This is a genomic window from Paenibacillus sp. FJAT-27812, assembly GCF_001273905.1.
Lineage (GTDB): Bacteria > Bacillota > Bacilli > Paenibacillales > Paenibacillaceae > Pristimantibacillus.
The window spans coordinates 4926525-4984195 of sequence record NZ_LIGH01000001.1 but is presented as its reverse complement, the minus strand read 5'-3'; the positions used below and the strand labels follow the sequence as shown (position 1 = coordinate 4984195).

The following is a 57671-nucleotide window of genomic DNA, read 5'->3' as shown; positions in this document are numbered from 1 at the left end:
ATTCCGATTTAAATCTTGCAGCTGCAGAAACTGCGAATTAGGCAAGGAAACGTTTACATAAATTTCGGTAAGCTGATCGATGACAAGCTCTCCCGGCGCGGGCTGTATATTCGATTTCCCGTCCGGCTTTCCGACGCTTGTCGGATTTGCATCACGCGAGAATGGGATAAGCAATAGTGCTGCTAACAGTAACGCACCGATAATAAACGGCACATATTTTCTGGGAGTCACAGCGTTCTTCCTTTCATCCTTGAATCTACTAAAAATAGGATAACAATAATTTCAAGGTTTGTCCAAATGAACCTGTTATAGGCTGCTGGTAATTAGCGGAAATATACAAAAGCAACAGCGAATGAGCCGTTTGAACCAAGCGGACGGGAAAATATCGATGTCATTTACTATAGTAACAGCAAATGGACCTTTATACAGGAAATTTTCACGCTAAAAGGAGCACTTATGTCCTATATGGCTTAAAACGACAAAACGAGCCTTAGAATCGCTTCTAAGACTCGTTCTTTGCTTTTTGCTTTGAGCTAGTTACAGTAAATCAGCGGCTAGCTGTGCAAGCTTAGAGCGCTCGCCCTTCTCAAGTGTCATATGGCCGCTTGTTCCCTCGTTTTTGAACCGTTCCACAATATGCGTAAGTCCATTGCTGATGGAATCTAAATACGGATGGTCAATTTGCTCCGGGTCGCCCATGAGGACGATTTTACTGCCCTCGCCTACCCGTGATACGATCGTTTTTACTTCATGCTTCGTTAAGTTTTGCGCCTCGTCGATAATGATGAATTGTCCAGGAATGGACCTTCCTCTAATATAGGTAAGCGCCTCGACCTGAATGCTTCCCATTCCCATCAAAATTTTATCGATGTCGCCTGCTTTTTTCGTATCGAATAAATATTCCAAATTATCATAAATCGGCTGCATCCAAGGACGCAGCTTCTCTTCCTTCTCACCTGGCAAATAGCCGATATCCTTGCCCATTGGCACTACCGGTCTTGCGATAAGCAGCTTCTTGTACTTATGCTCATCCTCCGTCTTCAGAAGGCCCGCCGCAAGCGCCAGCAGCGTCTTTCCGGTGCCAGCCTTGCCTGTGAGGGTTACAAGCGGGATATCGTCATTTAGGAGCAGCTCAAGCGCCATGCGCTGCTGAGCATTGCGGGCCGTAATGCCCCAAATCGGATCATTGCTTAAAAATAACGGCTCAAGCCTCGCTCCATCTTGGCTTACCTTAAGCAGCGCTGATTTTGAAGTACCCATTTCATCGCGTAAAATAACAAATTCATTCGGATTTAACCGGATGTTCAAATGCAGGTTGTTCACCGTCAAGAAGCGGTAGGTGTAAAATTCATCAATGACTGCCGGATGTACGTAAAGGGTCATATACCCCGTATAGAAGTCGGATGAGACGACGACTCGATCCGATAAATAATCCTGTGCCTGCAATCCAAGCACATCGGCCTTAATGCGAACGAGCACATCCTTGCTTACGAGGACAATGCTTTGCTTTTCCGGCTCATTCTCTTGCTCTATATGGTAATTCAGCGCGACCGCCAAAATCCGATTATCGTTTGACATTTCTCCAAACATTTCCTGCACGCGCATAAAGCTGCGGTGATTCAATTCCACCTTGAGTATGCCGCCGCTCGGAAGCTCGATGCCTTCATGCAGATGGCCTTTTTCACGCATCTTATCGAGCAGACGGGAGATTGAACGGGCATTACGCCCTAATTCATCTGCTAACCTCTTCTTGGAATCAATTTCCTCCAACACGACCGCGGGAATTATGACTTCATTATCGTCGAAAGCAAAAATCGCTTGCGGATCATGAAGCAGCACATTTGTATCGAGCACGAATATTTTTTTCATGAGAACCCTCCCGGCGTTGGATATTCATTAGAGGCCATACATAGCAATTCGCTGCTGCGGGTAGACTATGATTGACAGGTGACTTTTAGATTTTTCAACGATAAAAAAGAGGTGGCAAACATGTTCAAATGGCTAACTTCAGCGATCATTGTTGCGATTGTAGCGACAGGGTGCAGCACCGTCGCACGTAATGAGACATCACCCTCTCCACGAAATAATGGCAAAGTCCATGTACAACAAACTGCGCCGAGGAAAAAGGAAATAAAAGACTCGAAGCAGGTTGCGGCACATCTGGAGCAGTTGGCCAAAGGAGTTCACGGTGTAACGAACGCACATTGCGTCGTGTTCGGCAATACTGCAATCGTTGGCATCGATGTGGATAGCAAGCTGGATCGATCAAGAGTAGGTACGATTAAATACTCCGTCGCCGAAGCCTTCCACAAAGATCCATACGGCATTGACGCTCTCGTTACTGCGGATATGGATCTCTCTCAGAGAATCAATGAAATTGGCGCTGACATCAAGCGCGGCAAACCAATCACCGGCTTTGCAGAAGAAATGGCCGATATCATAGGAAGACTCATTCCGCAGATACCGCGTGACGTTAAGCCGATTGGGCCAGAATCGCAGCAAGCTCCTGCGTTGAATAAGAAATTGTAAAGACCCCCTTGAAGACACAAAAAGCCTAGTGAGCGATCACTAGGCTTTCTTCATGGCTGCGAAAACTTGTACATCCAAGCTGTTCGCAGCAACGTTCTTATTTGGTTTGATACACACAAGGGCAGTGGACAAGCACGCGTCATGGTCCATCGCGTCCCCGCTCCCAATAATGCTCGAGGTCACACTGTCAGATACCGCATTTAGCTCATGCAGTAGAACGATTGGCTGCTTCAGCAATTGATCGATCGGTTGCTCGGATCTTATGGATTCGGCATTGGTCATTCGCATGACCTCCTTCTGAACAGTTTTATAAACTGGCCTCTGTAGCTTTATTATAGCTATAATATTAGTTGCAGTCTACGGTTATTCAGCCAATTTTGCTTGCAGTGCAGCCCGGGCTTCGTTAAGCTTCGTCTCATCTAAATATACATAAGGACTTTTCCATGTTCCTTCAAGCGGAATGATTGTAATATCATCGCGGCCCATACCCACATATTTAGCCATCATGTTTTTAATTTCTTTCGAAGGCATATCCATCGTTAAGTTATTGCCAACTGCCTCAATAACAGAACCAAGCTTCGTTACGCCGTCAAACGATTTCAATTTGTCTGTTAGAGCGCCAATGACTTGGCTCTGTCTTGCATTTCGTTCAAAGTCGCTTGACATATTTTTGCCGTTGTTCGATTTGCGGTAGCGGACAAAATCAAGCGCCTTCTCTCCGCTCAGCTCTTGAAAGCCTTCCTTCAGGTCAATATTCGTGCCGTCAGCGGAATCCTTATACTTCATTCGCATATCTACATTTACATCCACGCCGCCCAGCGCATCCACGACGTCTGCGAACCCCTGGAAATTAATAACGGCAGAATATTTAATGTCGATGTTGAACAGCTTGCCCATTACGGTGCGAACCTCTTGTTTGGCATCTGCATAAGCCGCTTCTTTGCTCATATCCTTCTTAAGTGCGCTCATATAAAAATCAGCATAAAAGCTATTGGCTTTACGCGCTCTGTAGCCATCCACATCAATGTTTGAATCCCGTGGAATCGTAACGAGCGTGGCGGACTTTGTCTTTGGATTAAAGACGGCAACCATCATTACGTCCGTATTCAAGCCGCCGCCATGGGAACGCGAGTCAATCCCCATTAACAGCATAGCTACTGCTTTTTCCTTAACAGACTCTCCGGCAGGTATGACTACCTCATTATCATTTGGGGCAGCAATTTGATCAACGGCATTATCAGCTTTAAACACCAAATAAGCTAAGCCTGCCGCAACGAGCAGAAGTACAGCAAATAACAATATAAAAAATGTTTTCCATATCGAGCGTTTCTTACGCGGCTTTTGCTTTTTTGTTTTGACTGGTTGACGAGAGCCCGCTCTTGGAGGTAATTCTGTTGAACCCTTGCTCATATGTGCCACCTTCAAGTTCAGTTGTATTTTGGATTTGATTCAATGTCCGTCAAAAGCTGTTCGCCAAGCTCCCGAGGATATAGCTGCAGCTTAGAACGGCCATCCTTCTCATATTTCAGATGAATCATCGTATCGTCTATCTTCGTTACGGCAAAGCTCGACAAGCCATGATCCTCTGTCAATATTTGCTCAAAAAAAACCAGCGTGTCGAGGGCTGCCTGATCATCCTGCCTAGCATCCGCAACCAGCTTAATTTGCAGCCAGTTAAAAAGAGCGTCCTCTAGCTTCATTTGCCTGATTCCGCATTCTGAGGAGCATTTTCGCCGGCTTTGTTGCCTTTCCATTTGTCATATAGTTGACGCCCCCGAAGCATGAGCATCATTAAAACCGCTACTCCCATACATTGAATGATAGGCAGCTTATCCACCTGCAAGATCATCAATACGAAAGATCCGAACGCTATCAATGCATAGACCATTATTTCTTTCAACAACGGCAGCTTCTGCTGAGCACGAAACACTTTATTGAATATGTATATCGTAAAGCCCAGAATGATCAAATAAGAAATCAGCTTATGATCGCTTAGCCAAGCCTGCATGCAGCAATCCTCCTTCTCCATTGTAAACGGCCTGCGCCGCTTTTTAGTTGCACAGCAATCGTTTCACTGTGAAATATAAGTGGGATTATAAGTTTTAACTTATAATCCCACTTATATTTTAAAGAAAACGTAAGGCTTTGCGCGAGCAAAACCTTACGTTTGTTAAATGATCGGCTCTTAAACGCTAGCTTGTGCGTTTTTGCGGTTTTTGTCCGCGCGTTCGCGCTCGCTTTTGTTCAAAATTTTCTTACGCAGACGAATCGTCTTCGGCGTAATTTCGCAATACTCGTCATCGTTCAAGTACTCGAGCGCTTGCTCAAGCGAGAATAGACGAGGGCTTTTCAATGTAACGGTATCGTCTTTACCAGCGGAACGAATGTTGTTCAGTTGTTTTACTTTACAGATGTTGACGATGATATCATTCTCACGAGTATGCTCGCCAACGATCATGCCTTCATAAATTTCAGTGCCCGGCTCAAGGAACTGAATACCGCGATCCTCTACGCCCATCATGCCGTAGAATGTCGATGTACCGTTCTCGCTTGCAACAAGAACGCCTTGGTGACGGCCGCCTACGCCGGAACCGGCAAGTGGACCGTAGCTGTCAAAAGCATTGTTCATGATGCCGTAGCCGCGAGTCAATGTCAAGAACTGTGTACGGTATCCAATCAGGCCGCGTGCAGGAATTCTGAATTCCAAACGAACTTGGCCGTTGCCGTGGTTGATCATGTTAAGCATTTCTGCTTTGCGCGTTCCAAGGCTCTCCATAACAGCGCCCATGCTTTCTTCAGGCGTGTCAATTAATAGACGCTCGTAAGGCTCTTTCTTCGAACCATCAATTTCCTTGATGATAACTTCCGGCTTGGATACTTGAAGCTCAAAGCCTTCACGACGCATGTTCTCGATCAGAATGCCTAGGTGAAGCTCACCGCGGCCAGATACGACGAATGCATCCGGGCTGTCTGTTTCGTCTACGCGAAGCGCAACGTCAGTCTCAAGCTCTTTGTATAGACGCTCGCGAAGCTTGCGGGATGTAACCCATTTGCCTTCACGTCCTGCAAAAGGACTGTTGTTAACGAGGAACGTCATTTGAAGCGTAGGCTCGTCGATTTTGAGAACAGGCAAAGCTTCCGGCTTCTGTGGATCAGCAATCGTTTCACCGATGTTGATTTCACGGATACCTGCAATCGCGATGATATCACCAGCGCCTGCTTCTTCGATTTCAACGCGCTTCAAACCAACGAAACCAAATAGTTTCTCGATTCTTGCTTGTTTATTGCCGCCTTCGCGTGTCATAACCGCAACGGTTTGACCTTGCTTAATGATACCGCGGTTAACGCGTCCAACAGCAATACGGCCAAGGTATTCATTGTAATCAAGCAAAGTAACAAGGAATTGCAATGGTTGTTCCGTATCTTCAGTTGGCGAAGGAATGTTGCTAACGATGGTTTCATATAGTGCTTCCATGTTCTCATCTTGTTTCTCAGGATCAAGACTGGAAGTACCCATAAGCGCAGATGCATAAACAACCGGGAACTCAAGCTGCTCATCGTTCGCGCCTAGCTCGATAAATAGATCCAGAACCTCATCAACAACCTCTTGAGGTCTAGCGTTCGGACGGTCAATCTTGTTCACGACAACGATTGGCGTTTGGTTCGATTCAAGCGCTTTGCGCAAAACGAACTTCGTTTGCGGCATGCAGCCTTCAAACGCATCAACGACCAACAGTACGCCGTCAACCATTTTCATAATACGCTCAACCTCGCCGCCGAAGTCAGCATGTCCAGGCGTATCTACGATGTTGATCAAATAATCCTTGTAGTTAATTGCTGTGTTTTTTGCCAAAATCGTAATACCGCGTTCACGCTCAAGATCATTTGAATCCATTGCGCGTTCCTGTACTGCTTCATGATCGCGAAACGTGCCTGATTGTTGAAGCAGCTTGTCAACCAATGTCGTTTTACCGTGGTCAACGTGGGCAATAATTGCGATATTCCGTAAATTCTCTCTTGCTTGCATAACTTGTAATCCACTCCATTTGTTTTTTATTTAAAGCCTGTTTATACCCTTACCAACGTCTGCGCTTGCCTAGCATCATCCAAACACCTGCTGCAATTAGTGCAACAGCAATCGCATAAATCCCCCAGCTCCACAAAAGTACTAAAATAACGAACACGGCCGATGCGGCAGCTAGCGCAATCGATGCCGTGAGCACAACACGCGGTCTGGATGAACCGAACAAATAATATTCGTAAAGGCCTGCTGCTACGCCAAAAATAAACAGCGGCCACAAATATTTCAAGCTATCCCATCCAAAAAGGTTGCATACGACAAACAGCAGGGCATATACGACGAGCATTCCGCCTGGTACAAGCACGACCGCAGGAACTAGTCGCCCGAAGTAAAGAACATGCAACAGCACTCCGGGAATCAAGACGAGCAGCGGCCAGAAGATTGCGCCCAAAAAGCTGAATACACCTAACTTGCCCAACAAAATAACGACCCCGGCTAACAGCAAAATAATTCCAGCGGAATATTTGTTATTAGGCATTTGCGCTTCCGCTCCTTACAACGCCAATCGCATATCTTGACGAAAGACGACAGTTTTTATCTATATTAGTTTAATGGAACTGAGGCAAAAATACCAGTACGTAGCGAGGCTATCCGCAAAAAAAAAACCGTTCCTCAATATTTTGAGTAAACGGGGCAGGCTATAAACATTATAATATAGGCTTTTTTTTGACAACTGCCAGTGCAATGACAAGCGGTACGCAGAGCAGCGGAATCGCTTCTGCAAGCGTTTTGGAGCCATGAAACAGCCATTTATCGAGGCCGGGATCATGCATGAGCATGCCTCCGGCGGCATAAGCAAGCAAGGCAGCTCCTATATAAGAGAGAGCAGGAAATTTTTGCAAAAGCTTGCCGAGCATCTGGCTTCCCCAAATGATCATAGGTATGCTGAGCGCGATTCCGAGCAAAATAAGAACAGGGTCGCCATCGGCGACAGCAGCGATCGCCAGCACGTTATCCAGGCTCATAACGAAATCAGCCACGACGATTGTCCAGATCGCTTGACCGATCGTTTTCGCTTTTTTTACCGTATGCGAATCCTGTTGTCCTCCAGCCTCCGCAAGCAGCTTAACGGCGATATAAAACAATAAAACGGCTCCGATCGCTTGCAAAAAAGGCACCTGCAGCAGCTTGATGGCTACCAAGGTTAATATGCACCTGAGTCCTACGGCAGCTAATGCCCCCCACCATACGGCGCGCTTGCGCTGCTCAGGCGGGAGCTGGCCGCTTGCCATGGCAATGACAATGGCATTATCTCCGCTAAGCAATACATTAATTAAGACGATTTCGATAAATATAATGACGCTGTCCAAGCTGCATCCCCCCTCTTATCAGCTGTATGAACAAGCTGTCGGGAATATGTCCGAAATAAAAAAGAAAAAAATGAATCCATCTTTATCAGCATTCGTATTGAGTGTTGACTTGAAGCTTGCTTGTATTTGGAAGGAGGGAGATTACTTATGGAACTATTTTCAGTCGAGTTTTTCTCCGCCCTGCTGACCATCGTTTTCATCGACCTTATTTTGGCCGGAGACAACGCCATCGTTATAGGGCTAGCAGCACGAAACCTGCCGAAGGAACAGCAAAAGAAAGCCGTTATTTGGGGAACTGCAGGTGCAGTCGGCATTCGGATCATCGCCACCCTGCTCGTCGTTCAGCTCCTGAACGTTCCTTGGTTAAATCTTGTAGGAGGCCTCCTGTTAGTATGGATCGCTTACAAGCTTCTCGTGCAGGAAGATGCTCATGATGGCATCAAATCAGGCAACACGCTTTGGCAATCGATACGGACAATCATTATTGCCGACGCAGCAATGGGAATCGATAACGTCATCGCGGTTGCGGGCGCAGCACATGGCGATACGCTGCTCGTCGTTCTAGGACTAATAATTAGCGTACCCGTCGTTGTATGGGGAAGCACGATCTTCATCAAGCTGATCAATCGGTTTGAATGGATCGTATATCTCGGTTCCGCGGTACTCGCTTATACGGCTGCCAAGATGATAACGCATGAAAAAGCGTTCAAAGCATTTTTCGAAAACCAGCTAATCTTCTGGGCATTCGTAATCCTTGTCATTATCATTACGATTGTCGCTGGTTTATTAACCAATAAGAGCAAGAAAAAACAAGCTCAACAAAAAAGCAGCGAATCCCATTAACGGGATTCCTGCTTTTTTTTCGTTGTATAACGCTAAAACCAACTATCCTCGCCCGCCGTTTGCACCGTCGTTTGTAATTCAGGCGATAGGAGCAGCTGCTCGGTGCCTTCTACTGCATCCTTAAGCAATTGCGAATAATTCGGAATTAATGCCTCGAGCTTCTCAACAATTCTAAGGTTTGGATTCGTGCTTGGCGATTTTGGCAAAAATAACGTACAGCAATCCTCATAGGGCAAAATCGACGTCCCGTACGTACCGATTCTCTCCGCGAGCCGAATGATCTCATGCTTGTCCATCATAATTAACGGTTTGAGCTGCGGCAGTTCTGTTGCCCGGCCGATCGCGTTCATGCTTGGGAGCGTTTGGCTCGCCACCTGTCCTAAGCTTTCTCCCGTAACGATGCCGTTTGCCCCATTGCGCTCCGCTAGCTGCTCCGTAATGCGCAGCATCGCCCTTCGCATTAACGTAATGATCAGGTTATCGCTTTTTGCTTGCACCAAAGTCGTTTGAATCTCAGTAAAGGGAACCAGATGAAGCTTGATCGGCTCCCCGCTAAAATACGACAAACGTTTTGCGAGCTCGATCACCTTATCCTTTGCCTGCTCGCTTGTGAACGGGTAGCTGTGGAAATGGACGGCTTCCACCTCAAGCCCTTTGCGCAGCGCCAGCCAGCCTGCTACGGGGCTGTCTATGCCGCCTGAGAGCAGCAGCATCGCTTTGCCGTTCGATGCAAACGGAAATCCGCCTGCGCCCGGTATAACATCGTAGAATACGTAAACCGCTTCCTCTTGGATATCCACCCGCAGTTCAACCTCGGGCTTGCTTACATTTACTTTAAGACCCGGCATCGCTTGCAGCACGTAGCCCCCAACCAAATGATTCATTTCCTGCGAGTTATGCGGGAATGGCTTCCAAGCTCGCTTGGCGCTTACTTTAAACGTAGCCGGCTGCTCCGGCAATGACTGCATAAGGGCAAGCGCCGCTGCTCTTATTTTCTCAAGGTCAAGCTCCGTGCTCATGACCGGACTTAATGAAACGATGCCAAACAAATCCTTCAAGCGATCCGCAACAGGCCCATAGGGATGTCCGTTCAATTTGACAAACAGCCGTCCAAAAGATTTGAAATAAGTAATATGCTCATAAGGGAGCAAAGCTTGCTTCACTTGATCAAGCATTCGCTTCTCGAATTTATTGCGGTTTCTTCCCTTTACCATTAAATCTCCGTAACGGAGCACAATTTGATCATAAAGCAAGTTTAAGTCAATCTCCTCTCAAGCGGCTTCAATTGCAAGACAACGGCGCGCAGCGCCTTGCCTAAGGCATCGATATCCCGCTCCTCATGTTCATCCCCAAAGCTGATCCGCACTCCTCCGGTTGCCTGCTCGCGGCTTGCTCCTATTGCCAGCAGCACGCGGCTAGGCTTGTCGTCCTTAGAGGAGCAAGCAGATTTGGTTGAAGCCATTATATCATGCTGCTCCAGCATATGAATGATAACCTCGGGCTTCATGCCGGGATAAGAAAAATGGACGATATGCGAAGCGGACGGCTCTCCGCCATTAAGCTTAAGCTCCGGCAGTTCGCCTATAAGCCGAATGAGCTTTTGCTTAAGCAGCTTCATTCGCTTCTCCCGCTGCTCCATCGATTCAAGCGACATGCGCAGCGCCTTAGGGGATGCAACGATGCCTGGCACATTTTGCGTGCCGGGGCGGCTGCCATACTCCTGCGAGCCTCCCGAAAGCATCGGTTGCAGCGTTAAGCCGTCGCGGACATAAAGAAAACCTACCCCTTTTGGTCCCCTAAGCTTATGAGCTGATCCGCTGAGCAGATCGATTCCCCAATCCTCGATATGAATCGGCTGCTTCCCGATGCTTTGCACCGCGTCGACGTGGAACAAGGTTTTCGGATAGCGCTTAAGCATACGTCCGATGGCTTCTATTGGCTGCATCGATCCGATTTCATTGTTGATGTGCATGACGCTGACCAGGATGGTCTCCTCCGTAAGAGCCTCTTCTACTTGCTCCAATCGTACATGGCCTGACTCGCTTACAGGCAAATAAGTGACGCGAAAGCCCTCTTGCTCTAGCTGGGCGAACGATTCGTACACGGAAGCATGCTCAATCTGGGTCGTAATAAGATGTTTGCCACGGCCCGCATACAGGCGAGCGGCGCCCTTTATCGCTAAATTGTTGGATTCGGTCCCGCCTGATGTAAATATCCATTTGCCTCTTTTCGTTTGCAGACGCTCCGCAAGGAGCGCCCTTGAGCGTTCGATTAATTTATCAGCATCGGTGCCGGCACGGTGAAGGGATGAAGGATTCGCATATTGCGACTTCATAACCTCCATCATCGTCTGCACGACATCATCATAAGGCGGCGTTGAAGCACAGTGATCAAAATATAACATCGCGGAATGATCTCCTTTCCAAAAAAGAAAAAGATCATCGATTGCTTCCGCCTGCGTGGCAGAAAACAAAATCGTGATCTTAATACTGCCGTTTTACTTGGCTTGAATCACTTTTGCAACATATCGCTGCGTCTCTTCCGGCAGCGCTTCAAGATTTTGTATGAGCTGCTCATTCGTTCGAATGCCTGTCCGGTCCACACGTCCAGGACCGGCGTTATAAGCTGCCAGGGCAACCTGCTCGTTCCCGTTATATTTTTTTAAGAGCATCGATAAATATTTAGTCCCGCCCTCAATGTTCTGCGCGGGATCAAATGAATTTGTGACGCCAAGCCCTCTTGCGGTACCGTCCATTAGCTGCATAAGGCCCTTTGCGCCTGCACCGGACTCTGCATCCGGACGAAAGCCGGACTCGGTCTGGATGACCGCTTGGATCAAGGCAGCATCTACGCCATACTTGGCGGAGGCTAGCTGGATCAGCTCGTCATATTCGCTTGGCGTGCGGTTAGTATCCCCAGAACCGATGTAAGAAACGTTCGGCAGGCCGTTCAGCGAAGAAAGCTGTGCAAGCGCATCTGCCGGAAGAATCGGAGCTGACGCGCCATTTTCAGATGAGATGTCTGACATATATTGATTTAATAACGTATCAAATAAGGAACCAGAGCCGTCGCCGGTCGTTGCTTGCAAGGGGTTTGATGCGGCTTGCAAATCCAGGCTCGGAGAAAGCTGAAGCTGCAGTAACGTTTTTATAATCCGAGGGTCAATACTCATGATTTCCTCCTAGCTGTACGATTTCAAGTATGTAGTCGTATTTACTCTAAGTATATCGGTTTTTATTGTACATGTTTTTAGAGCAAACAGCCAGTATCCCTATTATTTAACGCCATGACCAGCGGCATGACTTCGTTTAGGGCACGACATTCCATATATTTCACGTTGCTGTCCGCCGCATTTGGATGCTGCCTTCTTGGATTCAGCCATATAGGAAACCAACCCGCTTGCGAGGAAGGCGCAATATCGTTATGCCATGCATCTCCGACATACACCATTTGCTCTGGCAGAAAGGCTGCGCGCTGCTGAACATGATGAAAGACGTCGGGGTCAGGCTTCGCCATGCCGATTCCATCCGAAATATAGACAGCCTTCTCGTCTACCCAGTTTAAAAGCTCCAGCGCTTTTATTTTGTTCATTTGATGCTTGGTGGGACCGTTCGTAATTAAGCCGATATCCATGCCGCCATCTCTCAATTGCTCAAACAAAGCAGCAGCGCCGTCTCTGAGCGTTAGGCGCGTTTGCTCCAGCTCGTAATTCCGCTGCAGCTGCAAAGCAGTTTCATCCTTTACTTTTATGCTGAGCTCATTAAACGCCGCAACCGTCCGCTCTATCCGGAGCTGCTCCAGCGTCATTTACCCGCTTATATGTTTTTCCCACAGAAGATCGCTATGTCGCCTTATGCGCCTATATAGATCTTCTATAGGCAATTGTTCGTTGATATGGTGGATCAAATCCGTGCTTTGCACCGCCAGCTGAAACGGTTGGAGCTGGTCGTACAAGGTGTCGTCCAAGTCAAAATATACTGCTTTTATCAATTGCTCTCCCCTATCTCCACTCGCCATAGTTTCGTATGTAAATTATAATTCCAGCGCCAGCATTTAACCACCTCATATAAAAAAATGGCGACCCATAGGATCGCCATCTGTCATTCAAGCTTATTTAAATACTTTTACGCGCTCGTCGATCGGTTGGAAAGCTTTCTCGCCAGGTGCTGCCGTTGGTTTGCCGAAAGGCATTTGAGCAACAAGCTGCCATGAATCAGGCAAAGACCAAGTTGTCTTCACTTCTGTATCAATTAGTGGATTGTAGTGCTGCAGCGAAGCTCCAAAGCCTTCTTTCTCAAGCGCAGTCCACACAACCAGCTGATGCATACCCGAGGATTGCTGCGACCAGATCGGGAAGTTTTGCGCGTAAGAAGGGAAGCTTGCCATTAGGCCGTCAACCACGTTTTTATCTTCAAAAAATAAAACCGTGCCGTATCCGCTTTTGAAAGAACCCATTTTTTGCTCAGTCGCCTCGAATTGATCTGCCGGAACGATAGCGCGAAGCGTGTTCGTTGCAATATCCCAAAGCTTATCATGATTGTCGCCGAGCAATACAACTACTCGCGCGCTTTGTGAATTGAAGGAGGATGGCGTATGCTTAACCGCCTCTTGCACGATTTCTACAATTTTGTCGTCAGAGATAACTGCCTCTTTGCTAATACCGTAAAAAGTGCGTCTTGATTTGACTGCGTCCAAAAATGCTTCTGATGTCATTGTTTCTCCTGCCTCTCAAATGTCATGTGTCATAAAAATTAGCTGCACGAATCGAAAGCTATAATTAATTACTTAACTTTAGTAACTTTATTATATATCGTACAGGTTGTCAAGCCAGACCCGTTCATTATCCCCATCGCGGAAAGTAATTATGACCGGGCTGTCTGTCCCTCTCTTTTCAACCAACGGTCCAGAAGCCATATGACCGCATATAACAGCATGCATAAGGCAAAAACAATGGCCTCCAGCTGCAGCAAATACCATGGCCATGGCGCCAGCAAATCAAGCAAAGATGCGGTACCTGGCTTTTGCGCCAAAAACATAAAGTTAGTAGTGCCTGAGATCGTATTCGTAATGGCCGCAGGTATGGCAAGCACATGCAGCCAAATGATTGCACGCATTACGGATCGAAAAGTCGGCCGGTATCGCTCCACAGCAAGTATAAACAATGCAGCGCCAACGATTGCAATATGCGCGATAAAAAAATGAAAATAACGGAAGTGAGGAAAGGCTTCATCTAAGTTTGGGGTTAACAGTGCCTGAAGCGCGCCCATGCTCCCTAGAAAAAAAACGATGTCATTCAGCTTTTTTCTATTCGTCAACAGCAACACCGCGCTGACCAAAACCATTAGGCTGCATAGCTGAAAGGGCAAAGAGCCTACATCCCATTGATGCTCAAGCAAGTAGGATAGCTGTAGGGAAGCTTCGCAGACGATCAACAAGCTCGCCAGCCCATAACGCACGGTTCGATTCACGCCCGGATCCCTCATCTGTTTGCGAAAAACGATAATGCCTGCAAATAGGATCACAGCTGCGGCCAAACCGGCAAAGTGGGCAATCGAAAACATTTCAAACGCCATCCTTAACCCCTCCCTTCCCCTTCATTTTGAAAAAAATGACATAAAAAAAATAGTACCAACTTTATATGGTACTATCCTCGTCATTTTTCTTATGAAATAAGCCCATTTCTTTCGCTTTATTAGCCGCCTCTCGCGAACCGGTTAAATTCAGCTTTTTTAAAATATGATTAACGTGGTTTTTGACTGTGCGGATCGAAACGACAAGCTTGTCGGCAATCTGCGGCTGCGTATAGCCTTGATCGATCAAATCAAGCAATTGTAGCTCCGACGGCGTGATGAGATCGCCCAGCTTCTTAACCTCGAACTCGCGCTCGAGCAGCTTTAGCCTGCGAAATTCCTCACGCATCCGCTCCGCCACAGCAGCGTTGATCGGCGACTGGCTCCGGAAAGCCGACCTTACGGCTTCAGGCAAATTTTCAAAATCGGACTTGATTTGATAATCGATTGCTCCTGCCTGAAACGAACGGAAGATGAGCTCCTTCTCTTCCATAGAGGTAAGCATAATGACACGCGAGCCTGTGGCTGCGGCAGCCTCCTCGGCGAGCAGAACGCCTTCCGGACGGCCATCCAGCATAATGTCCATTAGCACAACGTCCGCTGGCGTCGGCTGCTGCTTGCCGGCAAGCAGCGCCTGCCTTACGTCTTCTGCTTTGCTCGACGTCCAGACTACTTCGATATCAGGCTCCTTGTTCAAATAGGCCACGAGGCCGCGAAGCCAGTCGGGATCATCCTCAACGATCCAAACCCGAATATTATCCATGGGCTTCACTCCTTTCCGCTTCCATTACTACTGTCTTTGCCGCTTGAACGCTTCGTTTAGGAAACGTCATATAGATGGATGTGCCTACACCTGGTTTACTTCGCATATCAAGCATTCCCTTATGCTTGCGCATCACATGATAGGCATAGGGAAGGCCAAGGCCAAAATTGGTGTCGCTTCCGCTTTTTGTCGTATAGAACGGTTCGAGCACCTTAGCCATTTCGCTTTTGACCATGCCGGGACCGGTATCACGCACTTCAATAACGAGCTCTCGCTTCGTCTCGCTGAGCTGGATATACAGCTCTCCCTTGTTCTTCATTGCCTCTAAAGCATTTGAAACGACATTGCCAAGCGCCTCGCCTACCTGAGCCGGATCGACGCGGCAGCTCCAGCCCTCGCTTAGCGAAGTATGCAGCTTAATATTGCCTAGGGCAGGCTCATACCCCTTTATCGTTTGCTCGACTAACACTGCCAAATCCGTTGTCTCGACGCGCAGCACTAAATCCTCCGTCCGACGATGAACGCGCTGCAGCATCTCCTGCATATGGCGGGAGGCATGAAGCACCGTTTCAATATCGGCAAGCAGCTCCTGCTGATTTGTTTCTAAGGCGTACGCTTTCATCTTCTCCGAGAACAGCCGCATTTTGCCGGCATCATTCTTAATCGCATGATTGAGAATGGCCGTTCCCGACGTGACCGCTCGAAGCGTAGAGTCATATCTCCTCCGGTCGATATTAACCCGCACACCCATAAAGCCGTATGTGAACAGCCCAATGACGAATACCGTTACCCCTAAACCAACAATCCACGTATTATAAACCCACATGCGCAGCATCCCGAAGCTTGGCAGCACGTAATTCATAACCATACAGAACATAACCGGAGGCAGAACCGCCGAGCAAATGATCCAATGCGTGCGCGAGAAGGACGCGTGCAGCTGCCGCTTGAGAAGTATTTGCACCGCGCCATAGAGAATATAGGGCACCGCCCACCAGACTACTATTTTGAAGGAGATCGGGTACAATTCTGTATAGAAAGGCGTGAACACTATACATAATAGGATCGGTATGAGCAGCAACAATGGCAACAGCTGCTGCAGCCGCTTCGTCATTCGAACCGGACGGTAAGCAACAGCAAACAGCGCGAAGGAATAAGGCAAACCGTAATAGGAAGCTAATGAAGAGACCGCTTGCAAACGGTAGAGGAGTTGCTGCGCTACCTCATTCATTCCCGCGTCCGCTGCAGCAGGAAGCCATTGCAGATCAAGGACAGCAGCAAGCGCCCCCGCCCCTCCGCTAAATGCTACGGCGCCTAACCAATGATTAATGGATGCTTGCCGATCTGACAGCCAAATAATGGCCGCAATAGCCCACAACGCAACAAGAACGAATAACATATCGCAGCTCCTTCACAACAGCTTACTCTTTTATTTCGATCGTAATGGGAGACCACTCGGCAATGACCGTCTGGCCGTGCACCGACACGCTGCCCTCCGGCGACAAATCCTTCTCCGTCATAATGCCGAGCGCAACCGTAAATTGATTGAATTTAACCGGCACATTATGCTCTCTGCGCACCTCGCGGCCATTCACATAAAAAACAACTTCGTCCCCAGCGCGATTATACGTAATCTTATACGTATTAAATTCTCTCGCCTCAAAATCCGTATCTTCCTTAAACACGCAAAAATAACGGGTTTTGTCCGTCTCCGGCACCTTCACCCCTGGAAAAGGCAGCACGGCATATACGCTTGCGTATTTGTCATTCCCTGCGAAGAAATCCAAAGCTCCGCCTGTAGAGAAATCAAGAAGGTTTAATGATACAAAGCCGTCATACAAATCGTTTGGCGCCGTATTTTGGGAACGTGCGCGGATTTGCAGCTCGAAGCTGATTTCGCCTGCCTCTGGAACGGCAACGGGCTCGGCTGAATAATACATATGTTTGGCATTATCGAGAATTTGAATTTGATCGTTCGAGCGGCTGAGCGGAGCGCGAACATACAGCATTCCGTTGCGGACGATAACGACTGCATTCGGCTCGCGGTATTGCCAGAAGGAGCCGTCTTGCAGCGGGAAACCGCCGATTTTCCATACTTCCCCTTCATTTAATATCGTATGAAAATCACCTAATATCACTTGCTTGTCCATCGTCATGACCTCTCTCTTGGTTGTTAATGTTATATGAGACCTTGGATTATTAAAGAAGCGATTAAAATAGCGCCGCAGCGAACGGTTGCTTGCAAGGAAGCTCCCATCAGCGGCAAGTAGGCAGGTGATTCGTTAGTGGAAGAGAGCCTTCCGTAAACGAGATAGAGCGGGATCGCCGTAGGCAGAGCAAGAAGGGCATAGATAGGAAGAGCATCCGCCATTACGCTCACCACAAGCGAGAAATAGGCAAGCGCAAGCAGTACCCTTGAAAATAACAGTGCACGCCGCTCGCCCCATACGACGACTAAAGTCCGCTTGCCGGCCTGCCTGTCAGCCTGCCAGTGCAAGAAATGATGATTGAACAAAATGAGCGTCGTAAGAAGCCCAATCGGAAGCGACAAGAGCAAGGCCCTGTAATCAAGATGCGACGTTTGCACAAAATAGGCGCCAACCACTGGCAGCACGCCAAAGGAAAGGAGGATAGCCACCTCGCTGTACCCCTTGCCGCGATAGCCGAACTGGATCGGAGGCGCTACGTAGAAATAAGCGATCAACGCCCCAAGTACGCCAAATACGAGCACGGGCCATCCGCTTAGCAAGCTGAGAATAACGCCACAGATCGCCGCAATGCCGAACAACCCCCATGTAACGGCGGCAAAGGTACGAATGCTCCAAGTCCCTTTGGTCAAATAACCGGAGTTTGTCGCAATCGCCCCTTTTGTCGATTGAGCGGCTGTATCCGTACCATTGTAATAATCCCACAGATCATTAATCATATTGGAGAACAAATGGGCCGTTCCCGCGCCAATTAGCGTAATGACAAATAATAATGGATTGAAAATGCCATCCCAAACATAAGCCCCAAGAGCGCCAAGCGCCACCGGAATAAGCATGACCGGAATGACCCTTACCCTTGCGGCTTTCATAAATTGCTTGAACATAAATGTGCCACTGCCTCTCTGATGACTTAAAATCGTTAGTTCAATTGAACCACTTCCATTTGCTTTCCGTCAACCGATGGGTTAACCGTTGCTCAACTTTTGGACTTGCTTCATTCTCTGTTTTAGCAGCTCCGTGCAATAATTATTTTCGTTTCTCCTATCAAAAGCATGCGCTAATGACTTAGCATCTTGCTCGATCATTTCATAAGTAATCTTGCTGCCCACGTTCAGCTTTCTGCGACGTTTTTGTCCATGCCATTTCATTAGAAAAGCTTGCGCCGAGCTCATATATAAGAAACGATCCCATCCTACTTTAGTTTCCACGGCATAAGCGAATGTTTGCTCGAACCACTTTGCCGCTTTATGGATGTCCGTAGCCGCATAGTAAGCGAGAAAGTTGCCGTATTCTTCTAAATAGCCTGGTCCCTTCAGCAATCGCGCACCTTTTTTCGCTATCTTCATCGCCTCTTCAGCTTGCCCGGTCTCAAGCAATGGGAGCAGAAGATGGCTGTACGTATTTTGCGGAATTGATTTGCAAGTCATTCGGCCATCCATTATGGGTCTCATCGCTTGCAACCCGCGTCGATATCTGCCAGCAGTGAAGTGATAATAACCAAAGCCGTTCTGTTCACAAGCGCTGCAATCTGACATGCCATCCCTTGCCGTTTTACGCCATAGGTCATAATTCAGTTGGGCAGCTTCCATATCGCCACGGGATAACGCATATCGATGAAGGGTTTGATAATAGGGACGCAAGCTGTGACCGTATTGTAGGCATTTTTCCTTGAAATCATCAATAACGGCTTGGATTTGGGCTGCGCCAAATTGCGGAAAACGCCATATCTGATTAACAAACCATTTATAATGCCAAATGATTGAGAAGCTGTAATACGTGGACGGCTCCTTCTCAAATTGCGTCAGGCACCATGCAAACGACACGAGAAATCTTTCTTGAAACCCGGAATCAAGCGCAGACGATGAATAGGACATGCGGGCATGGTAGGCATCCTCTGTGGACATATACAGATCAGCAATTCGAATGGCTTCCTCCAGCACCGCAAGCTTCTGCTTCCCTTCAGGCAAACTCCAAGCATCGCTTCGCAATTGATCAAATCGCTGCTTCATGACTTGCTCTCACCTGCCTGACTAAGTCCGATCTCAAGCACTTGCAGGAACGACTGGTTCATAAGCTTCAGCTCCTCCGGACCTAGTGGATAATTGCCAAGGAGCAAGGCTTGCGTGTACACGGTCTCAATGCATAACTTCTGCATGTCTTCATTTTGACTTATCATCGCCTTATAAATAAGCGGGTTGTTGAAGTTATAACAAAGTCTTGCCATTGGAAGCTCATGCATTTCATGAATGACGACATCAACAATGTCTGCAAATAAATCATTCGCCGCTTCCCTCGTCTGCTCAGCCATGCGCAAAAAATTCACTTCATCATTCGTGTTGTACAGCGCCGCTAAGTCAGCAGGCTGAAAGCGTTTTACTACGCTTCTGCATTGATACGGGGCCAGCAGTCGGTCCGACAGCTCCAAAAAAGAGCGAACGACTTCCAGCTCTCCAGCAGAAACATCTTGAAAATAATTAGAGAAATTGATCGGGTCGAGCACGGCTGCCTCGATGTTCTCATCAAGCTCGGAAAGCTTGCGCACCAGTTCAAAATCATGCACATAGCCGCCATTAATAACCATCACCTCTTGCGCTTTAGCTACCCTCGCGACTTGCCTGAACTCATCAAGTGTAGAGGAGACGATGATCTGTCGGGTTTGCGCTAAAATGTCTCTCATCTTCATCATGCCAAACGACGTCTCGAAGGATAAGGAACCAATAAACAGTCGGTAAAGCTCTTCGTCCTCGGCCGCCATCGCTTTAAGTGAGTTATAGTGGATTCGGACCATTTTTTCGAACACGTCCGAATTAGTCTCAGATAGCTCGATCAAATACCGCTTAATGCATTCGCCCAGCTCATCCTTTACCGTATAAAATAGCTCATTTTCCATAAAAGCTTCACGGGACGCCGTTGGCCTTAGCCCATTGGTATTGATGATGCAGGTAACAAAAAAAGCCCAATCCGGCAGCAAACTATTGATTTGGTCCGAGAGCAGCATTCGCTTCGCATAAACTTTATTCTTCTTCTCCGCTTGCAGGCTAACGGCATAAGGCAGAATATAGGCAACGCCCTCAAGCTCGCCAATGACCGATTTTAACGGGATAGCGTCCACAAAGTTCTGATTCATTTCATACTCGCCAAATTCAAGCGCTTCTTGTTTATTCATCAACCAAGGAGGGGTATCTTTATTAATCGTTATGTTGGCGTCCTGCTCGGATAATTCTATCGGAACAGGCAGAAACTCACCGTAATGTGTCATCAGCTCCGATAATCGATCCCATTCGTAGTAATCCTCATAACCTTCCTTACTCGTTAAAAACACAGTCGTTCCGATCGGCGCATCCTTCTCAAGCTTGCGAATGGAGTAGGTTCCGTCTGGCCGCCCTCTCCACTCCAGAGTATCCCCTTCAAGCGCAGAGCGGGTAATGACAACAATCTCTCCGCTGACAACGAAGCAGGAAAGCAATCCTACGCCAAACTGTCCGATGTAATCATCCGCTGCATCCAGCTCCTCACGCTTCGAGGTGCTTCCGATTTGGGCTAAAAAACGATGGATTTCCGATTCAGTTAAGCCAATTCCATTATCATGAACCGCAATCGTGCGTGAAGCATACAGCTCTATCGTAACGCGGGCGTCAAATCGATGGCCAAGCCGATTGCGCGCCGTTATGGCGTCAACGCCATTTTGCAGCAATTCCCTTACGAATACGCCGGGATTCGAATATAAATGTTTGGAAAGAAGTTCGATCATGCCTTGTAAATTAACTTGAAAATTCAAATTGCTCATCGTATCCCCCATAGAGGTTCTATTTTATTTGTTTAATTCCACCATTCAATTCGGCATTTCACTAGGTTATCCCTCTTTTACGTCACAAATTGGTGATTTATCCAAGAGCTTGAAATGACATAAAAAAACCGCCCAGCACAAGGCTGAACGGTCAAATGGAACAATAAATCCTTAATTATACTGTAAATACAGATGCTTTTTCTTTCAAATCCTGAGAAGAATGAGTCAGCTTCTCAGCAAGCGTGCGCAATTCATCGGAAATGTCATTTTGCTTAACGGAGAGCTCGCTCATATGCTCCATTTTCCCATTTACGTCCGAGGATGTAGTCAGCAGCTTATCAACCGCCGTTACAATGTGAGTGATGCCGGCCGTAATCTCGTTGATCGCAGTCGAGATTTCGCTCATTTGATCCGACAGCACGCTGCTCTGGGACTCCAGCGTTTGGAATGTGCCGCTCGCCGTTTCAGACGCTTGGCGCGTCGAATGGATGACATTAGAGAAGCTGCCGATCGTTTTGCTGCTGAGCGCCACATCGCTTTGGATGAGCGTTAATTCCTTCGTAATTTGTTTGGAGATAGAATCCGTCTGGCTGGACAGCTTCCGAATCTCCTCCGCGACAACTGCAAAACCTCTTCCGTGCTCGCCCGCTCTTGCGGATTCGATGGAGGCATTAAGTGAAAGCAGGTTAGTTTGCGTGTTCAGGTCCTGAATGCCATTCAAAAACTTAGATACATTGTTATAGCGGTCATTCATCGTCTCAAAAGCTTCCGTCAGCTTCGAGAATTGATCAACCGTCTCATTCACCATGACGACAACTCCCGCCATTTGCTTCGAACCGTCCTGAGAGGATATTTTCATTTGGCGCATATCGTTATTTATGTACTCGCTTGATGCCGCAATTTGCTGGGAGCTTGCCGAGATTTCCTCTGTTACAGCCGAAATAGAGGATGCGTCATCATATTGCGATAGCAATACTTCTCTGCCGAGATCGACTTGGCCCTTCACATCTTCAGATGCCTGACGGTTGCTTCCGATCATCGTATCCATATTGCGCGATACAAGAAGGACAGATTCACTCACCTGCAGCGTCGCTTTAATCGTTTCGCGCAGATTGTCGCCCATTTCGGCCAGAGCCTCATCGATTTGTCCGAATTCATCCGTCCGCACCAGCTTTTCATGACTCGTAAAATCATTGCTTGCATAGGCGCGAATGCGTCTCGTAATGCCAAGCAGTCCCGTTTTGATCGATTGCGTAACGCCGAAGATCATAATCGCGGGAAGCACTGCAAGCAAAATAACGTTGACCAGCACGATTATGTTTGCGCTTGATACGTCGCTATTTAAGTTGTTTTGGGTCGTTCCGGTATCGGCCGTCAGCCTCTCATTCATGATGTCGTTGGAGAAGCTTAAGATTACCGTATAGACGCTAATCAAGCTGCCGATCCGAAGCGATCTCTCTTCCGCAGACAGTCCGGAAACATCGGTATTCGTTTTCATCAAGTTGTCATACGCAAGGCGAATGACGCCGACTTGATTGGCATATTTCGCGCCGTTATCCGTTTTTGGCGGGTATTTTTTATCCATTTCGATAAGCTGTTTCTCTAAATCATCAATTTTCGGAGGCAACGATTGCAGATCCTTCATTATAGCCTCCAAATCGCTGTCGCCGTTTTCAATGACATCGACCAAAAGCAGCATCCCGTTCAGCAATTTGTTCGAAATGTTTTGATAATTGCGCTCCACCTTTGACAATTGCTCCGCATCCTTAACAGAGCTGCCAACTGAAAGATTTTGCACATAAATGAAAATGCCTGATCCTAAATTAAAAACGGTAATGATTGCGGAAATGATCAACAGCCTGCTTGTGATCTTTTTTGTGTTCAACCTCTTTGTTAATTTCCCGGCTCTCTCCAGCCATTTCTTGAAAATCATTTGTTTCTCTCTCCTCTGTTTTCTGAAAAAAACAAAAAAAAGCTATCCAGCCCCAGGAGGCGGACAGCTTTAATAGCTATTATCCTTCCGGCGGTCTGGCAGCCTTAGTGATAGCACCTTAGGCCCATAACTTTGCGTCCTTGCCTTTCGACAAGTTTGCCTTTTTCAGTTTATCTGTTGTTGTTATACCTATAACATAACAATTATAGGACATTATAGTGAACGTGTATATCCCTTTTGAACTAATTTATTCCGGATTTAGAAATAAAGTCGCATTGCAATATCGCCTTGACAGGGAATGAAAATAGGACGTTTGTATCGAAATGACTGCGACAAGCAATATATTCCGCACAGCTTCGCGCTGCTTCTCCGTTAAATTAGGCAATCTGCTTGCAAATTGGTTCGCCGATGAACGAATAACATGCTCGGTCAATGAATCCTGATGGGGATGTTCCTTCAAGTGGCCGGAAATATCAAGCAGCTGATCGTTGTTCGCGTCCAATTCCTCAAACATACTCGTATAGGATGCATATAATTCAATAGGTCCAACTAAGTCATCCTTTTGATCCTCAGGCTTCTTAAATACGATCTCAAACAGCTTGCGTATCGATTCAAAATCAAGATTTGACTTTAAATCATCAATAATAAACAATAACGCTGCTTGGTTTAGAGAATATTTTTTGCCCGCCTTCGGGCAGTCGAAATAAGGTTTGAAATCTCGCTTTACCCAGTTTTGCATGGAGGTAATCGACAGATTCGAATATTCGATCAGCTGGCCGAGAGCAGCAATTTCATGCAGCGAAAAGCCTTTGAGCTCATTGCCTTTAATTAGCTTCTCAATAATCGGCGGCAGCAGCGTGGATAGAAATGCGGGCAGCCCCGTTCCCTTTTCCAAATCATATTGATGCGTCTTCGTCCATGCGGCCTGCAGCACTTGCAGCGGCTTCAGATTATACTTTCCATCTAAAGCAAGCAGCAAGCAAGCCATCTCTTTTCGAGTAAGCGTAAAGGACTCCATATCGCTTCCTCCTCGCGCTTTCGTCATACATTTTGAATTTCAAGTTCATATGAACTCATCATATGCCGGAGAATGACACTTGTAAAGGCTCGAAAATCAATGAGAATAAGCTTTTCCATCTCGTAAAATCGCTCTAGAAGCGCATATAAGGCTGTTACCGTTGCAAATGGCGTTTGTCATAACCTGTAATCATTCGTTATAGTAGATCATAAGAATAACAAAAATATAAATATAAAAGGGTAGTGAGAAACGAAAATGGGTATAGGATTCAATTTATTCATGATTGCTCTTCTTATTTTATTAACTGCTTTTTTCGTCGCAACGGAGTTCGCCATCATTAGACTTCGCTCCAGTCGGATCGATCAGTTAGTGCTTGAGGGCCGGAAGAACGCGCTTGCCGTTCAACGGGTTACGAGTAATCTGGATGCCTACTTGTCAGCCTGCCAATTAGGTATTACTATCACAGCGCTCGGGCTTGGCTGGCTGGGAGAACCAACAGTTGAAAAAATGCTTTTACCCTTGTTTGAACGTTTTGCCTTAAATGATGACATCAGTCATATTCTATCCTTTTTAATCGCATTTCTTTCGGTAACATTCCTGCACGTCGTAGTCGGCGAGCTCGCTCCAAAAACATGGGCGATCCAAAAAGCGGAGTTCATTAGCTTTTTAACCGCAAAACCGATTATTTTGTTCCACAAGATCTTATATCCTTTCATTTGGCTGCTTAACGGCTCGGCTAACGGACTGGTTCGCTTGTTCGGCTTGAAGCCTGCCACGGAGCATGAAGAAGCGCATTCGGAAGAAGAAATTCAAATCATTCTTAATGAGAGCTACCAAAGCGGAAAGATTAACAATACAGAATACGGATATGTGAGCCGCATCTTTGCTTTTGACGAGCTGCTGGCTAAAGAAATTATGGTGCCGCGCACCGATATGATCTGCCTGTACACAAACAAATCGTTAGCTGATAACATGGAAATTATTCGCAAGGAACAATATACGCGTTTCCCGGTCGCTCTTGAGAGCAAAGATAACATCGTCGGCATGATCAATACGAAGCAGCTTTTCCTTGAATATGAAACAGACCGTGACCTGGATTTTAAGAGGCTCGTTCATCCGGTGCTTAGCGTCTCTGAGGTTACCCCGGTTAAAATGTTATTGAAACGGATGCAGTTGGAACGCGTTCATATCGCCATTCTCGTTGATGAATACGGCGGTACATCCGGTCTCATTACGATCGAAGATATTTTGGAAGAGATCGTTGGCGAAATTCGAGATGAATTCGATGCCGACGAGCGCAAGGAAATCGAACAGCTTGCAGACAACTGCTACCTGCTTGACGGTAAAGTATCGCTTAGCGAGTTGAGTGACTTAACCGGCATGAACTTCGAGGAAGAGGATGTCGATACGGTAGGCGGCTGGCTTTACAGCCAAGTAGCTGATCCGAAGCCGGGCAAGGAGCATTTTTTCGAAAATTATAAATTCATTATTCGTGAAACGAGCAAAAACCGGATTCGCAAGGTCGAAATGCTTATTCATCAAAACGAAGAGGCAGTCGAAGGCGAAACCGCTTAACCTAACAATCAACAAAAGAAGCAGCCCTTGCTACGCGCAAGGGCTGCTTTTTTATAATGATTTATGTACGTAAAAGGTTATAGCCATCCTTGCCGATTATTTGGTCCTAAGCAAGCTGAAAATATGGATCATCCTCTCTCGCATCCATTCATCCGCCTTAGCAATCGCTTCTTCAACGGTGCATGGGCCCGGAACAAGCGAGAAACACGCACGCAAGCCAAGCTTTGTTGTATAGGCCGCATCCGCTTCAATAGAACCGCATACCGCAATAACAGGGATATTCCGCAAGGCTGCTGCCTCACATACGGCCTCTATCGCTTTGCCGGACCCGGTCTGCCCGTCTAATCGGCCTTCGCCCGAAATTATCCAATCGGCATCACGTATTTGCTTATCAAAGGCGATGCTGTCCATCACTAAGCGAGCGCCTGCTTGCATAGAAGCATCAAAAAAAGCTAACAAGGCGGCTCCTGTTCCGCCTGCTGCGCCGCTGCCAGGTAAGCTTGCCACTATAGCTCCCGTCTGCTTGTGAATGATATCCGCGTAATGTACCAATGCTTGATCTAAATCTTTTACGACCTCGGGGCTAGCGCCTTTCTGCGGACCGTAAACAGCGGATGCGCCATTTTCACCGCATAAGGGGTTGCGTACATCGCTTGCTATAATAAACCTGCTCTCTTTTATGCCGCTATCCAAATCGGAATCATCCATGACCGCGAGCTTTGATAAGTGGATACCGCCTTGCTGCAGCTCATTCCCTTCCGCGTCGCTCAATCTCATCCCAAGCGCTTGCAGCATGCCGGCGCCGCCGTCATTGGTCGCACTGCCGCCTAAGCAAACGATAAACTGTCGATAGCCTGACAGCAGGGCATGCCGGATCAGCTCGCCAGTACCGTATGTCGATGTTATTCGCGGATCTCTCTCTTCACGCTGCAGCAAGGCAAGCCCCGACGCTTCCGCGATCTCGATCACTGCCGTATGCCCATCCCCCGTTATGCCATATCTGGCTTGAATGGTGCGGCCTAGCGGATCATGAACAGGCACGGTTACAAAGCTGCCTCCAGTAGCCTGAACGATAATTTCCATCGTGCCTTCGCCGCCATCAGCCATTGGAAGCTTAATGATTTCAGCGTCCGGAAATGCATGGCGGATGCCTTCTTCTATCGAAGCTGCGATTTGAACGGCGCTTCTGGAACCTTTGAAGGAATCGGGAGCAACGATAATTTTCATCTTAATCATCCTTATCAAAAAAAGTTTTAAAAAAACACTTGCAATCAGTACAAGTTATATGCAATAATACATCTTGTGTTTAACGAATACGACGTGCCGTTGTAGCTCAACTGGTAGAGCAACTGACTTGTAATCAGTAGGTTGGGGGTTCAAGTCCTCTCGACGGCACCATCTTTTTTTAGCGGGACGTAGCTCAGCTTGGTAGAGCACCTGGTTTGGGACCAGGGGGTCGCATGTTCAAATCGTGTCGTCCCGACCATCAAGCACACTCATATCGAAACGTTATACATAGAATAAAGAAGCTTGAGCAATCAAGCTTCTTTTTTTGTATTTTGCTGCTTTTTATATTTGATTGCCTTCGTGAAGCAGCAGCACGATATCGTCAAAACCATTTTCTAACGCATAATCCTCAGCCGTATAACCTGACTCATCATACTTCATCGGATTTGCCCCGGCCTTTAGCAATAGCTTTGCAGCTTCCAAGTCACCGCTTGATGCTGCTGTCATAAGTGGCGTCCACCCTGTGCTATCCTGCAAATCAGGAAAAGCCCCCTCTTCAAGCAACAGCGCAACCATTTCTAAACTGCCATTATACAAGGCAACCGTAAGCGCCGTTTCTTCATAGCTCGATTCTACCAAATTCAGATCAGCGCCCGCGTTTATTAATGCTTCACCGATCTCCGTTTCATTAAGCTGGGCGGCCCACATTAGCGCTGTCCAGCCCTCTTCGTCTGTTGTATCTGGATCGATTCCAGCAGCCAGCAACGCTTGAACTCGCTTCAGATCCGAATCTGCGGCTGCCCCAAGCAGTTCCTCAGCCGAAGGCGTCTCCCCAATTGTACTCGTAAAAAAGGTGTCAATCGATTTGGAGAAAGTAATCCCGATTGTAACGGCCCCCGCCACAACCAGCACAGCGATTAGAGCGATGAGTCCGCCAAAGCGCGAAGACCTAAAAACAATATCGCTTGAGAAGCCAGCATGCTGCTGGATGGCATGTATTCGTTTTGGCAACGGCGGATGAGTCGAAAGCTTCTCGGAAAGCCACACAAAAAAACCTTTTTCATAACTGCTCTGCTGTAAATATTCCTCGCGGTCGACTCTCTTGTAAAGGGTTTTGCCAATGGCCATAATCGTCAACCCATTCATGGCGGCCTCTGCATCATCGGTATAATAAGCCGCCATTCGGTCGCAAGTATATTCGCAAGCCCGGGAATAGGCTTCACCTATAAACGGAAACCATAATGCGGGAATGATGAGCAGTTGCTTCGTTAAATGATTGCGTTTGATATGCGCCAGCTCATGCGAAATGACAAATGCCAGCTCCTTTTCCCCGCCCGTTTGAAGAATTTCGAATAGATCTGAATACAGGACGACCATATTCCTTCCGAAGAAACGCGAGGCGAAGGCATTTAGTACGCCGCTTGATTCCATTACATAAATGTCAGGAACGGTAGCAAACCCCATCTTTATACATTGCTCTTGCGTAATTTCGAATACCTCCGGAAATTGCCGCGGCGTAATCCGCACACCATTCGTGCGAATGGTTGCGAGCATAATCGCCTGTGCGAAAAGCGGGAGCACGATCAGAATAGGAATAACAAAAATAAAAATGATCGATAGAAACAATGCTAAATAAACGACGATACTAAAAATAAGCGCATAAACATAATAGCGGTTCTCTTTCTTATGTATTAACTGCTGAGCCTGATCATAGGGATTCAATCGGTTGCACTCCTTTTTAATAAAAAGATCAACCACATTATACACGATTTCCCAGATTTAATGAATCATTTTGATTATTCATACAAAAAGACTCCTCTGCCTGATTGCCAAGGAGCCTATTGTATCGTTTATGTTAGGCATTCGTTCGTTCATCAGCGGATACTATGTATCTGATTCATCCCATTTTTTGGAATAAGCCTTTTTTGTGATCCATAACGTCAGCCAAGTGAGCAACACGACGATAATGCCCGCAAAAATCCAAACGCCAGCAGGAACTCCCATCTATATGTACCCCCCTTTCGTTTTCTTCCATTCCTTTATATCATAGTTCCGCTTTATTTTCATGTTAACCATGAACAAATTAGCGAATTTTCTATCTTCCGTTAGTTGTCTCCAGTAAAGCTGGCCATAACAGAAAGAGACAGCTCGCGCGAAGCTGTCTCTTCCTTTTACATGATAAAAAGCCGATTAACCTTTAATATGAACGATGATGTCGATCGGGTACCGTCCTGCATTGCGTCCATATAGCGCCAATCCGCCCTGCTCTGCTGCCAGTTGAAGCTTAAAGCTGCGGCTGGCGTTCAGCTTTGCAGTTACCGTGCTTGGCAAAATAACGTTGCACAGGTAGCCATAGGAGCCTGCTTCCTCCAGCTTGTTCGCTGCAGCTTGATAATGCCAGGACAGCACGCCGCGGCTGTCAGCCGGATTATCCGTGAGAAGAATCGACTCGATTAGCTCGCCGTCGATAAGTACGTCAAGCTTGGATTCATGCCGCTGCGTATCTGTCATGTAGTAAGTGTTCATATTGTACTCAGGGTCAGCCAGCGCGCCGTGCATGAAGGATATGTCCAGCTTTTGCAGTACGCTCTCCCCGAGATTGCGTTTCAGCAGACGCTTCGAGCTTGCTTCGAAAAACAGCTCGATATCGTAGATAACCGGTTGCTCGGATACGGACGGAAGCTGAACATCATAAGTAAAGTAGCCCGACTCTCCGCCATTTGCCTTCTGCTCCCCTAGCGCATTCCAGCTGTATGGCCACTCACTCTCTGAGAAGCTCGCTACCGGAACGCTAACGATTTTGCCATCGACATCATAATGCCCATTCGTTTTGCTGCTGCGAACATCAAAGGTTATAAAGTTTCGAGTAATCGTTGCGCCCTCCGGTGCAATGAGACGAACCGCAAGTACGGCAACCGCATCCTGTTTAGGCATTTGCGAGTATAAAGAGGCAAGCGGGCTAACGCCGTAGCCATTCCATTCGATGGCTTCGCTGCCCGAATCCAAAACGACTCGGATGCCTAGATTATCGTACCAAAGCTCCCATTCCAGCTGAAGCGACTGGCCATGATAACGATCCGCAAAGCTCGAACGGAGCAGTTCTATGTTCACAAAGGATCCTGCATCCAACGTCTGGCAAGGCGGAGCATCAATGACAATAAAGTCTGGCGAATGCAAATCGGCCACGCTCATGCCGGGCACAAACCATTCGTAACCAAAATGCTTATCCGTTCCGTCCAAACGGTAATAGCCGTTAAATTCATTGATAACGTCGCGGAATTCGGTAAATACGAAGCCGCACATTTTATCATGGCGACGGAATTCGTTCATCATATAGCGGTAATGCCATGCTAGATCACTGTCGCCTGCGCCGCCTTCGATTCCCCACACGTTGCCGCACTCGCTGTTCATTAGCGGCGCATCGCTTTGCGTGTTGCCGCCAATGTAGTTAAAGGTAGAGCCAGCGTACGTTTTCTCCACCACGTCGGTAACATGGCTGCGAAGCTCGTTATAACCATTGATATAAAAATGCCAAGTATTAATATCCGACTCTACATGATCGTAGTTGCATGGCGAGTTATCTTCCACAATGCGGGTCGGATCAGCCTGCTTAGCCCAGCGGTACATGCTTCGTACCCATTCCTGCGTTTGCGTCAAATAATTATTCGGCTGGGTAGTGTCTGTCGTAAGCGAAGCCGCCTCGCTCTCCGTCTTCAAGCCCCATGTCTCATTAAACATCACCCAAGAGAATATGGATGGATGATTATAATCGCGATCAATGATTTCACGCGCTTCGCTCTCGTAAGAGCTTCTTGCCTTCTCATCCGGATCTCCCCAGAAGCACGGCATATCTTCCATGACAAGGATGCCTAGCTTATCTGCCCAATACAGCTTGCGCGGCTCCTCAGGCTTAATATGGATGCGGACAAAGTTTAAGCCCAGCCGTTTCATGAGATAAATTTCATCCTGCATCTCTTGGTCAGTCGGATAAGTAAAATAACCCGTTGGATGGAATGATTGATCCAGTGTACCATTTAGGTAAATGGGTTTGCCGTTTAACGTGATCCACCGATAGCTGCGATCGCCTACAATCGCGGTTCCGATCTCGCGCACGCCGAAGTAAGTGCGGATGGCATCCGTCTGTCCGTCGCTAGTCAAGCTGACCTCCCCTTCATATAAATAAGGAGATTCGGGACTCCACAGCTTAGGGTCAGAAATAACGAAAGCGGTGTTGACCGTATTGCTGCCTTCCACCAGCTCCGCCTCGATTTGATGAGTCACAGCGCCTTCCGCAAATGAGAACGATAGCTGCGCTGCTCCGGAACTATGGGCAATGACGGTTGTGCTCGCTTCAACGGTTCCGTCTAATTTCGAATGAAACTTCGTTTCGCGAACATAGCTTTGAGGACGTGCCTCCAGCCATACCGGCTGCCATATTCCGCGAATTTCGCCATAGCCTTGCTTCCCGCGCGCTTGATAATTATGGTCAAAATCTTCGACTCGAACCGCGACCGAGTTGCTTGCCTCCAATGACCAAACCTCTGTTACGTCAAATTCAAAGCTGCCATAACCGCCTTCATGCGAACCGATCGAAATCCCGTTCACCCAAACGTCAGACTTATAATCGACAGCGCCAAAACGAAGAAATACTCTAGCGTTTGCTGTAGCCGGTGCCCATTCGATCTCCTTGTGATACCAGGCAATCCCTTTATCGTTGCTTCCGATACCTGATAGTGGGCTTGACCACGAGAACGGCACCGTTATTTCGGAGTGCAAGGACTGCCCCTTCGACTTTTGCCAATCCGCTTGTAGTCCCTTATTCTCATGATCAAACGAAAAGGACCAAGTTCCGTTCAAATTCAACCAATCAGCACGCTGCCAATCGGGACGTGGATATTCAGAACGGGGGATGCTGACCTGCTTATCGTTTACCGTATTTAAAGCCATTGTTATCACGCAGCCTCTCTTCATGTTATTTAATCATTTTGTTTTCTTTAAATTAACACAAAAGTTAATCATAAATCATAAAAACAATCATTTCGTAACAAGAATACGCCTTCATTAACTTATTTGTCAACAAATACTTTGAAAACCCCTTCAAATCAGCTCATTTCATAACTTTAAGGTTAATCACAAAGCCTCATTCATTCAATAAGCTTCAATTCCACTAAAAGAAAAAAAGAGCCCGCCTTAGCGAAGCTCTTTCTTAATCAAACACTGCCTCATCCATTCTTAAAAGCATGATATCCGTTATCCCAGCCCATTCGCTCCATTAATGAATCAATCTGAGCGGCATGATGGCGCCCATGCCAAGCGTATATTTGCGTTGCGGCAGCTAAATTCATTTTGCCATGCGTTGGACTTACAAAATTGCGCTGGAATTGATCAGGCGTAAGTTGCCGGAGCAAAATGACAAATCGCTGGTGAAGCGAATCGATCAGTATTAATGACGTGTCGATTGGCGTTTCATGATAGTCGTTTAGCTCAGCCCATAGTTTTTCGTTGTAGGTACCTGCGAGCGGAGCCTCTTCTGTTAAAGCTCTTTTAAAACGAATAAAAGCATTCATATCGTTATCAACCAGATGATGGACGACCTGCTTCACATTCCAGCCGCCAGGCCGATAGGGAGTTAGCAATTGCTCTTCATTTAGATTTTGCACCGTCAATCGAAGCCTTGCGGGAAAGCGGGCAATCTCCTGAATCCAGCTTCTGCGCTGCTCTTCGGTTGCATGCTCCTCCCGAATAAATTTGCCTATCGGATAAGACCACAGCTCCATACTTTCTCCTCCTAATTTTTACTAAATTATAATGATTTACTTATTGCCTGTATACCTGAAAGATCCGCCTTCTCCGCCCCAACTTTTGATTGCAAGCTGGTTCTTGTATAATGATCCATTATAAATGGACGTTCTAAGGAGCTGTATCATGCCCAACCGAAAATGGAATATTGGAATCGCTGTCCTATTTGTTATTTTCTCCTGCATACTTATAAGCTTTTTGTTCTCGACGCTGCGAATTCGCGAGCTGCTGCAGCCGATACTCGCAAACGAAGCCAGCAAGAAAGCCCCCTACCATGTTGTTCTCATTTCGCAAGAGCTCGATAATCCTTATTGGCGTTCGATTGAACAAGGCGCAACGGAAGCTGCTTCTAAATACGAGATGCAGCTTGAATATACGGGACCGGTTCGCATAAATCCGAATGAGCAAATCAAGCTGCTGGAGAAAGCCATCGCGGCCAAAGCCGATGCGTTGCTCGTTCAGGGGATAAACGATCCGCAATTCGTGGACCTGATCAATCAAGCGGTAAGCCGGCATATTCCAGTCATTACGATAGATACGGATGAGCCGAGCAGCCGAAGGCTTTCTTATGTAGGAACAAACAACTTGGCTGCCGGTAAAATAATGGGCGGTCTCGTTGCCGATGCCGCTGCGCAAAAAGGACAGGTTGCCGTTCTCATCGGAAACGAGCAAGCGCCTAATCAGCAGCTGCGGCTGGAAGGCCTTCGCTCGGTAATCGCTAAGTTCCCTGAACTGACGCTGGTTGAGGTTCGTTCATCGAATATTTCTCGTCTTCAGGCTGCCGGTGAAGCCGAGGAGCTGCTGCATAAATACCCACAGCTCGATTATATGGTTGGACTTAGCGCCTTGGATGGCATCGGCATAGCCGAGGCTGCTGATCGAACGAAGGATAGCGGCTTGCAAATCTTTGCGTTTGACGCCTTGGAGGAGACGCTTGCGCGTATCCGCAGCGGGGAGATCAAAGCTACCATCGTCCAGCAGCCTTATAACATGGGTTATGATGCTATTTCGCTGCTGAATGATTTCCTGCATGGCGCGGAGCTTCCCGAGCAGCATTTTACGAAGATGACTGTCCAGCGCAGCCAAACCTTAAATCCTGCAACGGGAGAAACAAGCCGATGACCATTCGTACGAAGCTGCTTGTTTTTATCCCGTTGCTCGTATTGCTCGTCAATCTGATCACCTTCTTTTTGTTCCAAAGTGGAAAAATGGTTCAACAAGGCTATAATCAAATGATGGATCGCCTCCTCTTGTACAACCAGTCCGCACAGACTGCCGAGAACAGCTTAGGAGCGCTTCACAGCTATTTGCTAAATCCAACCGATACTAATCATAAGCTCTATACGCAAAATCGAAATCATTTAATGGAGCTTCGCGCCCAGCTGCCCGCTCAGCAAGCAACCTCCGCCCGCTCGTCTGCCATAACAAGCTATACGCATTTGCTCGATACGTTTTTAGAGCAGCAGCAAGCCGCCTTCGCGGCAGTATCAGCCGAAAGCTCAATGGCGTCATTAGCCCAATACGAAAAAGCAGAGAAAACGGTAAGCTTCATTCGAGAGGACGGGCAGCAGCTGGTCGATATGGAATTAATCATCTATCAACCGATCTACGGGAAAATTCAGACCGAAAACAAACGTATGTATCTGCTCGGTGCAGCCGTATTCATCACTAACACGATGCTGAGCATTTTACTTGCCATATGGATTTCGCGCAGCATCACCGCTCCTGTCAGCAGGCTTGTGTCGCGCGCGAAGCAAATTTCAAAGGGTCAACTACAGCAAAGTACCCGTCCGGGGCAACAGCACCCCAATGACGAGCTTGGCCTGCTCACCGGCGCATTCGAGCAAATGTCGAGTGACCTGCTCATATTGATCGAGAAGGATAAAGAAAGTCTAGAGAAGGACCGACTTGTCAAGGAATTGGAGCTGCAGGCGCTGCAAAGCCAAATCAACCCGCATTTCCTGTTCAATACGCTGAACGTGCTGTCCAAGCTGGCGCTTCTCGAAGGAGCCGAGAAAACGAGCGATCTAATCGTCTCCATGTCTAATTTGCTCAGATACAATTTACGCAATCTGGATCAGCCGGTCACGCTGCGCGATGAGGTTGCCCATGTGAAGGAGTACTTCATCCTGCAGCAGGCTCGCTTTCGCGATCGCATCCAGCTGGTGATGGATATCGATCCATCTGCGCTGCAGCAGCCTATTCCCGCGCTAACGCTCCAGCCCATCGTTGAAAATGCTTTTTTGCACGGCATCGAGCACATGGAGAGCGGCGCTGGCATTCGGCTTGAAATCGCACGGCGACCGGACGGCGTGCACATTTCCGTAGCAGATAATGGAAGCGGGATGACCGAGGAAGTTCGCCAATCCTTGATGCGCCTCGAATCTGACGCAAGCAGCAAACAATCTACGGGACTCGGTACCAAAAATGTGTTTAAAAGGCTGCAATTGTTTTATGGCGCAAACGAGCTGATCGAAATAGAAAGCAAGCTTGGCCAAGGAACCAAGGTTACGATTCGAATTCCGAAGGAAAAGGAGGTTGAACCCATTCATGTACAGACTATTGATCGCGGATGATGAGGCGCTTGAGCGCGAAGGCTTGGAGTGGATCATCGAAAGGATGCTGCCGAACACCTTTCAGATCATTCATGCCGAGAACGGGCGTATCGCGATAGAGCGGGCTGAGGAGCATCGTCCGCATATCGTTTTGATGGATATCAATATGCCAGGCATTCAAGGGCTTGAAGCGATACGCGAAATAAAAAACAAATTGCCGGAGACCCAGTTCGTCATGGTGACGGCTTATGATTATTTTGCTTATGCCAAAGAGGCGCTAACGTTAGGCGTTAAGGAGTATCTAATCAAACCTGCGAATCGCGAGCAGGTCGTTCAAACCCTTAATCGGCTCTTAGAAGATCTCGCGCAGGAAAAAAAGAAACGTTCGGAAGAACTGGAGCTCAGGCAAAGGCTGTCTCAATTGCTGCCCTTGGCAGAAAACGAGCTGGCGATGATGTTTATGCTCGATCATATTACTTACACCGATATTGAGCAATTGTCTGAATGGCTTAATTTTTCTCTTGGGCAAGGCTGTGCGATTGTCATCGCCTTTCCCGAACGCTACAAAACAGATCCCAAGCATAAAATTTACGACACGATTAGAGGATTTGCCAAATCCAATGCGGCGACCAGCATCGTAAGCTCGTTGATCGACCGCCATATGGCGATTTTCATAAACAAGCCCGCTGCGCTGACAGAAGCCGAATGGAAGGAGACGACCACCGCGTTCGGGGAAGCTTTATGCGCGGCAGCCGCCCGGCAGCTGGAGGTTGATATATTAATCGGAATTGGACAAACGCGCTCTGGCGCGGAAGGACTGCGTAAATCTTATTTTGAAGCGGTGTTTGCCTCCAATTATTTTGAACAATGCGGCAGCGTCTGCCACTTCGACGAATTAAAGCAAGGAACAGGCAACTCCGCATCCGCTCAAATGAGCCTTCCGGCGAGCGCTGAAGCGATCCCGGACGCTTACGTCCTCTCCGCCATGCAGCGTATTCGCGAGCAGCGCGAGCAGCAGACCCTAACGGTTCTAGACCGAGCGCAAACGTATATTCAAAGCCGATTTTCAGAAGACCTCTCGCTAGAAGAAGTCGCGGATTTCGTACATCTTAATCCCCACTATTTCAGCAAAATTTTTAAGCAGCAAGTTGGCACCACATTTATCGACTATGTCACTGCGCTGCGAATTGACAAAGCGAAAGCGTTAATGGGTTCAGGCGAGCTGAGCCTAAAGGAGGTTTGCTTTGAGGTCGGCTACAATGATCCCAATTATTTCAGCCGCGTCTTCAAAAAAGTGACCGGCGTCACCCCTTCCGACTACCGCAGCCAAACCAAATAAATGGATCTAACAGCGTCCATGTCGCATCGACATGGACTTTTTTGTGTTCGGCAGGCCAATAAAATGCTAGTTTCCCAAAATGGCGCCACCGTACATCCATAGCCCAAAATTAATGCGTGTACAACACTGATTAGTGAAGGAGTTTACCCGCGGAGACACGCATTTTGCGTGATATAATGAAATTCGTTTTGAATGCAGGATGGGTTTGACAGAGAGGAGAAAAAGAAATTGGGAACGGCGATAATTAACAAAAAAGAACAAGTGAGCATGAAGTTCGTAACCCTTGTTTCTATCGTATCCGCGCTTGGCGGATTATTATTTGGCTTCGATACCGCAGTAGTATCGGGTGCCGTTGGATTTATGGAGGATCGGTTCGACTTATCCAAGCTGCAGGTGGGTTGGGCTGTCTCTAGCTTAATCATTGGCTGTATCGTCGGAGCCGCCATGTCAGGCGTTCTAGGCGATCGTTTCGGCCGAAAAAAAGTGCTCATCACAGCAGCTATTTTATTTATTATTAGCTCGATCGGCTCAGCGCTTCCGGACAGCTTCTCCGGTTTTATTATCGCTCGCATTATTGGAGGCATCGGAATTGGCATTACCTCTACCCTTTGCCCGCTCTACAATGCTGAGATTGCTCCCGCTAAATATAGAGGCAGGCTTGTTGCGCTTAACCAGCTTGCAATCGTAACCGGGATCTTCCTTACCTACTTCGTAAATCTATGGATATCCAGCTCGGGCGATGAAGCATGGGCTGTAGCCTCTGCTTGGCGCTGGATGTTCGGCGTAGGCGCCATTCCCGGCTTGCTCTTTTTGATTTTGCTGCTGTTTGTCCCGGAAAGCCCTAGATGGCTGATTAAACAAGGACGAGCGGCGTCAGCACTCCCGATCTTATTGCGTATCCATGGCGAAGAGCTTGCCAAACAAGAAGTGCTCGACATCAAACAGTCCTTCGAGCAGGAAAGCGGCTCGATCCGCCAACTGTTCAGCCCTTCATTGCGAATAGCTCTAATCGTTGGGGTAGGACTTGCCGTGCTCCAGCAGGTTACAGGCATTAATGCGGTGATGTATTATGCGCCTGAAATATTTAAAGCAACGGGCGCCGGCACAAACGCCTCTTTGATTCAAACGATACTGGTCGGCTTTATCAACTTCCTGTTCACCATCGTCGCCTTATGGCTGATTGATAAGGTTGGACGCAAAGCGCTGCTGCTCGTCGGTTCGGCTTCGATGGCCATTTGTTTGCTCGTGATTGGCATCGCCTTTCAAACCGGACATGCCGATGGCCCGCTCGTTCTCATTTTTATATTGCTTTACGTCGCTTCCTTCGCGATTTCGCTTGGACCTGTCGTATGGGTCATTATGTCCGAGATTTTCCCGAACCGCATTCGCGGCAAAGCGACGGCTATCGCTGCTATGGCGCTTTGGGCGGCGGATTATCTCGTCTCACAGTCATTTCCGCCGCTGCTTAGCTCTGCGGGACCTGCCGCGACGTTCTGGATCTACGGAAGCATGGCGCTGCTCGCCTGCTTGTTTACTTGGCGGGTTGTGCCGGAGACGAAAGGAAAATCGCTTGAGGAAATCGAATCTTTGTGGGCGAAGTAATATGCCTGTATAATAGATTTAGATAATAAATCTATGTTTAGGAGCTACTCAAATGGACTTCCGGTTAGATTTGATTGAAAACAAGATTGAATTTTTTGAGGCATATGATTTGAGAACGCTGGAGCTTAAGATCGACCAGCAAATTGAAAATAATAAAGGCTTGCTGTTAGAGGTGTTCCACGTTAGCCATCATGCCGTATTTAATCCTAAAATCGAAAAAATGCTTTATAGCGCGGTTGTTCACTTCAAAGCGAAGAAATAGCAGGCTAACCTAATAAAGAAGCTCCCGGCTGATCATAGGCCGGGAGCTTCTTTTTGTCCATCCTAGTCGTTGTAGCACTGTCAAGAAAGCAGACTCCCTCTCCTTTTCTACCTCTATTAAATGAAGCTCTTTAAGGAAGGCGGTTTGCGAACCAAGCTAAGCTGCTCATAGGCATATGCAAGCTTAATGAGCACCGGCTCCTCGTACGCCCTCGCTGCAAACGTGACGCCAAACGGTACTCCCTTGCCCGTATAGCCAGCCGGAACGACTATGGACGGATAACCAGCGCGGGACGTAATTCTTGCTCCAAAATCAGCCGGAAATAGCAGCGCGTCCAGCTGATGCTCCTTCATCGTTGCATCCAGCCCTTCGTCCTTGCACAATTTGAGATCGGCAGCACGATCGCGAATATACGTAATTTCGGTCATCGTTCCCGAAGTCGTCGTTTCGGCAGAAAGCAGCGTCGTTTGACCATATTTAAGCGTTTCGATTGGATGCTCGTTGTTAAAGGCGATGATATCCTTCAGCGTTCGAATTTTGGAGCCTGCAGGCAGCTTGGACAAGTAAGCATTCAGTACGGTTTTGAACTCGTTGAGCACAACCGAAGAGTACTTGATTTGGCGAGCGGTCCGAACGTCAGCCGGATCTATAATGATCGCGCCGTGCTGCCGCATCAGCTCCACTGCCCTGTTGAAGATCGCAAGCTGCTCGTCCGTTAGCTCCTCAAAAAAATAATCTCTCGGAACGCCGATTCGAGCTCCATCAAGACCGCGCGGATCAAGGAATACGCTATAGTCCTTTTGCTTGCCCCAATATCCTGCCCCCATCGCTGCATCATTCGCGTCATGCGCCACGATCGCATTAAGAACATGCACGGCATCGGTCACCGTTCTTGCCATCGGACCTGCTGTATCCTGACTGTTCGAGAGCGGCAAAATGCCCGAACGGCTCACAAGCCCGACCGTCGGCTTAATGCCTACGGTTGAGCTAAGATTACCCGGATTCAATATCGAGCCCGAGGTTTCCGTACCGATTGATGCCATGCAAAAATTACACGCAACCGCGACGCCAGAGCCAGCGCTCGAACCGCCGGTTGGCGCCGAAATATTGTACGGATTTAAAACTTGTCCGCCGCGCGAGCTGTATCCAGACGGCATCCCGTCCGTCATGAAGTTGGCAAACTCCGTCATATTCACTTTTCCGAGCAAAATAGCGCCCGCTTCGCGAAGCTGCTTCACTATAAAAGCATCCTCGCCTGCATAGTTGTTCGCAAGCGCAAGCGAGCCTGCGCTCGTATGCATCAAATCGCCGGTATTTATATTATCCTTAAGCATTATCGGGATGCCATGGAGCGGACCCCTTGGACCCTGAGCTGCTCGTTCACTATCTAAGGCAGAAGCAATAAATAAAGCATCGGGATTAAGCTCAAGCACCGAATTGATCGTTAGGCCATCCTTATCATGGGATGCGATTCGGTCAAAATAAATCAGGACCAGCTCACGTGACGTAAGCTCCCCTGCTTCCAAAGCGGCTTGAATGGACGAGATAGTTGCTTCTACAATTTCCATGCCCCGATTACCCCTTATAAGACCCGAATAAATGCTGAACAAGCCTAGTATAACCTATTTTTTGGCAAAGAACATCTGATCCTCTATGCAGCCGTTTATTTTTAACGGTATAAATAACTTTTCGGTATCTGCTTACGTCTAACTATTAATACCCTACTAACACGTGAGAAGGAGAGCCAACAGGATGAGAGCATTAAAGAAATGGACAGGACTTACGCTTCTGCTTCTCTCTATTTGTTTCATGCAGGTTCATACCGCCTTCGCCAATCCGGCGGATACGGTGCTGAAAGGGACCGCGCTAAACGGCATTATCGATATAGATTCGATGCTAGAATCACATCTGGCGCTTCAGTCGGACGGCACGATCTGGACATGGGAAGGAAATGGTCTTGCGAAGCGCGGTCCCAAAATTCCGGGAGCTGTCGCAGCCGAAGTGGGCAACATCGCACTGAAATCAGATGGCACCGTATGGACTTGGGGCACGAATGAATCTGGCCAGCTCGGAAATGGTACCACGGATAGGCAAAAGCCAAGTTTAAACCATGAGCCTGCGCAGGTTAAAGGGTTAAAAAACGTAATCGCTATCGCAAGCGGCGGTTCCTTTCATGTTGCTTTGGCTAAGGATCATACCGCATGGATCTGGGGCAGCACTTGCATCTCGGCGATGACACGTTCTGATTTCACTTTTAAACAAAGCTATTGCAATGCCTTTGAAGAGCATCCCGATGAGGAGAAAGCATATGTTCCCGGATTGATTAAACGCGAAGGCATCGTAGCAATCGCGGCATCGCAAAACAATATATCAATCGTAAAAGAAGACGGGAGCGTCAATCGCTGGGGGTATTGGGACAATGTGCGTATGGGTGAGGATACTTTGCCCTGGGCAACCAAAGACATTGTCGCTGTCTCGGAAATGTACAATGATTATATGGGCAGCCTTTTATTGCTTCGAAAAGACGGAACCGTAGGTTACTACGAACCCACTGCCGGAAAGTCTAAAGGCGGCTTCATCAAAATATCTGCAGCTCCGTTCGACGCCAATTATAATTTAGCGCTGCATCAGGATGGCTCCATTTGGAATCACGAAGACAATGGCAATTTGATTCAAATCAAAGGCTTAAGCCGTATCGTGGATCTGGAAGCAAGAGCAGCCAATAGCGGGCTTGCGCTCGATAACAGGGGAACGGTATGGTCATGGGGCGATGCTAAGTATGGTTCTGCCAGCCAAGGAGCCGCACCCAAAAAAACATTATCCGAAATCAAGCCTGCAGCTGTAATAAAGAGCTTCTCCGTCCAACTAAATGATGATTACATTCCGCTGAAAGCCGTACCAATTATCATTAATGGAACAACCTTTGTACCGCTGCGCGACGTTTTCGTGGCAATGGGAGCGAAGGTGAATTACGACTCCGGCAAAATAACGATCAGCAAAGGAAAAACGACCATCCTGCTAGAGGAAAATAAGCGTCAGACAACCATCAACGGAATAACGAAACAGGTTGCGGAAGCGCCTCGTTATGATCAGGGCAAAACGATTGTCCCGCTCCGCTTCGTGACGGAAGCGCTTGGCGCCACCGTCAAATGGAACGCTGCAAGCGATACGATCCTAATCAAAAGCTAAACCTGCGTTAATGAAAAAGGAGAAGGCTCCTGCTCGCCTTCTCCTTTTTTGCGGTCTACTATTCCTTTATCTCTTCAAATGAAGCGTCATACAGACGGAACATCGTTTTATAGCCGGACTCATCGATTTTAATGCCGACATCCAGCCTGCCGGAAATTTTTAACGGGCCTGTGTGATGTCTTAGCTTCGTACCCTCAGGCACAAAAACAATCATAATTTTATTCCAATACGTTTCGTCTCCGTTGTCAAAAGGGCATTCTGCGCCTGGCTTTGGAATCAGCAGAAACCAGTTGTTTTCAAACGATAAAACCTCGCCCATATATCCGTTGATTTCCACGTTGCTGCCGCTAAGATCCCAGAATTGATCGGACGGCGTTGTCTGATCCTCGTTGTCAAAAAACTTGGACCATGAAATTTCGGCACTTCCGTTATTTTTCTTTCCTGCTGCAGGAACGTTTTTCGCATCGTCCGTTGCTTCCTTGAGAGGCTCCTTAGATTCTGCTACCGGCGTTTTAGCTGGTGGCTTAGCTGGCGTTTTGTCTGCCGCTTTGGCTGGCACGCTCTGCTTTTTTTCTTGTTGGACAGGCGGCTTTGTTGCAGCAGGCGTTTTTTTCTCAGCTGGAACGGAAGCGGCTATGTTCTTGCCTTCATCAGTCAATGCTGCAGCTTTTGTTTTATCAGGAACGACAGTTTCAGAAGGCGTGTTTGTTGCTTCGTTTGCAACGACGGCAACTTCTTTTTCACTTGCCTCTAGGCTAGCTGCCTTGGTAGCGACAGCCTCATCATTTCCCGCAGCCGGAGTGGATGCAGCGCTGTTCATGGCGAATGAGCCGGCTTCTTCTTGCTGCTTTGAAGGGTTGCCGCACCCGGCAAGCAGCGCCAGCGTTAATAGAGCAGCCGCTAGACGTTTATTCATCGTTATCACCTCTAAGCTCTGAATAATTGCATAGGATCTATCCGGTACATTTTGAATGATGGGATGAGCATAGCCAGCAATCCAAATAGAATCGTGCCAACGATTAGCAGCACATGCTGCCCGTTGAACAATAAAGCTTTGATTTGAATTCCTGTATATTCAAACAGGATGTCTTTAAATAGGAAGCCGGATAAATGGCCCGCTGCCAATCCAATAAGCAAACCTAAGCTGACTAACACTAATCCCTCTCCGATAAAGCTCATAAATATAAAACGTTTTGATTTGCCGATAATCCGCAGCAGTCCGACGTCCTTTTGCCGTTCGTTAGCAGCGGCAGTTAGAGACAGCAGTATCGAAATGGAAGCTAAAATCATGCATAACACGGTAACCAAGCTGATCATTTCCGTCCCTTTGTCTACTACGCTTAGCACATCCGCCACTGCTTTGCTTGTATATGCAGCCTGCACGTTATCGATCGCTTCGTATTGCTGCTTTATTAACGGCAAGCCGCCGATCGATTTAGGCTTGATCAGGATCGCCGTCACCTCTTTATGTGCCTGCTCTTCCCCATGAACTGCCCATGCATACTCCATCGTTGTAAAGACCGCTCTGTCATCAGGCGTGTTTAGAAAAGGCAGTATACCGGTAATCCGGTAAGCAAAGGTTTCATGCGCATCATGATGACCGCCTTCTTCCTCTTCAAATGAATGATCTGCTTCTTCGATTACGCCATGCCCGCCTTTAAACGTATCTCCGACATGGAGATTAAGCGATTTCGCAACATGCGCGCCAACGACTACGTCACCTAGGCTTTGATAAAGCTTGCCTGAAGCCAGCTTCTGATCTCCGTAGCGCGTAAAAAAATATTCGGCTTCTAAGCCAACAATGGGAAATCCATTGTAATTGTCGCCTGTTGTCATGCCATAAGCATTCATGACTTGATCATTCTCTTTGGCTTGATTCAGCACATCGAGCGGAATATTGCCCGTTGGCGCGCCAACGTGATAAAACGTATTGAGCACGAGCTGCGAATCGCTCCCATCAGCCCCTATGACGAGTTCAAACGGGCCATAGCCTTTTTTGGCTCCTTCATCGACGCTAGCCTGGCATAGAATAAGAAACACAAGCAACGCAACCGTAACAGTAACCGAAATAACCGTCAGAAGGGAAAGAAATTTCCGATGCGCCAGGTTTCGAAAAATAAGCGTCCACTGCGTCATACGGCTCTCTCCTTTTGAATGGGATGCTTGACATTCGGATTGCTCTTGTACGCTTTGTTGATATCTTGAATATGTAGTCGAACCGGGAATCGTTCAGCGAGGTTGAGGTCATGAGTCACCGTCAACAGCGTCGTATGTTTGGAAACCGCTTCCGATAGCAAAATATCGGTGATTTCGCCTGCTGTTTCCCAGTCCAAGCTGCCTGTAGGCTCATCTGCAAGTAAAATGGATGGGCGGTTAATCAATGCGCGAATGATCGCTACCCTTTGCTGTTGCCCTCTTGATAATTGCGAAGGCCGGTGCTGCATACGGTCTTTAAGGCCTACTTGCTCAAACCATTGGTCTAGTTCAGCCGCTTTTTCCTTGCGGCTCATCGATGCTTTCATGACCAATTCTACATTTTGCCTAGCCGTAAGGGACGGTATAAGATGAAAGTCCTGAAGAATATATCCAATATGCTGAGCGCGAAATTGATCACGGTGTGATTCCGAAAGCTCATGAAGCGCCACGCCATTCACATGAATCGTACCCGTATCAGCCTTCAATAGAGCGCCGATCATATGCAAAAGGGTGCTTTTGCCGGAACCGCTTGGCCCGATGATCGCAATCTTGCTGCCCTCTTCAACATGCCAACGCGGAATATCGAGAATAGCAATCGTTTCTCCATTAATGGAAAATCCTTTGGCTAGCTGCTCGATGGAAATCATTCATCTCACTCCTAATGGAAAAACAGGGGAAACGGATTTCCCCTGTTTTCATTGTTATTAAGAACCGCTTATTTCTTTAGAACGATGCGCTCGGACAAGCTGTCCCAAGTCATCTTCGTTCCAGTCAAGCTGTTAAATGCTTCAAGCGGAAGATAAAACTTGCCGTTATCCAGATCCGCTTTGTAAGCAGCAGCTTTGCCGTTTACTTTTACAGCTAAGCTCGTTTTATTGATTTCAATTGTATTTTTGCCTTTAGTCAGCGTGCTAGGGCCATTACCTGATTTATAAGTACCGCCAAGCGCTTTCGCCAACGATTCGGAAGGGTACAAAACGACGCCGTCTCGGTTCACTTTGAACTTCGGATACAGATGCTTCGATTGCAGCGATGCTGTCGCTTTTTTCAAATCTACGCCGATTACTTTTACTGAAGCTAAAGCGATCTGTGTATTGTCGATTTGGCCTTTCACTTGGCTCGCGATCGGTCCATATGCCCATACGCCTACATCAACGCCGGAATGTCCATGACCAGACCAGCCGACCAGAACCCGCTTCGAGATGACCGCGTTATAGCCGCCTTCTCTGCCGTATGAAGAACCGTCTCCGTCCAAGATTTGCTGCGCTTCTTCATCGGACAAATCGTTGATCCACGTGTTCGTGCTTACGATTTTTTTGATGTCGTCGATCGTTTTCGCATCTTTCAAAGCATTGATTAAAAACTCAGAGGAATGCTTTTGCTTGTTCCACAAGTCGATGTTTAATTCATAAATGTTATCGCGGGAGAGCGAAAGTCCGCCTGTCTCATGGTCAGCAGTAACCACAACGGAAGTGTTGCCGTCTTTTTTAGCAAATTCCATCGCGACTTTAACGGCTGCATCAAAATCCAGCATTTCTTGAATCGTCGTTGGGAAGTCGTTTGCATGGCTGGCATGGTCAATTCGGCCGCCCTCGATCATAATGGCAAAACCGTCTTTGTCCGCCGACAAAATTTCCAACGCTTTTTTCGTCATATTGGCAAGGTTAGGCGTGCTCTCTGTACGGTCTGGAACATAAGCAACATGTGAGGAACCAAATAGTCCCACTGCCTTTTGATTTTTTGAAGTCAAAGCATTAAGCGACTTGTTGTCTTTTACTACTTTATAGCCTTTTGCCGTAAAATCCTTGATGATGCTTTTGTCCGCACGTTTTCCCTTCTCGTCTTTGCTGAGGAAAAACTGCTCGCCGCCGCCGAAGAGCACATCAATGCCGCTGTCCAAATATTGTGATGCAATCGCGCTTTCATTGTCTCTGCTGCGAACATGCGCCCCGAATACGGCTGGTGTAGCATGTGTAATCCGCGCTGTCGTAACAAGACCTGTCGCTTTGCCGTTCATCTCAGCCGCTTCGATTACAGATGCGTAAGGCTTGGAAACATCTTCGTTTGATACGCTAATAGCTGCATTATATGTTTTATTTCCCGTTGCGAAGGCTGTACCTGCAGACGCTGAATCCGTAATAGCACCGGATACGATTTTGTCGCCATCCTCGCCTTTATCCGCATATGTAGTCGCCTGTCCAACATAATAGGAATCCAATGTAAGATGTGGTTTACCAAGTACAGATTTTGAATACAGTCTAGCTGCGGATACTTGTGCAGGACCCATGCCATCGCCGATCAGTACGATGATATTTTTGGAGTCTGATTTCTTCACCTGCGACTTTTGCGAATCAGCAGCCATCAGCAGCGAGCTGGTTGAGATCACTGCAAGTGAAAGCCCTGTAGCCAGTAAACCCTTCATTGATTTGTTCATTCTGGTATACCCTCCATGAGAATTCTATTTTTAATCCACCTTGAATGTTACTCGTTATTTATCAACCGTCTGTTAAAAAAATAATAAGAATTTGAAAATTTAGGATCTGTTATAGAAATGATCCATCTATTAAAAAAGGAGATCACTTACGCGGCCTCCCTTTCATGCTCGCTTAGGTTTTGACATTCCGAGTTAAGCCTTATTTCCATAGGTTCCGAGCAGCCATACCTATTCCATTGGCCGGCATATCATTGCATCACAGCAGCAAGCCTGCTATTTTTAATAATAGCTGTACCGCTTTCCAGAATAACCCTAAGGAGTTAAACGCTATGACGCTGAGCATCCGCCCGATATGGATTGGGACGGGCAGCTTGATTTTACTGCTGCTATTGATTTTGGTTGCTGTAAGCTTTTATTTCTATCATGTTGCCATAAAACGAAATTCCAAGGCGTTTTTGAGCGACAACGCGGATTTAGCCCAGGTTCAGGGCAGCAATAGTACGGATAATTTGATCGCCGAAGCATTCCCCGAGAAAATACAGCCTACGCCTGTAGAACCTATGGGGGTAGAATGGGTGGAGAGCCAAGAGTACGAGACGTGGCATTTGAAATCAGATGACGGCTTGGCACTCGTTGGCTATTACCTTGCGGCAAAAGCGCCAACCACTCGGGCCGTCATACTCGCCCATGGTTATTCCTCGCAAGGAAAAGACATGGGCAGCATCGCCAAATTATATTATGAGAAGCTTGGTTACCATGTGCTCATGCCGGATGACCGGGGACATGGCGGCAGCGAAGGCGATTATATCGGCTTCGGCTGGCCCGATCGGAAGGATTACCTGCTTTGGATTCGCAAGGTCGTAGAGGTTGTTGGCGATCGTGCGCAGATCGTTCTGCACGGCATTTCCATGGGAGGAGCGACCGTTATGATGGTAAGCGGCGAGGACGTTCCTAAACAAGTCAAAGCCATTGTAGAGGATTGCGGCTACACCTCCGTCCATGATCAGCTCCTGTACCAGCTGAAGCGAATCTACAAGCTGCCCGCCTTCCCCATTTTGCCGGCAACGAGCTTGTTGACCCGATTAAAAGCCGGCTATCATTTTAATGAGGCATCGGCTTTGTCCCAACTGAAGAAGAACAAGCTGCCTATGCTTTTTATTCATGGCGCCGAGGATACGTTTGTGCCAACCGAAATGGTGTGGAAATTGTACGAAGCTTGCACAGCGGAGAAGGAAATTTATATCGTTGCCGATGCGGGCCACGGCATGGCTTACGCCACCGACAAACAAACCTATGAGCAAAAGGTAACCGGCTTTATTGGAAGGTATATGGCTTAAAACAGCTTGTTGACGGGTTTCATCGCAGCTCCTATCTGAAAATATCCGTCCTCACATCGCGTACGGGCATAACGATCAGCTATTGCTGATATGATTAAAGAAATAAAGCGATGTTGATTCAGAGGAGAGTGAGCGTATGGAGCCTTTTTCCACTGATCTATTAAAAAGCAAGGTCGTACTCATAACTGGCGGAGCGACAGGGCTTGGCCGGGCCATGGGCGAGCGGTTTATTTCGCTTGGCGCGAATCTCGCGATTGCCAGTCGGCGGGAGGCTGTGCTTGCCAAAGCAGCCGAAGAGATGAGCTCTGCGACCAGCGCCGTATTTTACAAATGCTGTGATGTACGCGACCCCACTCAAGTAAGCGAACTGATAACGGCAGTAGAGAACCATTTTGGGCATGTGGATATATTGGTTAACAATGCTGCCGGCAATTTTATTAGCCCTACGGAGCGGCTCTCGCCAAAAGCGGTAGACGCAGTCTTGAATATCGTGCTGCACGGCACCTTTTATACGACGCTGGAAGTAGGAAAACGGTGGATTGAGCAAGGAAAAGGCGGCACGATGCTGAACATCGTTACGACCTATGCCTCTACGGGCTCGGGTTATGTCGTACCGTCCGCAGCAGCGAAAGCTGGCGTACTTGCGTTAACGAGGTCACTTGCAGTGGAATGGGCACCCTACGGAATCCGTCAAGTTGCTATCGCGCCAGGACCTTTCCCCACTGAGGGCGCATGGTCACGCCTCGCCCCTACACCTGAGCTGGAAGAGAAAATGATCAGCCGCGTCCCCTTAAAAAGGGTGGGAAACAAAGAGGAGCTTGCTAATCTGGCAGCTTTTCTCATTTCAGACTTTGCATCCTATATGAACGGCGAAGTTGTAACGATTGACGGCGGCGAATGGCTGCAAGGCGCAGGGCAATTCAACAGCTTATCTGAGGTTACGAGCAAGCAGTGGGATGACCTAGCGGAAATGACCCGTAAGGGAAAGGGCTAAGATTACTTTGCTGTAACGATGAAAAAGCAGCTTGATCCTCCAATGAGGAACAAGCTGCTTTTTGCATGCCGTTATTGTGTTTCTTGCACGGAATCCGCTTGATTTAGAGGGCGAATGCCAGGTCCTCTTCCACCTGATCGATGTCCGCTGCGGTTCCCGCCTGAGCGATTACCGCCAGTACGATTACCTCCTGTACGGTTGCCTCTTGTACGGTTGCCTCCTGTACGGTTGCCCCCAGTACGGTTGCCTCCTGTACGGTTGCCTCCTGTACGGTTGCCCCCAGTACGGTTGCCTCCTGTACGGTTGCCCCCAGTACGGTTGCCCCCAGTACGGTTGCCCCCAGTACGGTTGCCCCCAGTACGGTTGCCCCCAGTACGGTTACCACCTGTACGGTTTCCTAATGACTTTCCTTGTGCGCTTTTCTTTCCTTTTGGCATATGCGTATTACCTCCTCTTAGAAGCTACTTACAACATATGTAGAGAATCTATCATTCGTAACTAGACAATTGATTGTTTTATAGAATAATAGTTTCATATCCCTCGGCACAAACAAAACCGCCTTGATCCAAGGCGGCTTCGATTTATCGCTATAGTGTATTTACCGAATAGGGACCGGCTTGTGTCCCAAAAGCTTTAGTCCCGCGCGGCTGATCGCCCTTCTCGTCAGGCTCCAATGTGATGCCGATGCTATCATAGGTTAATTTTTCTGATTCTATCGCCATCGCGAGCAGACCGACTCCTTTCTCATCAACTCGGAACGTGCCTGCGCTCGTGCGTTTGCCGTCTTGGAGAAGCCAAACCTGGTAAGCCTCCTCATTTTTGGTTGGCTCGGCACCGAACACATAAACAACAAATTGCTTGCTCTCTCCATTGTCCACAATACAAGCGATCCCATACGCATGCTCCCTCTCGCTCGGTTCCGCCTTCAGCATATTAATTTGCACGATTTCGGAGGCGGGAGCAAATAAGGCATTCTCGATCGTCTGCAATCGCGTATCCTTTCCGTTGAATAAAGGTTTTCCCCATAGCGAGCCGCTTACAAAAATCAGCGCTGCCGCAGCCACCGCAATTACGGTCTTCCATAGCTTCCATTTATTCGATGCTATAGGGCGCTTAGGCGACGCTTTGGCTGCCGCCATGATCTGCTCCTTTAAATCCTTCGGAGGCTCAATTCGTTCCATATCCAGGGGAAGCTCCTCCCATACGATTTGCAGTTCGGCGAGCTCTTGCTTGCAAGAATCACAATAAGTCAAATGACGTTCGAATGCTTCCTTTTCCTCTTCGGAGCAAGAACCAGAAAGATAATCGAGTATGAAATCGCAATCGATGCCGTAAACGCCGTCATTCATTTAAAGATCCCCCTTTGCCGCAAGATGCCTACGCAATATTTTTAACGTTTGATGCAGTCTGTTCTTGACCGTCCCGAGAGGCTGGTCATACAGCTGCGCCAGTTCAGCCAAGCTGTACCCCTGCCAATAAAAATGCTCGACCAGCGTTCGCTGCGAATTCGATAAATGCTTGCATGCCTGTTGAATTTGCTCCCTTAAGGAATGCCTGACGACATGCTCCTCTGGAGACAAGCCTAGTTGATCAGGCAATGCATTGAAACGTTCCTCCGTTATTTGAACTATACCTGAGGCATCTCTTCTTTGCTTGCGAAGATGATCCATCGATATATTGCGGGTTATCGTTAGGAGCCAGCTCGTAAAACGTCCTTTATCTGGGTCGTAATCCGATTCCGTTGTCCATAAGCGCATAAATACCGCCTGTGAAATATCTCTTGCAGTTGGCTCATCCCGTACCGCCTTAATGGCAAAGGAATAGACCAAAGCACCATATCGGTCATAAAGAACGGAAAGTGCTTTATTTTTACCGCTTTTAATGAGCTGCATCAGTTCTTGATCGGTAAGATTAAGCATCGAATAGCGCCTCCACGACAGGCTTGTTTTTCTTTATGTTATCAGAAAGAAGAGCAGCCTTGAACAGCTGCTCCTCAACTAAACCTATTATTTTTCCTTCACGACGATCGTCCCTCGCATACCGGGATGCGGCGTACAATAATAGCCGAACTCCCCGGCATCTGTGAAGGTAACCTTCTTGCTCGCATTCTGAGCTAATAAGTCGGTATCGAATTGCCCATCATCCGCCGTAGCCGTATGTTTGACCTCATCTTTATTAATGAAGTTAACGATATCGCCCTGCGATATTTCGAGCTTCTCCGGGGAAAAAGCGAAGTTCGTAATCTCAACCGTGTGGACAGTTACTGCCTCAGTCTCTTTCGGCTGAACCGGGGCTTCCGTCTTAACCGGTGCCTTTGGCGTAGATTTAGGCTGCGCTGCTGTAGCCTTGGGCTGCTTTGTTTCTATCGCTTTCTCCGTAGCAGCGGGCTTCTGCGTTGCCGCCGTTTTCTCCGTCTCCTTCGGCTCTTCCGTCTTAACCGGTTTCTCCGATGGCGGGGTTGCAGCCTCAGTTGGGCTAATTGATGGAGTGGCCGTATTCGCCGCTTCTTCCGTTTCCTGAGCATTCTCATCAGCAGCGCTTGAGCTTGTCGGAGTAGCTGTCACAGCCATTTCATTGTGATCGGCAGGCTCGTTTGCCTGAGCCCCGCAGCCGGATAAGAAGAGTAGCATCAGGAAAAGCAGCGAGCATCCATAAGTTATTTTTCGCATGTCTTCACGCTCACTTTACGATGATTTGCCCAGTCATGAATGACTTATGCGGCTCGCAAAAATAATTATAAGTGCCTGGTTTATCAAAGGTTACCGTATAGGACTCTCCTTTTGCCAGCAATGGAGTCGAGAATGCGCCATCCAGCGCTACCGCATTATGCTTCATCTCATCAAAATTAGTAAAGGTAACCTTCGAGCCTGCTTCTATAGTAAGTGCTTCCTTTCCGAACGAGTACTCCTTGATGTCAATGTTGTAAGTCTTAGCCGTAGCAGCCGGTGTTGTTGGCGTAGTCGGTACAACGGGTGCCGTTGAAGCAGCTGTGCCATTAAACTTGGCAGGATCTACGATGTACCAGACATCGTTGACACCTTGCCCTAGCAAATCGCCATGCGCCGTATCTTTAATAAAATAATAGAGCGGGAAGCCTTTATAAGAAGCTTGCTTGCTTCCATCCGGACGGGTAATCGCTCCGATATCGGTACCTTTAACCGTAGATGGGACACTAACGTTAGAGGATGAATATGCTGGCCAATTCACTAAGCAATTGCCTTCGCATACGCTTTTACCCGCTGTATCCTTATCAAAATAATAAAGCGCTCTGCCGTAATCGTCAGTCAAATAATTACCCGCTTCCTTCGAGGTGCCAAGCATGACCGCGTAATCAGACTTCGCTGTAAACCATACGCCGCCAACTCCCTCACCCGTCACATCGCCGGCTTTGCTATCCTTCGCAAAATAATAGAGCGGCCAATTTTTGTAGGTTAACTGCTTCGCGCCGTCTGTACGGGTAATAACGCCGAAGTCAGCTTTATTAAGCCAAGCCGGCAGCTGCAAATTAGCATCGTAATAGATCGGCCAATTTTTCAAGCAATCCCCTTGGCAGGAATTCACGTTCTCCGCATCTTTCGTAAAGAAATAAAGCGTACGGCCGTTTTTATCCGTAAAATAAGTGCCCAGCTTGTCGTTTTGCGCTAGCCCGATTCGCTCGCCTTGCGGCAAGGAAGCTCCGGATGCAAGGACTCCGCTTGCTTGCAGCGTATCAAAAAACGGCTTGCCGCTTTTCGTATTGGCAGACAGCGCTTCTACGAGTGAGGTTGCTAGATGCGTATTCTGCAATGACGCTTTGCCGGCAATCTGCTTCAGGCCATGCGACGCTGCGAAATCCTCTGATTGTTGGTATGTAAAGTCTGTTCCGGATTTATATCCGAGGTTCTCCAAAATAACCTTGTAAAATTGCTTGGAGCTGATCGCAGCGCTTGGTTCAAAGAGATTGTTGCCAGAGCCCTGCCAGCCTAGCTCCGGTTTGCTCTTGAGATAAGCCAGAACAGATTGATTTGCTTTACCCACCTGTTTAGCGTCTGCAAAAGTCGTTTTTCCGTTAAAAGCTAGCGCTTCCTTCAGTTTTCCATTAAGACGGAGCGAGATGATAGCAGCTTGCAGCCGGGTTGACGTTTTATTCAAATAAGCAGCATCAACACCCTTGCCGTCACCGATAAGCAGTCCAAGCTCAAATGCTTTATCGGCATCGGACTGAATGCCAGACGCAGATTCTGCAGATGCCGAGCCAAGCGGAGCAGCGACAAATGTCACGCACATCGCAGTAATCAAAAACAGTTTCCTTAATCGTGTCAGCATTATTAATTCCTCCTTTATGGTCTTTACATGAAGAGATAACGCTGGGGAGAGACGATCGGTTTGATCTAAAATAAATATTTTTTGGATTTTTTCAAGCCTATGAGTCTATGCAATTGGTTCAACCCCGTCGTTTGGTACGGCTTATACCGAATGCGGCTCGAGCAAGAAATGGCATGCGATGCAAGCGCGCTTCGTTCATCATCGCTTAAGGAAACGTACGCAGCCTGTATGGTGAACATGCTGGAGATCGGAGCTGCCGAGCGGATGTTATCGGCCAGCACTCCTTTCTCTGGCTATAAAAAACAAATCGCGAGGAGAATTATTATGATTCGTTCATTCCAACACAATAAGAAACGTTACTCCCTGATCGGTCTTGTTATCCTTATTGTCGCTGCGATGCTGTCATTGCCATCCGCCTTCGCGGCTGGCAAAGCAGAGGCAACTGATGGTAAACCAACGTTCAGAGTCCCGCTGACGGTCAAATTTCCACATCATATGGCTATCAAATCCAGCCAAACAGCTTAAAGAAGACGCTGCATGACGGGGTCGATATCGTCAATTCCGAGAAAACGGCAGTGAATGCCACCGCAGATGGAATCATTATTAAAGCTGATTACGACAAAGCAAAAGGCATTACCGTAATCATCGAGCATAATAATAATTGGCAAACCGAGTACCGTCATTTGTCTAAGCTGGTAGTAGAAGAAGGACAAGCCGTGAAGTCCGGTGCGCTTATTGGACTTATGGGCAGTACCGGCCAATCGACGGGCACCCATCTGCATTTTTCAATCGTCAAAAATGGACAATATACCGATCCTGCTGCCTTGCTGGAGAATAAAAATTAGGTGCAAACAACAAAAAGGGATATGCATGCACATATCCCTTTTTTGCCGCGCCTTGCTTATTTCATCATCAAGGACTTTACTTTGACTCTATTATCGATTCCTGAATTCGCTCGGCGTAACGCCGTAAAACTGTTTAAACGTGCGGGAAAAGTTTTTTGCATTGCTGTAGCCAAGCTTTTCGCTCACCTCATACGTTTTGATTCGAAAATCCTGAAGCAGCCACGCGGCCTTTTCCATTTTTACGCTAATGACAAAATCGGAAAATGTTTTCCCTGTCCGCTGCTTAAACAATTGGCTCAAATAGTTGGCGTTCATATAGAGATGGCCTGCCACACATTCCAAACTAACGTTTTGGTAATGCTGCTCCACATAAGAAATAATCTCTTGCACTAGCTTTCCGTTGCCTCTCAGGGCATCCTTCACTTCCGCCTCCTTCAATAAGCTTTTTGCTGCTGTCCTTGTGCCATCCTCCTCCAGTTCCATGCGGATTTTTGTAATCACATTCATAAGTGCTTCATACTGAGCCGGTTTAATCAAATATTCACGTACTCCGTATAAAATAGCGTAATAGGCATAATCAATATCGCGATACGTGCTGTGAAAAATCACTTTTATTCCCGACTTTCGCTCATAAAGCTCCCTTGCCAAATCAACCCCATTTAGTGCCGGCATTCGGATGTCCGTAAATACAACGTCAATATTCCCCTTCTCTTCAATCCACTGCAGCGCTTCCTGCTCGTTGCTGACCTGTCCTACAATCTGAAATCCGATTTGACCCCAAGGAAAATCCGTATACATGGCGCTGTAAAGTTCCGATGGGTCGTCTACAAAAAGGATGTTATACAAAAACTTCCCACCTTTCTTAATGTCCAGCCTCTAAATCCATAGTTGCCCCAGGGAGATGCTCGTAATAAAAGTTGTACCAATTTTTATAAATAAAATGCTCAACATCCTCCTCACGATAATGCTTAAGCAGCAAATCGATCAATCCGGCGTACTTTCCCGCATGCTCCAGACCGATAAGCCAGCGATCCATCCCGTCAAAATCAGAGCCAAACCCAACATGCCGGCTGCCGCCAAGCGAGCATACATGGTCCAAATGCAGCAGCAATTTGTCCATCGTAACCGGCTCTTCGGTTTGAACAAACGGAGGCACAAAGGTAATTCCCATTACGCCCCCTTTCTTAATTAGCGAAGCAATTTGCTCATTCCGCAGATTTCTCAGCACCGGGCTTATTTGGGTCGCATTGGAATGTGAAGCGATAAATGGCTTATCGGAGAGCTCCATTAGCTCCCAAAAACCACGTTCGGAGAGATGCGACGCATCCAAAATCATATTCAGGCGATTGCACGCTTGGACGAGGCTCCGCCCTTTTGCCGTAAACCCGCTTCCTCTCCCCTCAAGCACCCCGTCAGCAGCCCAATTCGCATCATTCCATGTAATGCCGATGCTTCGTACGCCTAGTTCAAATAAGATACGCAAATAAGCCAGGTTGCCTTGGAGCGCATCAACCCCTTCGAGCGACAGCAATGCGCCGCATCGCTCCGTTGCTGCAACCCTTAGCAAATCTTCTCTGGAACGAATAAAATCCAAGCGTCCCTGGGAGACGATATGCCGAAGAAAGAGATCCACGCATTCGAGTACATACCGGAATTCGGTCGGCCATTTGTCCGATAAGTAGATCGCAAAATTTTGAACGCCTATGCCGGATTCACGTATCCTCTCTAGTGTGACATCCAGTTTGCTAGCCTCGTTCACAAAGTCCAGCTCCGAGTTCGCTAGCAGCTTGCTCAGCACGTCGCAGTGTGCATCGAATATTCTCATCAAGGGGCTCCTCCTCATCTATCCTCGGTAAGAAATATGAGATAAGCGGGTAACAGCAACTGCTTCTGTAATGAGATGATGATGGGGAGATCGCTCGCATACCGGGTCCGTGTTCTTGGCGTCGCCAGTCAGCAGGAAGGCTTGACAGCGGCAGCCGCCATAATCCTGAAAGCGCAAATCACAGGATTTGCAAGGCTCGGGCATCCAATCGAATCCGCGGTAGGCTTGGAACGATTCCGATTCCTCCCATATCCATGATAGACTGCGATCCTTGACAGACTCAAAGCTTAAGGTTTGAATGCTTGCGGCCACCGTGCACGGCAATGCGATGCCATTTGGGGAAATCGTCAAGGACAGCTTACCCCAACCGCCCATACACGGTTTTGGCAGGTTTTCATGATAATCTGGAAGTACCCAGATTAGCTCCATCTGCTTGCCATACCGTTCTCTCGCCCGGTAAAATGCGGCTTCTGCCGCCATAACCTGCTCCTTGGCAGGCATAAGATCGTCGCGATTTGCGAGCGCCCATCCGTAGTATTGCGTATTGGCTAGCTCTAGCCGCTCTGCTCCCCACGAAGCACAAAGCGCAATCATCTCCTCAACTTCATGCAAGTTATGACGATGCAGCACAACGTTCATATTCAATGTCATGCCGGCGGAACGGATGATTTCAGCCGCTTTCCGCTTGATCTCATGCGCCTTAATGCCGCCAATTCGGTCAGCAAGCTCCGCCGTCGAGGCTTGTATGCTAAGCTGAATGCTGTCAGTTCCAGCTTCCGTAAGCTTGTGCATTCTTTTTTCCGTGAGTCCTACGCCGCTTGAAATCAAATTTACATAAAGGCCCAAGTCGCGTGCCCTTCGTATGAGCTGCTCCAAATCAGGCCGCAATAGCGGTTCGCCGCCGGTAAAGTGGACCTGTACAACGCCAAGCTCGCTCGCTTCCTCCAGCAATCTGAGCCAATCATCGGTAGGGAGCTCATTCTCGCGCTTTTGCAGCTCAATGGGATTCGAGCAGTAGCCGCATTGAAGCGGGCAACGATGTGTCATTTCTGCAGTTAAGGCATACGGCGCGCTTACCTTCATCGTTCAATCCAGCCCTCCTCTGATGCAAGTGACAGAAACTCCACCACATCCGCTAGCAGACTTGCTTGATTATATTTGGCTTGCAGTTCATCAACGATTTGTGAGACCGTACGCTTACCGTCCACTAATTGAAGGATAGCGCCCGCCGTGCCATTCAGGTGGATAATCCGCTCAGGAATTAGCAATAAATCCGTTTGGCGGGTTTGGTCGTATTTGACACGCGCCGGTGGACGCAGCCTTGGCCGTTCAGACAACCCCCAATTGCTCATGCCGATGAGCCGCCTCCCTTGGCGCTGACCAGCTTAACGCATCCAGAATGGCCCAAAGCACGTCGCATTTAAAGGAAAGCGCAGCGATCGCGAGCTCCTGCTCCCTTCGGCTTGTACACTCGCGCAGCACCAGCTCCAAGCCATGATCCGCATCACGAGGCGCTTGATGCAGCCTTCCTCTGAAATAGGCCAGCCCTTCGGGGCGAATCCATGGATACAGCTCTTCAAACACGGCAATGCGCTGCGAAACCAGAATGGGCGCGAATAGCTCCGTCAAAGATGACGCTACAGCAATAACCCAAGGCTGATTGCGGCAAAAGTTAACGTAAGCGTCGACCGCAAACCGAACAGACGGGATAACCAAACGCTCATTCACCATATCCTCTCTCGGGATGCCCGCAGCTTCCCCTAATCGAATCCATGCTTCAATTCCGCCTTCGTCTCCCTCGCGGCCGTCATGGTCGATAATCCGCTGGAGCCATAGCCGCCTATCCTCCTTGCTTGGAAGCTTAGAGAGAACGATCGCATCCTTAACGGGAATATTTTTCTGATAATAAAATCGGTTCGCTATCCATGCCCGAAGTTCTGCGGGCAGAAGCTTCCCTTCATGCATGCGCAAATGCAGCGGATGCTTATCGTGATAACGCGCCTCCCCAACCTTTCTAAGTTCCATCATAAAAGCTTCTTTAGACCATGCCTCTTTCATCTTAAACCTCCATTTCCATGCCATCGTAACCTACTTCTATGCCTTGCTCTTGAAGTCTGCGATATGCGATGGAAGCTTGGTCGAGGACCGG

Annotated in this window: 57 protein-coding genes, 2 tRNA genes and 1 riboswitch (2 of these 60 cut by a window edge); of the genes, 15 read left to right on the top strand and 44 right to left on the bottom strand. The window is 47.9% G+C overall.

The window, feature by feature from the left end:
- Positions 1-231, bottom strand: the start of a protein-coding gene (locus ADU23_RS20750) for an ABC transporter substrate-binding protein (protein WP_053375481.1). 1062 nt of this gene lie to the left of the window's left edge; 231 of the gene's 1293 nt are visible here — the first part of the coding sequence; its start codon is at positions 229-231; its stop codon lies beyond the left edge, outside the window.
- 306 nt (positions 232-537) lie between these two features.
- Positions 538-1869 (bottom strand): PhoH family protein, encoded by a 1332-nt coding sequence (locus ADU23_RS20745; protein ID WP_053375480.1) that lies wholly within the window; start codon positions 1867-1869, stop codon positions 538-540.
- A gap of 120 nt (positions 1870-1989) precedes the next feature.
- Between ADU23_RS20745 and ADU23_RS20740 the strand changes: the two genes are divergently transcribed.
- Complete coding sequence (locus ADU23_RS20740) at positions 1990-2529, top strand: YhcN/YlaJ family sporulation lipoprotein (protein WP_053375479.1); 540 nt, start codon at positions 1990-1992, stop codon at positions 2527-2529.
- A gap of 39 nt (positions 2530-2568) precedes the next feature.
- Here the strand turns inward: ADU23_RS20740 and ADU23_RS20735 are convergent, their stop codons facing one another.
- The 7 genes from ADU23_RS20735 to ADU23_RS20705 all read right to left on the bottom strand — a co-directional run bounded on the left by ADU23_RS20735 (position 2569) and on the right by ADU23_RS20705 (position 7920).
- Positions 2569-2811, bottom strand: a complete 243-nt coding sequence (locus ADU23_RS20735; RefSeq protein WP_053375478.1) for a hypothetical protein — start codon at positions 2809-2811, stop codon at positions 2569-2571.
- Between the two features lie 81 nt (positions 2812-2892).
- On the bottom strand, positions 2893-3939 hold the full coding sequence (locus ADU23_RS20730) for an LCP family protein (RefSeq protein ID WP_053375477.1): 1047 nt from the start codon (positions 3937-3939) through the stop codon (positions 2893-2895).
- A gap of 17 nt (positions 3940-3956) precedes the next feature.
- A complete protein-coding gene (locus ADU23_RS20725) occupies positions 3957-4229 on the bottom strand; it encodes a hypothetical protein (protein WP_053375476.1) in 273 nt (90 codons plus the stop codon).
- Positions 4226-4537, bottom strand: coding sequence for a YlaH-like family protein (locus ADU23_RS20720; protein WP_053375475.1), 312 nt, complete (start codon positions 4535-4537; stop codon positions 4226-4228). The genes ADU23_RS20725 and ADU23_RS20720 overlap by 4 nt, the downstream gene beginning before the upstream one ends.
- A gap of 177 nt (positions 4538-4714) precedes the next feature.
- Entirely contained in the window at positions 4715-6556 is a 1842-nt protein-coding gene (typA, locus tag ADU23_RS20715) for a translational GTPase TypA (protein ID WP_053375474.1), read from the bottom strand.
- A 49-nt stretch (positions 6557-6605) separates the two neighbouring features.
- Positions 6606-7088, bottom strand: coding sequence for a hypothetical protein (locus ADU23_RS20710; protein WP_053375473.1), 483 nt, complete (start codon positions 7086-7088; stop codon positions 6606-6608).
- 169 nt (positions 7089-7257) lie between these two features.
- Complete coding sequence (locus ADU23_RS20705; protein WP_053375472.1) at positions 7258-7920, bottom strand: TerC family protein; 663 nt, start codon at positions 7918-7920, stop codon at positions 7258-7260.
- A gap of 147 nt (positions 7921-8067) precedes the next feature.
- Here ADU23_RS20705 and ADU23_RS20700 point away from each other — a divergent pair, with 147 nt between their 5' ends.
- The gene (locus tag ADU23_RS20700; protein WP_053375471.1) at positions 8068-8763 is read left to right on the top strand and encodes a TerC family protein; all 696 of its coding nucleotides are present in this window, start codon (positions 8068-8070) and stop codon (positions 8761-8763) included.
- 32 nt (positions 8764-8795) lie between these two features.
- Here ADU23_RS20700 and thiI read toward each other — a convergent pair whose 3' ends face one another.
- From thiI to ADU23_RS20625, 15 genes are all read right to left on the bottom strand, one after another.
- Positions 8796-10016 carry a tRNA uracil 4-sulfurtransferase ThiI gene (thiI, locus tag ADU23_RS20695; RefSeq protein ID WP_053375470.1) on the bottom strand — a complete coding sequence of 407 codons (1221 nt, stop codon included), beginning with the start codon at positions 10014-10016 and terminating at the stop codon, positions 8796-8798.
- Between the two features lie 2 nt (positions 10017-10018).
- Positions 10019-11167, bottom strand: coding sequence for a cysteine desulfurase family protein (locus tag ADU23_RS20690; RefSeq protein ID WP_053375469.1), 1149 nt, complete (start codon positions 11165-11167; stop codon positions 10019-10021).
- 93 nt (positions 11168-11260) lie between these two features.
- Positions 11261-11935, bottom strand: coding sequence for a lytic transglycosylase domain-containing protein (locus tag ADU23_RS20685; RefSeq protein ID WP_053375468.1), 675 nt, complete (start codon positions 11933-11935; stop codon positions 11261-11263).
- 77 nt (positions 11936-12012) lie between these two features.
- A complete protein-coding gene (locus ADU23_RS20680) occupies positions 12013-12570 on the bottom strand; it encodes an HAD family hydrolase (protein WP_053375467.1) in 558 nt (185 codons plus the stop codon).
- Positions 12571-12753: a hypothetical protein gene (locus ADU23_RS20675; RefSeq protein ID WP_053375466.1), complete on the bottom strand. Its 183-nt coding sequence runs from the start codon at positions 12751-12753 to the stop codon at positions 12571-12573.
- A gap of 120 nt (positions 12754-12873) precedes the next feature.
- A complete protein-coding gene (locus tag ADU23_RS20670) occupies positions 12874-13476 on the bottom strand; it encodes a nitroreductase family protein (protein ID WP_053375465.1) in 603 nt (200 codons plus the stop codon).
- A gap of 149 nt (positions 13477-13625) precedes the next feature.
- Positions 13626-14336 (bottom strand): YwaF family protein, encoded by a 711-nt coding sequence (locus tag ADU23_RS20665; protein ID WP_053375464.1) that lies wholly within the window; start codon positions 14334-14336, stop codon positions 13626-13628.
- A 61-nt stretch (positions 14337-14397) separates the two neighbouring features.
- On the bottom strand, positions 14398-15096 hold the full coding sequence (locus tag ADU23_RS20660) for a response regulator transcription factor (protein WP_053375463.1): 699 nt from the start codon (positions 15094-15096) through the stop codon (positions 14398-14400).
- Positions 15089-16492 (bottom strand): sensor histidine kinase, encoded by a 1404-nt coding sequence (locus ADU23_RS20655; RefSeq protein WP_053375462.1) that lies wholly within the window; start codon positions 16490-16492, stop codon positions 15089-15091. The genes ADU23_RS20660 and ADU23_RS20655 overlap by 8 nt, the downstream gene beginning before the upstream one ends.
- Positions 16493-16514: 22 nt before the next feature.
- Complete coding sequence (locus ADU23_RS20650; RefSeq protein ID WP_053375461.1) at positions 16515-17243, bottom strand: DUF6081 family protein; 729 nt, start codon at positions 17241-17243, stop codon at positions 16515-16517.
- A gap of 29 nt (positions 17244-17272) precedes the next feature.
- Positions 17273-18184, bottom strand: a complete 912-nt coding sequence (locus ADU23_RS20645) for a prenyltransferase (RefSeq protein WP_053375460.1) — start codon at positions 18182-18184, stop codon at positions 17273-17275.
- Positions 18185-18265: 81 nt separating this feature from the next.
- The gene (locus tag ADU23_RS20640) at positions 18266-19309 is read right to left on the bottom strand and encodes a hypothetical protein (protein WP_053375459.1); all 1044 of its coding nucleotides are present in this window, start codon (positions 19307-19309) and stop codon (positions 18266-18268) included.
- Positions 19306-21087, bottom strand: coding sequence for an HSP90 family protein (locus ADU23_RS20635; RefSeq protein WP_063846069.1), 1782 nt, complete (start codon positions 21085-21087; stop codon positions 19306-19308). The genes ADU23_RS20640 and ADU23_RS20635 overlap by 4 nt, the downstream gene beginning before the upstream one ends.
- 175 nt (positions 21088-21262) lie before the next feature.
- Complete coding sequence (locus tag ADU23_RS20630; RefSeq protein WP_053375458.1) at positions 21263-23020, bottom strand: methyl-accepting chemotaxis protein; 1758 nt, start codon at positions 23018-23020, stop codon at positions 21263-21265.
- 86 nt (positions 23021-23106) lie between these two features.
- Positions 23107-23191, bottom strand: a riboswitch (cyclic di-GMP riboswitch).
- Positions 23192-23267: 76 nt separating this feature from the next.
- A complete protein-coding gene (locus ADU23_RS20625; RefSeq protein WP_053375457.1) occupies positions 23268-24038 on the bottom strand; it encodes a DUF1836 domain-containing protein in 771 nt (256 codons plus the stop codon).
- A gap of 255 nt (positions 24039-24293) precedes the next feature.
- On the opposite strand from ADU23_RS20625, the gene ADU23_RS20620 reads away from it, so the two are divergent.
- Positions 24294-25613: a hemolysin family protein gene (locus ADU23_RS20620; RefSeq protein WP_053375456.1), complete on the top strand. Its 1320-nt coding sequence runs from the start codon at positions 24294-24296 to the stop codon at positions 25611-25613.
- Positions 25614-25709: 96 nt separating this feature from the next.
- Here the strand turns inward: ADU23_RS20620 and ADU23_RS20615 are convergent, their stop codons facing one another.
- The gene (locus ADU23_RS20615; protein WP_053375455.1) at positions 25710-26840 is read right to left on the bottom strand and encodes a glycerate kinase; all 1131 of its coding nucleotides are present in this window, start codon (positions 26838-26840) and stop codon (positions 25710-25712) included.
- 95 nt (positions 26841-26935) lie between these two features.
- Here ADU23_RS20615 and ADU23_RS20610 point away from each other — a divergent pair.
- Positions 26936-27011: transfer RNA gene (locus tag ADU23_RS20610), tRNA-Thr, on the top strand.
- 11 nt (positions 27012-27022) lie between these two features.
- Positions 27023-27099, top strand: a tRNA-Pro gene (locus ADU23_RS20605).
- Positions 27100-27182: 83 nt separating this feature from the next.
- Here ADU23_RS20605 and ADU23_RS20600 read toward each other — a convergent pair.
- The 3 genes from ADU23_RS20600 to ADU23_RS20590 all read right to left on the bottom strand — a co-directional run bounded on the left by ADU23_RS20600 (position 27183) and on the right by ADU23_RS20590 (position 32617).
- Positions 27183-28562 carry a M48 family metallopeptidase gene (locus ADU23_RS20600; protein ID WP_053375454.1) on the bottom strand — a complete coding sequence of 460 codons (1380 nt, stop codon included), beginning with the start codon at positions 28560-28562 and terminating at the stop codon, positions 27183-27185.
- A gap of 468 nt (positions 28563-29030) precedes the next feature.
- Positions 29031-31787, bottom strand: a complete 2757-nt coding sequence (locus ADU23_RS20595; RefSeq protein ID WP_053375453.1) for a glycoside hydrolase family 2 protein — start codon at positions 31785-31787, stop codon at positions 29031-29033.
- A gap of 275 nt (positions 31788-32062) precedes the next feature.
- The gene (locus tag ADU23_RS20590; RefSeq protein ID WP_053375452.1) at positions 32063-32617 is read right to left on the bottom strand and encodes a YfiT family bacillithiol transferase; all 555 of its coding nucleotides are present in this window, start codon (positions 32615-32617) and stop codon (positions 32063-32065) included.
- Between the two features lie 148 nt (positions 32618-32765).
- On the opposite strand from ADU23_RS20590, the gene ADU23_RS20585 reads away from it, so the two are divergent.
- The 5 genes from ADU23_RS20585 to ADU23_RS20565 all read left to right on the top strand — a co-directional run bounded on the left by ADU23_RS20585 (position 32766) and on the right by ADU23_RS20565 (position 38397).
- Positions 32766-33761 carry a substrate-binding domain-containing protein gene (locus ADU23_RS20585; RefSeq protein WP_053375451.1) on the top strand — a complete coding sequence of 332 codons (996 nt, stop codon included), beginning with the start codon at positions 32766-32768 and terminating at the stop codon, positions 33759-33761.
- On the top strand, positions 33758-35215 hold the full coding sequence (locus ADU23_RS20580) for a sensor histidine kinase (protein ID WP_053375450.1): 1458 nt from the start codon (positions 33758-33760) through the stop codon (positions 35213-35215). Before ADU23_RS20585 ends, ADU23_RS20580 begins: the two co-directional genes overlap by 4 nt.
- Positions 35190-36533: an AraC family transcriptional regulator gene (locus ADU23_RS20575; RefSeq protein WP_053375449.1), complete on the top strand. Its 1344-nt coding sequence runs from the start codon at positions 35190-35192 to the stop codon at positions 36531-36533. Before ADU23_RS20580 ends, ADU23_RS20575 begins: the two co-directional genes overlap by 26 nt.
- Before the next feature lie 228 nt (positions 36534-36761).
- Positions 36762-38135, top strand: a complete 1374-nt coding sequence (locus ADU23_RS20570) for a sugar porter family MFS transporter (protein WP_255314134.1) — start codon at positions 36762-36764, stop codon at positions 38133-38135.
- 52 nt (positions 38136-38187) lie between these two features.
- Positions 38188-38397 (top strand): YrzA family protein, encoded by a 210-nt coding sequence (locus ADU23_RS20565; RefSeq protein WP_053375447.1) that lies wholly within the window; start codon positions 38188-38190, stop codon positions 38395-38397.
- 116 nt (positions 38398-38513) lie between these two features.
- Here the strand turns inward: ADU23_RS20565 and ADU23_RS20560 are convergent, their stop codons facing one another.
- Complete coding sequence (locus ADU23_RS20560) at positions 38514-39965, bottom strand: amidase family protein (RefSeq protein ID WP_053375446.1); 1452 nt, start codon at positions 39963-39965, stop codon at positions 38514-38516.
- Between the two features lie 184 nt (positions 39966-40149).
- Here ADU23_RS20560 and ADU23_RS20555 point away from each other — a divergent pair, with 184 nt between their 5' ends.
- Positions 40150-41586, top strand: a complete 1437-nt coding sequence (locus ADU23_RS20555; protein ID WP_053375445.1) for a stalk domain-containing protein — start codon at positions 40150-40152, stop codon at positions 41584-41586.
- A 58-nt stretch (positions 41587-41644) separates the two neighbouring features.
- On the opposite strand, the gene ADU23_RS20550 is transcribed toward ADU23_RS20555, so the two are convergent.
- The 4 genes from ADU23_RS20550 to ADU23_RS20535 form a co-directional block, all read right to left on the bottom strand.
- Positions 41645-42502 carry a hypothetical protein gene (locus tag ADU23_RS20550; RefSeq protein WP_053375444.1) on the bottom strand — a complete coding sequence of 286 codons (858 nt, stop codon included), beginning with the start codon at positions 42500-42502 and terminating at the stop codon, positions 41645-41647.
- Between the two features lie 11 nt (positions 42503-42513).
- Positions 42514-43722 carry an ABC transporter permease gene (locus ADU23_RS20545; RefSeq protein ID WP_053375443.1) on the bottom strand — a complete coding sequence of 403 codons (1209 nt, stop codon included), beginning with the start codon at positions 43720-43722 and terminating at the stop codon, positions 42514-42516.
- Positions 43719-44429: an ABC transporter ATP-binding protein gene (locus tag ADU23_RS20540; protein ID WP_053375442.1), complete on the bottom strand. Its 711-nt coding sequence runs from the start codon at positions 44427-44429 to the stop codon at positions 43719-43721. The genes ADU23_RS20545 and ADU23_RS20540 overlap by 4 nt, the downstream gene beginning before the upstream one ends.
- Before the next feature lie 68 nt (positions 44430-44497).
- Entirely contained in the window at positions 44498-46216 is a 1719-nt protein-coding gene (locus ADU23_RS20535; RefSeq protein ID WP_053375441.1) for an alkaline phosphatase, read from the bottom strand.
- 329 nt (positions 46217-46545) lie between these two features.
- Between ADU23_RS20535 and ADU23_RS20530 the strand changes: the two genes are divergently transcribed.
- Positions 46546-47553, top strand: coding sequence for an alpha/beta hydrolase (locus ADU23_RS20530; RefSeq protein WP_053375440.1), 1008 nt, complete (start codon positions 46546-46548; stop codon positions 47551-47553).
- A 136-nt stretch (positions 47554-47689) separates the two neighbouring features.
- Positions 47690-48547, top strand: a complete 858-nt coding sequence (locus tag ADU23_RS20525; RefSeq protein WP_053375439.1) for an SDR family oxidoreductase — start codon at positions 47690-47692, stop codon at positions 48545-48547.
- A 103-nt stretch (positions 48548-48650) separates the two neighbouring features.
- On the opposite strand, the gene ADU23_RS33275 is transcribed toward ADU23_RS20525, so the two are convergent.
- From ADU23_RS33275 to ADU23_RS20500, 5 genes are all read right to left on the bottom strand, one after another.
- Positions 48651-48932: a hypothetical protein gene (locus tag ADU23_RS33275; RefSeq protein ID WP_053375438.1), complete on the bottom strand. Its 282-nt coding sequence runs from the start codon at positions 48930-48932 to the stop codon at positions 48651-48653.
- 202 nt (positions 48933-49134) lie between these two features.
- Positions 49135-49896, bottom strand: a complete 762-nt coding sequence (locus tag ADU23_RS20515) for an anti-sigma factor (protein WP_053375437.1) — start codon at positions 49894-49896, stop codon at positions 49135-49137.
- Positions 49897-50466 carry an RNA polymerase sigma factor gene (locus ADU23_RS20510; RefSeq protein WP_053375436.1) on the bottom strand — a complete coding sequence of 190 codons (570 nt, stop codon included), beginning with the start codon at positions 50464-50466 and terminating at the stop codon, positions 49897-49899.
- An 87-nt stretch (positions 50467-50553) separates the two neighbouring features.
- On the bottom strand, positions 50554-51216 hold the full coding sequence (locus tag ADU23_RS32255; protein ID WP_053375435.1) for a cupredoxin domain-containing protein: 663 nt from the start codon (positions 51214-51216) through the stop codon (positions 50554-50556).
- A 10-nt stretch (positions 51217-51226) separates the two neighbouring features.
- Entirely contained in the window at positions 51227-52852 is a 1626-nt protein-coding gene (locus tag ADU23_RS20500) for a plastocyanin/azurin family copper-binding protein (RefSeq protein ID WP_053375434.1), read from the bottom strand.
- Positions 52853-52951: 99 nt separating this feature from the next.
- Between ADU23_RS20500 and ADU23_RS20495 the strand changes: the two genes are divergently transcribed.
- Together ADU23_RS20495 and ADU23_RS20490 are read left to right on the top strand one after the other, a co-directional pair.
- A complete protein-coding gene (locus ADU23_RS20495) occupies positions 52952-53377 on the top strand; it encodes a M56 family metallopeptidase (RefSeq protein ID WP_157265886.1) in 426 nt (141 codons plus the stop codon).
- On the top strand, positions 53335-53697 hold the full coding sequence (locus ADU23_RS20490; RefSeq protein ID WP_082311159.1) for a M23 family metallopeptidase: 363 nt from the start codon (positions 53335-53337) through the stop codon (positions 53695-53697). Before ADU23_RS20495 ends, ADU23_RS20490 begins: the two co-directional genes overlap by 43 nt.
- A gap of 90 nt (positions 53698-53787) precedes the next feature.
- On the opposite strand, the gene ADU23_RS20485 is transcribed toward ADU23_RS20490, so the two are convergent.
- The 6 genes in view from ADU23_RS20485 to pqqB are tightly spaced (at most 18 nt apart) and all read right to left on the bottom strand, a layout consistent with a single transcriptional unit that may run on beyond the window.
- Positions 53788-54543: a response regulator transcription factor gene (locus ADU23_RS20485; RefSeq protein ID WP_053375431.1), complete on the bottom strand. Its 756-nt coding sequence runs from the start codon at positions 54541-54543 to the stop codon at positions 53788-53790.
- 16 nt (positions 54544-54559) lie between these two features.
- On the bottom strand, positions 54560-55522 hold the full coding sequence (locus ADU23_RS20480; protein WP_053375430.1) for a dipeptidase: 963 nt from the start codon (positions 55520-55522) through the stop codon (positions 54560-54562).
- Positions 55523-55540: 18 nt separating this feature from the next.
- Entirely contained in the window at positions 55541-56605 is a 1065-nt protein-coding gene (pqqE, locus tag ADU23_RS20475) for a pyrroloquinoline quinone biosynthesis protein PqqE (RefSeq protein WP_053375429.1), read from the bottom strand.
- Entirely contained in the window at positions 56602-56874 is a 273-nt protein-coding gene (pqqD, locus tag ADU23_RS20470; protein WP_053375428.1) for a pyrroloquinoline quinone biosynthesis peptide chaperone PqqD, read from the bottom strand. The genes pqqE and pqqD overlap by 4 nt, the downstream gene beginning before the upstream one ends.
- Positions 56852-57580: a pyrroloquinoline-quinone synthase PqqC gene (pqqC, locus tag ADU23_RS20465; protein ID WP_082311158.1), complete on the bottom strand. Its 729-nt coding sequence runs from the start codon at positions 57578-57580 to the stop codon at positions 56852-56854. Before pqqC ends, pqqD begins: the two co-directional genes overlap by 23 nt.
- A 1-nt stretch (position 57581) precedes the next feature.
- A protein-coding gene (gene pqqB / locus ADU23_RS20460) for a pyrroloquinoline quinone biosynthesis protein PqqB (protein ID WP_063846064.1) crosses the window boundary here: on the bottom strand, positions 57582-57671 show its end. 831 nt of this gene lie beyond the right edge of the window; the window shows 90 of its 921 coding nt (coding positions 832-921); its start codon lies off the right edge, out of view — the gene reads right to left on this strand; the stop codon is at positions 57582-57584.

Coding starts and splice junctions, on each gene's coding strand:
- ADU23_RS20745 (WP_053375480.1), bottom strand. CDS start 1,869: ATGAAAAAAATATTCGTGCTCGATACAAATGTGCTGCTTCATGATCCG.
- ADU23_RS20740 (WP_053375479.1), top strand. CDS start 1,990: ATGTTCAAATGGCTAACTTCAGCGATCATTGTTGCGATTGTAGCGACA.
- ADU23_RS20735 (WP_053375478.1), bottom strand. CDS start 2,811: ATGACCAATGCCGAATCCATAAGATCCGAGCAACCGATCGATCAATTG.
- ADU23_RS20730 (WP_053375477.1), bottom strand. CDS start 3,939: ATGAGCAAGGGTTCAACAGAATTACCTCCAAGAGCGGGCTCTCGTCAA.
- ADU23_RS20725 (WP_053375476.1), bottom strand. CDS start 4,229: ATGAAGCTAGAGGACGCTCTTTTTAACTGGCTGCAAATTAAGCTGGTT.
- ADU23_RS20720 (WP_053375475.1), bottom strand. CDS start 4,537: ATGCAGGCTTGGCTAAGCGATCATAAGCTGATTTCTTATTTGATCATT.
- typA (WP_053375474.1), bottom strand. CDS start 6,556: ATGCAAGCAAGAGAGAATTTACGGAATATCGCAATTATTGCCCACGTT.
- ADU23_RS20710 (WP_053375473.1), bottom strand. CDS start 7,088: ATGCCTAATAACAAATATTCCGCTGGAATTATTTTGCTGTTAGCCGGG.
- ADU23_RS20700 (WP_053375471.1), top strand. CDS start 8,068: ATGGAACTATTTTCAGTCGAGTTTTTCTCCGCCCTGCTGACCATCGTT.
- ADU23_RS20690 (WP_053375469.1), bottom strand. CDS start 11,167: ATGTTATATTTTGATCACTGTGCTTCAACGCCGCCTTATGATGATGTC.
- ADU23_RS20685 (WP_053375468.1), bottom strand. CDS start 11,935: ATGAGTATTGACCCTCGGATTATAAAAACGTTACTGCAGCTTCAGCTT.
- ADU23_RS20680 (WP_053375467.1), bottom strand. CDS start 12,570: ATGACGCTGGAGCAGCTCCGGATAGAGCGGACGGTTGCGGCGTTTAAT.
- ADU23_RS20670 (WP_053375465.1), bottom strand. CDS start 13,476: ATGACATCAGAAGCATTTTTGGACGCAGTCAAATCAAGACGCACTTTT.
- ADU23_RS20665 (WP_053375464.1), bottom strand. CDS start 14,336: ATGGCGTTTGAAATGTTTTCGATTGCCCACTTTGCCGGTTTGGCCGCA.
- ADU23_RS20660 (WP_053375463.1), bottom strand. CDS start 15,096: ATGGATAATATTCGGGTTTGGATCGTTGAGGATGATCCCGACTGGCTT.
- ADU23_RS20655 (WP_053375462.1), bottom strand. CDS start 16,492: ATGTTATTCGTTCTTGTTGCGTTGTGGGCTATTGCGGCCATTATTTGG.
- ADU23_RS20650 (WP_053375461.1), bottom strand. CDS start 17,243: ATGGACAAGCAAGTGATATTAGGTGATTTTCATACGATATTAAATGAA.
- ADU23_RS20645 (WP_053375460.1), bottom strand. CDS start 18,184: ATGTTCAAGCAATTTATGAAAGCCGCAAGGGTAAGGGTCATTCCGGTC.
- ADU23_RS20640 (WP_053375459.1), bottom strand. CDS start 19,309: ATGAAGCAGCGATTTGATCAATTGCGAAGCGATGCTTGGAGTTTGCCT.
- ADU23_RS20635 (WP_063846069.1), bottom strand. CDS start 21,087: ATGAGCAATTTGAATTTTCAAGTTAATTTACAAGGCATGATCGAACTT.
- ADU23_RS20630 (WP_053375458.1), bottom strand. CDS start 23,020: ATGATTTTCAAGAAATGGCTGGAGAGAGCCGGGAAATTAACAAAGAGG.
- ADU23_RS20625 (WP_053375457.1), bottom strand. CDS start 24,038: ATGGAGTCCTTTACGCTTACTCGAAAAGAGATGGCTTGCTTGCTGCTT.
- ADU23_RS20620 (WP_053375456.1), top strand. CDS start 24,294: ATGGGTATAGGATTCAATTTATTCATGATTGCTCTTCTTATTTTATTA.
- ADU23_RS20615 (WP_053375455.1), bottom strand. CDS start 26,840: ATGAAAATTATCGTTGCTCCCGATTCCTTCAAAGGTTCCAGAAGCGCC.
- ADU23_RS20595 (WP_053375453.1), bottom strand. CDS start 31,787: ATGGCTTTAAATACGGTAAACGATAAGCAGGTCAGCATCCCCCGTTCT.
- ADU23_RS20590 (WP_053375452.1), bottom strand. CDS start 32,617: ATGGAGCTGTGGTCTTATCCGATAGGCAAATTTATTCGGGAGGAGCAT.
- ADU23_RS20585 (WP_053375451.1), top strand. CDS start 32,766: ATGCCCAACCGAAAATGGAATATTGGAATCGCTGTCCTATTTGTTATT.
- ADU23_RS20580 (WP_053375450.1), top strand. CDS start 33,758: ATGACCATTCGTACGAAGCTGCTTGTTTTTATCCCGTTGCTCGTATTG.
- ADU23_RS20575 (WP_053375449.1), top strand. CDS start 35,190: ATGTACAGACTATTGATCGCGGATGATGAGGCGCTTGAGCGCGAAGGC.
- ADU23_RS20565 (WP_053375447.1), top strand. CDS start 38,188: ATGGACTTCCGGTTAGATTTGATTGAAAACAAGATTGAATTTTTTGAG.
- ADU23_RS20560 (WP_053375446.1), bottom strand. CDS start 39,965: ATGGAAATTGTAGAAGCAACTATCTCGTCCATTCAAGCCGCTTTGGAA.
- ADU23_RS20555 (WP_053375445.1), top strand. CDS start 40,150: ATGAGAGCATTAAAGAAATGGACAGGACTTACGCTTCTGCTTCTCTCT.
- ADU23_RS20550 (WP_053375444.1), bottom strand. CDS start 42,502: ATGAATAAACGTCTAGCGGCTGCTCTATTAACGCTGGCGCTGCTTGCC.
- ADU23_RS20545 (WP_053375443.1), bottom strand. CDS start 43,722: ATGACGCAGTGGACGCTTATTTTTCGAAACCTGGCGCATCGGAAATTT.
- ADU23_RS20540 (WP_053375442.1), bottom strand. CDS start 44,429: ATGATTTCCATCGAGCAGCTAGCCAAAGGATTTTCCATTAATGGAGAA.
- ADU23_RS20535 (WP_053375441.1), bottom strand. CDS start 46,216: ATGAACAAATCAATGAAGGGTTTACTGGCTACAGGGCTTTCACTTGCA.
- ADU23_RS20530 (WP_053375440.1), top strand. CDS start 46,546: ATGACGCTGAGCATCCGCCCGATATGGATTGGGACGGGCAGCTTGATT.
- ADU23_RS20525 (WP_053375439.1), top strand. CDS start 47,690: ATGGAGCCTTTTTCCACTGATCTATTAAAAAGCAAGGTCGTACTCATA.
- ADU23_RS20515 (WP_053375437.1), bottom strand. CDS start 49,896: ATGAATGACGGCGTTTACGGCATCGATTGCGATTTCATACTCGATTAT.
- ADU23_RS20510 (WP_053375436.1), bottom strand. CDS start 50,466: ATGCTTAATCTTACCGATCAAGAACTGATGCAGCTCATTAAAAGCGGT.
- ADU23_RS32255 (WP_053375435.1), bottom strand. CDS start 51,216: ATGCGAAAAATAACTTATGGATGCTCGCTGCTTTTCCTGATGCTACTC.
- ADU23_RS20500 (WP_053375434.1), bottom strand. CDS start 52,852: ATGCTGACACGATTAAGGAAACTGTTTTTGATTACTGCGATGTGCGTG.
- ADU23_RS20495 (WP_157265886.1), top strand. CDS start 52,952: ATGAGTCTATGCAATTGGTTCAACCCCGTCGTTTGGTACGGCTTATAC.
- ADU23_RS20480 (WP_053375430.1), bottom strand. CDS start 55,522: ATGAGAATATTCGATGCACACTGCGACGTGCTGAGCAAGCTGCTAGCG.
- pqqE (WP_053375429.1), bottom strand. CDS start 56,605: ATGAAGGTAAGCGCGCCGTATGCCTTAACTGCAGAAATGACACATCGT.
- pqqD (WP_053375428.1), bottom strand. CDS start 56,874: ATGAGCAATTGGGGGTTGTCTGAACGGCCAAGGCTGCGTCCACCGGCG.
- pqqC (WP_082311158.1), bottom strand. CDS start 57,580: ATGAAAGAGGCATGGTCTAAAGAAGCTTTTATGATGGAACTTAGAAAG.